Below are 57,671 nucleotides of genomic sequence, written 5' to 3'. Positions count from 1 at the left end.
ATAACGCGCGTAGCATCTAAGAGTACGACCTTGAAAGGGTGCTATCAGACCGGAGTAGCAAATGGATTGAAAGCCATAAAACTAGCACCAGCAATGGGATTCGGGTCGAGGTCGCCCCCAATCAACCCTGTAGGTGAATCCCATTAGTTGTCGGTGCCAGCGACTGTCACACAGCGAAGATTTTACCCGCGTACCTCACTTTCTTGAAAATAGCTGTAGTGAGGAGCCAGACTGATAAAAAGCATTTAACTACTTGCCGGACATATTAGTAGAGCAAGGATTCCTCGCCCTACTAATAGCCTTAAATCAGAGTAATTGTAGCGAATCCCGGAGTGCCGACATTCGCACCTGGGCCAAAGCCAAAAGTCACGTCCCCAGTCAGCGGACCTGAAGTATTCTGAATCGTCAGACTAACGCTAGTTACACCGGGATTAAAGCTAAGCGTCCCTCCACTAATATTCCCACCACCTGGATTGGTAATGGTGTATTGTTGGGTGTTTATAGGTTCACCAGGACCAGGAGGAAGAATGAAATAGTCGACCGAAACCGAAACCGAAGTATTGCCGCCAGTCCGATTAATCATCACAACTCCAGTACCACCATCAATAATAGGATCAGGAGACGAACCGTAAAAGAAGGAAATCGGAGGCACAGGAGTAGTATCAATAATGCTCAAAACTCCCACTGACGGACTACCCAAACTGCCACCACTCAAGAACAAACCCACCGTTTCAGTATTCTCCGTGAGAGGGTCAGTTAAAGCTTGAACCGGAACTTGTACGCTAGTTTGTCCGGCTGCAAAATTGAACGATTGAACCACACTGACGTAATCCCCTCCAGTACCAGCCTTAGCACTACCGCCACCCGTGCTGAACGTAATCGCACCCGGTATCGAAAGGTCGCCACTGCGATTGATGGTAATCGTCGCAGCGCTGCCCTCGGTGACGCTGTAATTAGGCGCACCGAAGAAATACGTGTTTCCAACGGCCGTTGGCGCCGGAGTTGTCGCCGTCGGCGTCGGAGTTGGCGTCGTCCCAGTTGGCGGCACATCATTAATCGTCAAAATTGATGGACTACTGCCGACATTGCCACCGAAGAGCACCAAATTCACCGTTTCCGGCGATTCCAAAATCGAATCAGTCAAAGCCGTCACAGTGAAACTAGCGGTTGTTACCCCCGCAGCAAAATTCAACACCCCTGCCGCCGTAGTGTAATCCGCAGCAGTGCCTGCTGAACTTGCCGAACCGTCAAGAGTAGCGTAGTTAATCGATGCAGCCTCTGTACCACCGGTGCGAGTAACGTTAATCGTAGCCCCGCCGCCTTCAGCCACCGTGTAATTTGGTTGGGCGAATTGGAAGATACTTGGAGTTGTCGCCGTCGGCGTCGGAGTTGGCGTCGTCCCAGTTGGCGGCACATCATTAATCGTCAAAATTGATGGACTACTGCCGACATTGCCACCGAAGAGCACCAAATTCACCGTTTCCGGCGATTCCAAAATCGAATCAGTCAAAGCCGTCACGGTGAAACTAGCGGTTGTTACCCCCGCAGCAAAATTCAACAGCCCCGCCGCCGTCCCAGTGTAATCCGGTGCAGTGCCTGCTGAACTTGCCGAACCGTCAAGAGTAGAGTAGTTAATCGATGCAGCCTCTGTACCACCGGTGCGAGTAACGTTAATCGTAGCCACGCCGCCTTCAGCCACCGTGTAATTGGGTTGGGCGAATTGGAAGATACTTGGAGTTGTCGCCGTCGGCGCCGGAGTTATCCCCGTCCCAGTTGGCGGCACATCATTAATCGTCAAAATTGATGGACTACTGCCGACATTGCCACCGAAGAGCACCAAATTCACCGTTTCCGGCGATTCCAAAATCGAATCAGTCAAAGCCGTCACAGTGAAACTAGCGGTTGTTACCCCCGCAGCAAAATTCAACAGCCCCGCCGCCGTCCCAGTGTAATCCGGTGCAGTGCCTGCTGAACTTGCCGAACCGTCAAGAGTAGAGTAGTTAATCGATGCAGCCTCTGTACCACCGGTGCGAGTAACGTTAATCGTAGCCACGCCGCCTTCAGCCACCGTGTAATTTGGTTGGGCGAACTGGAAGATACTTGGAGTTGTCGCCGTCGGCGCCGGAGTTATCCCCGTCCCAGTTGGCGGCACATCATTAATCGTCAAAATTGAGGGATTACTGACATTGCCACCGAAGAGCACCAAATTCACCGTTTCCGGCGATGATTCCAAAATCGAATCAGTCAAAGCCGTCACAGTGAAACTAGCGGTTGTTACCCCCGCAGCAAAATTCAACGCCCCCGCCGCCGTAGTGTAATCCGCAGCAGTGCCTGCTGAACTTGCCGAACCGTCAAAAGTAGCGTAGTTAATCGATGCAGCCTCTGTACCACCGGTGCGAGTAACGTTAATCGTAGCCACGCCGCCTTCAGCCACCGTGTAATTTGGTTGGGCGAACTGAAAGATACTTGGAGTTGTCGCCGTCGGCGCCGGAGTTGTCCCCGTCCCAGTTGGCGGCACATCATTAATCGTCAAAATTGATGGACTACTGCCGACATTGCCACCGAAGAGCACCAAATTCACCGTTTCCGGCGATTCCAAAATCGAATCAGTCAAAGCCGTCACGGTGAAACTAGCGGTAGTTTCACCTGCAGCAAAATTCAACGCCCCCGCCGCCGTCCCAGTGTAATCCGGTGCAGTGCCTGCTGAACTTGCCGAACCGTCAAGAGTAGCGTAGTTAATCGATGCAGCCTCCGTGCCACCGGTGCGAGTAACGTTAATCGTCGCCACGCCGCCTTCAGCCACCGTGTAATTTGGTTGGGCGAACTGGAAGATACTTGGAGTTGTCGCCGTCGGCGTCGGCGTTGGCGTCGGCGTTGGCGTCGGCGTCGGCGTTGGCGTTGGCGTCGGCGTCGGCGTTGGCGTCACATCAATGCCTTGATATTGAATACTTCGCACTAGGTAGTCGGAACCATCGCTTTTGAAGGAGGTGGCGACGTAGGCAGCGGTGGGGCTATCGTAGGCTTTGGCGGAGAACTGTAGTTCGTCAAAAGCGACGCTAGTGGAATTTGATTCTACCTTGAATTTGAAATCGCCATCGGTACGATCGCTAATGAAAGTCACTTCATTTGAAGACACACCGATAGGTTTTGAAGTGGCAGGAGCGTTAAGGCGAGTGATCGTAAAATTGCTGGCCGATACCGGCGCCCCATTATTAAAGAGTTTCAGGACACCAACTTCATTGCCTTGATCGTCCGCTGGAGAACTTGATTTGGGACGTAATCCACTGAGGCCGATCGTGGCGCTAGTGATGTCTTTGTTATCTGCCCATTTCACCTTCAGCGCCTGAGATTGATTGGTGTTGGGGTCATAGTTGAGTTCCGCCCGAATTTTAGTGACCTCGGTAAACCAACCACTATAAGACCCTGCGGCACCAATACCACCGGGACTGCCGTAGCTCAACCCGCTTTTAGGGTTTTCGTTCGCTGCTAACGTGAGGTTGCCGATGGCAGTAGGGTTAGTGAAGTTCGTTTCAAAGCCATCAAAAGCTATCCCAGACAGTTGGATGCCTTGATCCTGGGCGGCAGTAGGCCATTGTGTAATTAGGTCACTGATGCTGCTGTAATTAGTGTCTTGACCCAAAGAACCAGTGATTGAAGTAGCCATAGCTTATGTGTTAATGATGAGTAATTAAGGATTAGAAGTGACTGAAAACCAGAGGTTGGGCTTTCTTGTAGCGATCGGTCACTGCAAGAAAAATTTCCTCATACCTGGAGGTAAATCAAGTAAAAAGGCTTGCCCAATCAGTATCTGAAGGTATTATTGCCCCTGACCAAATGTTGAGTGTAAATAATTACACCTACTTAGACATATTTACGTAGGGATGTTTAACTTTCATCCTCAATGAGTTTTATCCGGAAAAATTGCGATCTTTTTTTCAGCCCTATAAAAAGCGGGTTTTCCACCTCTGTAGAGGAGAGCTTAAATCCCAGATTTCGCCCCCCAAGAGGCAGCGTTCACTGCTTCTGCGGGCAAAAGTGAATCAGAAAAGACAATTATGAGTAAAAATACTCAGGATTTTATATGTTTAAGCATAACCCTGTTGGGAATTTCTGAAAATTGGGGTTGGGGCGTAAGTTACAGCGTATTCGTTTATGAAATACACCCCAGAAACCGGGTTTCTTTACAGTTCCCGCATCATTACTAATTCTGTTGCTCGAAACCCGGTTTTTCGCAATCTACATCTACATGGAATATGCTGTAAATCTGATTCCCTTAAAAATGCGGTGGTAAAAAACCAAGTTTATTGGTGAGCCGTAATGTGATTGACGATAACTAAAATTTCTCAAATGGGTTCTATATGAGGAGTGAGTTGATTCATCCAAAAACCCCCTCATGTTATATTTATTTGTACTTACTTACTTACTTAACGAGCGATGAACTTGTCAAAGCGTAGGTTATGGTTGTTGGGAGCGATCGCCATTACTGCAATAATGATCGTTACCCTGTTATTTGCTCCTGCTAACAACAAAGTCAACAGCGGTTCTACTTATAATAGAGCGCCGGACGGCTACGGAGCATGGTATGCTTTTATGTCAAAACGGGGAACCGAGGTTCAGCGCTGGCAAAAACCTTTTGAAGACTTTGCTAAAAACCAAGATACAAAACCGCCCAGTACACTTTTACGGATCTATAGTAAATTGATACCAGAAGGTGTTTCTGAAACCGATAAAAAGTGGGTGGAACAGGGCAATACTTTGGTAAATTTGGGAGTTCGCGCCCCGGTGACATCAGCACCTTTTAGTAGCTTGCACCCAGCTTCAGCCGGGGAAATCAAGATTGACACCGGGCGGAGATACCCCAGCGACCAAAAACAAGTTTTAGACGATCAATTTGGGGCAATTGTTTGGAAAAAACCAGTGGGAAAGGGTACAGTTTATTTTGCCAGTACCTCCCATTTAGCTGCTAATGCTTATCAGGATTTTCCAGGTAATTATGAATTTTTAGCAGGGCTGGTTACTCAATTAGAAGGTGGAGAACAAGAAATAGAAGGGACCCAGCAGGCTCTAGCAGTGAAACTAATCCAAAATTCAATCGACCCGCAAAGCCAGGGAACAAGTAAAATCCTCAATAAAGTCTGGGTAGACGAATACATTCACGGCTACAAAGATCCAGAAGTTATTGAACGGGAATACGAGGGAAATTTATTCACTTATTTAGCCAAAACTCCTCTATTTCCCGTTTTGATACAGGGTACAATTATTTTACTCGTTGCTATTTTTGCCGGGTGGAACAGGTTTGGACAGCCGGTAACTATATCAGCGCCACAGGTTGACAACAGCGAAGCTTACATTCAAGCATTAGCGGGTGTTTTGCAAAAAGCAAACAGCACTGATTTTGCGGTAGAAACAATCGGAAAAGAAGAACAGTTACAACTGCAAAAAGCATTATTATTGGGACAGGGATCGCTGGAAAGTGAAACCCTAACAAATGCTTGGGTGGAGCAAACAGGGCGAAAAGCGGCAGAATTGTCAGAAATTCTGCCCTCGCCATCTCATAAACGCCGAATCAGCGATTCAGATTTGCTAGCCTGGTTGGGTAAATGGCAGCAGATCCGTCAACATCTCCCCTCTGACACGAAAAATCTAAAATGAGCGAAACAAACTCGATTTTTAAACGCCTCAGCCAAGCCCTCGACAAAATAGTTGTGGGCCAATCTTCCACTGTACAGCACTTGCTAGTGGCACTTTTGAGCGGCGGCCACGTGATTATTGAGGGAGTCCCTGGAACCGGGAAAACTCTACTTGTAAAAGCGATTGCCCAATTGATTCAAGCAGATTTTCGTCGCATTCAACTAACGCCGGATATTTTACCGTCGGATATCTTGGGAACGAATATTTTTGATTTTGAAAGCCACAGTTTTACCCTGAAAAAAGGGCCAGTGTTTACTGAAGTTTTGCTGGCAGATGAAATTAATCGCACGCCTCCGAAAACCCAGTCAGCACTGCTAGAAGCAATGGAGGAACAGCAGGTAACGTTAGACGGTGAGACTTTAGCATTGCCACAATTATTTTGGACGATCGCCACTCAAAATTCTCTAGAATTTGAAGGCACTTATCCGCTACCAGAAGCTCAGCTAGACCGATTTTTATTTAAACTGGTGGTTGACTATCCCGATGCAGCGGCAGAAAAGCAAATGTTGCTGAATGCAGAGGCAGGATTTCGCGCCAAACGCCTCGATTTAGCTAAAATCAAATCTTTAGCAACGGTAGAGCAAATAATTAGCGCTCGTCAAGCTGTACAAACAGTCAAAGTAGAAGAGAAAGTCCTCGATTACGTGCTAGCTTTGGTACACAATACGCGCAAACATCCAGATTTGGCATTGGGTGCTTCTCCGCGATCGGCAGTAGCTTGGTTGCAAAGCAGTAAAGCTCACGCTTGGCTAGCCGGCAGGGATTATACTACTCCTGATGATGTCAAGGCGATCGCACTGCCACTTTTGCGTCACCGTCTGATTCTCAAACCAGAATCGCTACTAGATGGGTTGCAAATTGATGCGGTAATTGCTTCGGTATTAAAACAAGTGGCTGTGCCGAGGTAAACTGAAATATAACTATGACGATCGCAATCAAAATTCTGGATCAGAATGATGTAGATATTCTCAAGAATGTCGATCCAGATGTCTTTGACAACTCGATCGATCTCCCACGTAGTGAAGAATTTTTGACAGACTCGCGGCACCATCTGGCTGTTGCAATCGATGACGATAAAGTTGTCGGCTTTGTCTCAGCAGTTCATTATGTTCATCCTGACAAGGCACGTCCCGAACTGTGGATTAACGAGGTTAGTGTAGCAGAAACTCATCGTCGGCAAGGTTTGGGGAAGCGTTTGATGAATGCAGTATTTGAGGTCGCTCGTGAGTTGGGTTGTACAGAAGCTTGGGTGCTTACCGATCGCGAAAATACAGCAGCGATGAATCTGTATTCGGCTGTTGGTAATCCAGAAACACCGAGTAATCATGTTATGTTTACGTTTCGTTTGGAGGAATCGAATTCATGACAAAAAATCTTTATTACGCAAGTATTGTAGGAATTGAGCTAAAAAATACCACACCAGAAGTATGAAGAAGTCTCTCAACGAAGTCAAGAAGCTTGAAGACCTTCCAAACATTGGGAAATCTATTAGTGCGGATTTGCGAAGCATTGGTATTGAGCAACCAGAGCAACTTAAAACGCGATCGCCATTAGAAGTCTTTCAGGAACTTGCTAATGTCATGGGACATCGCCACGATCCATGTGTACTTGACGCTCTAATTTCTGTCAAAAGATTCCTCAATGGCGAACCAGCTAAGCCTTGGTGGAGTTATACAGATGAACGACGTAACCTACTTGCAAATCATGTAAAGGGAGAAAGCAAATGAAATTCGGATATACAATTATTTACGTTGCTGACTTACTAAGTTCCTTGACTTTTTTTGAAAGGGATGTTGGGTTAAAAAAGAAGTTCATTGATGAATCAGGAGATTAGGGTGAACTTGACACTGGGGAAACAACTTTATCTTTTGCTGCACATTCTATAAGCGCGTCAAATTTCCCAAATGGTTATATTTCGGCTGATTCATCGGATAAACCTTTAGGTGTTGAAATAGCAGTTACCACTGATTCAGTAGAAATGGCACATCAACAAGCGATCGCAGCAGGTGCATTAGAGTTAAAAGCACCTCTCAAAAAACCTTGGGGTCAGATTGTTTCCTATGTTAGATGTCCAGACGGAACTCTCGTTGAATTGTGTACACCAGTATCTTAATCAGAAATTTTAATGATTCCTGCTATTCGCCTTTATTTCCTATTAGCGATCGCAATTCCGATCGCCCTTTTGCTCGCTATGCTGGTAAATCAGCAGACAAGTATTATCGGCACTTTGCTATTTGACTGTTTAATTGTAGGTCTAGCCATTACCGACGCACTGCGTGTAAAATCTCATCGGGTGCAAGTGACACGCCATCCGTTGCACAGACTTTCGATTGGGCGAGACAATCCGGTTTTACTGTCAGTGCGATCCTCTCCGAGGGCTGCGCTAACCGCAAATCAAACAGCTAAAATTCGCCTGCGCGACTCCTATCCGCTAGAGTTTGATGTCTCTTTACCGATGCTGGAAGCAGACCTAAACCCTAACAGCGATCTGGAATTAACTTATACAATCCGCCCGCAAAATCGCGGAGAATATAAGTGGGGAGACATTCAAGTGCGGCAGTTGGGAAACTGGGGTTTAGCATGGAACGACTGGAAAATACCTGCGAGTGAAAAAGTTGCGGTTTATCCCGATTTAGTGATGTTGAAAGAACTCTCTATTCGGCTAACATTGGAAAATAGCGGCACAATGCGGCGGTTACAAAAACTCGGCATGGGAACTGAATTTGCCGAACTGCGGGAATATGGTATTGGTGACGATCCTCGCTTAATTGATTGGAAAGCTACTGCAAGGCGATCGCGCCCTTTAATCAGAGTTTTAGAACCAGAAAAAGAGCAAACTTTGATTATTTTACTCGACAGGGGACGGCTGATGACGGCGCGAGTGCAGGGTTTGAAGCGCTTTGACTGGGGAGTGAATGCAGCGCTGTCTTTAGCCTTGGCTGGACTAAATCGGGGCGATCGCGTGGGAGTCGGTGTGTTCGATCGGGAAATCACGACTTGGATACCGCCGGAACGCGGTCAACATCAACACTCTAAATTAATTGAACGCCTGGCGCCAATTCAGCCAGTTTTGTTAGAACCAGACTATGTTGGTGCTGTAACTAAATTAGTAAGTCAACAAACTCGCCGTGCATTAGTAGTGCTAATTACTGATTTAGTAGATGTCACAGCTTCTACAGAAATGCTTTCGGCATTAGCCCGCTTAACACCTCGTTATTTGCCTTTTTGTGTAACTTTGCGCGACCCTCTCGTTGACCAAATCGCTCACACTTCCACCGTGGAAATTACACCTGCTTATAATCGTGCTGTAGCTTTAGATTTACTAGCACAGCGTCAGGTAGCTTTTGCACAGTTGAAACAAAAAGGAGTTTTGGTTTTGGATGCACCAGCCAATCAAATTAGCGAGCAATTAGTTAACAGATATCTGCAACTTAAGGCTCGGAATCAGCTTTGATTTTTTCAGCTTCGGAAGCATTCGCAAAGTAAGGTAAAGCCCCTTTGAGAACCGACCAGTTTTTATAGATGAAACCGATTACCCAAGGGGCTGACAAAGCAAAAAACAAGACGCCTAGCTGTATTTGCGATCGAAATATCTCTAAAGTGCTTCGTGTTGGATTGTCAAAAAATATTGGATATGACAAATCCCAAATTGTAAAACAAAGATTTCTGATTATGAGAAAAATTATTAGTACAAGTAAGCTGCGGGTTTTTACATATAAAATTGCGAAGATTAAGGTCAAAATAATCATCGATATAAAATTCTTATATACAAAAGTTCCCCACAGCAGACACATAGCTATTATTGCTGTAATATTTCCCCATTTTCCAGCCCATCTGTGTAGCAGAATACTGATAAAAATAGACGCATTAACTAGGGGAGATATTACATAAGCATAGATGGGGAAAAATAAGTAGTAAAGCGCTGGGGAAAAGGATTTTGAAGCAGTGACTAAAATCCCGGTATTTCTATTCTCAGTCAGTATTTGTTCAACAAAGGAAGGTATAATAAAAGACAAAGGATAATAAAATACTCGGAATACACTTATTGAAAAAACCACGCTAGCGATCGCCAGACCTACTAAGAGAAACCATTGGTAGCGAGCGGGAACTTTACCAACCAGATATTTAATTTCAATTCCCGCTAGCCTGCATTGTCGCCACACCAAAGCCAGTAACAAAATCATTAAATAAGTTGAAACTATTTTATCTACAAATGGCTCTAATGGTGTTTTACCATCGAACGGTATCCCCCGTGTATATCTAATCATTCCTATTTGAAAGTAAATGCCTATACTCAATAAGAAGTACCATCCAAATATATGCCGAACCTTGAGGAGAAAAAAAGGATTGTCTTCGGGAGAGGGGATGTTAGTAATAGTCATGATTTTAATTAATTACTAGACTCGATATCGGTAGGTAAGGTGCTATTTGGGTCAATTTAACGTCAAATGTATTCACAGATTGCTGTTTGACCGTTAGATTTATATCCCCCCTAGCCCCCCTTAAAAAAGGGGGAACCGGAAGTCCTCAAAGTCCCCCTTATTAAGGGGAATTTAGGGGGATAGCCCGGATTTAACTCGCCGAATTATCTAGCAACTTCAGCCGATCGCCTTTTACTGCAATACATCACCAACAGCGCAAACAATCCGATCCCAGCCAAATACTTCAACGGATCGGGAATTGCCGGATTTGGCGAGAAAAAACCCTCAATCGTACCAGCAATTACCAGCATCGGCACAATTCCAAATACCAATTGTGCAGCTTGAGTACCGTAAAACTTCATGGCATCAGCACGACGATATTTGCCAGGAAAAAAGATGGCGCGGGCGATGATTAAACCAGCACCGCCAGCTAAAAAAATCGCCGGCAATTCCAGGGAACCGTGAGGAAATACAAACGCCCAAAAAGGGTAAGCTAAATTGTGCTGAGCTACTAAACTGGCGATCGCGCCGATGCTCACTCCATTAAATGCCATAATATAAACAGTGTAAAGACCGAAAACAATCCCTCCCCCAACAGCCGCAAAGCATACGGATAGATTGTTAGTCATAATACCGCTAGAAGCTAAAGGTTCGATTCCCACAATTGAACCCATCCACAATTTCCCCTCATCGCGTACCGTTTTAATCAAATCTCCAGGAACTACTAGGGACAAAAACGCCGGATCTTGCCAAGCAAACCACCAAGCAATCAACGCCATTACTAAAAAAATACCCGTCGCAGTCGCCGTATAACTAAACGTCTCCTGTACCGTAGCCGGAAAACCCCAGCGGCAAAACTCCACTATAGCTTCCCAATCTTGGCGGCGCGAACCTTGGTAAATTTGGGTGTAGCCGCGAGAAGTTAACCTTTGCAAATCTTGTAACAAAATATTACCGACTTCATTTGTCCTAGCCCTAGCCAAATCTGCCGAAACAGAACGGTACAAACTCGCTAATTCCCTGATTTCAGACGCAGGTAGGGACTTTAGCCCCTTTTTTTCTACTTGCTGCAAAAGAGTGTCCAACCGTTTCCAGTTGGGTTCCCGCCGCGCGATCCAACGTTTAATATTCATAAAGTTTTCACTAAGTTCTATTAGATATAGCTTAAGATAGTTGTAAATTTTTCGCCTCACACAACTACACCCATCCAGTCATGCCTAAAAAAAATCTTAGTTCTTCTGGACCAACAGGCCCCTTGAGCGTCGGTAATGTTGTTAGTGCTAGTTTGCGTATTTACCGCGACCATTTTAAGTCATATTTTAGTTTGGCCTTGGTAGCTTATCTGTGGTTGTTAGTTCCGATTTACGGTTGGGCTAAATATTCTGCGATATCAGCGCTCATTTCTCGTCTGGCTTTCGGTGAAGTTAGGGAAAAGCCAGAGACTGTCAGTGATGCTCGCCGTGAGGTGAATCCTCGGATGTGGAGTTTTTTATGGGCGGGTATATTGACATTTCTGATTTTCCTTGGGGTATCCTTGGTAGGCGGGATCGCGATGTTCTTTGTGGGAATGGGTGCTGGTGCGCTCTTTGGGCAAAATTTCACACTTGTTGCAGGTTTCCTGCTAGTGGCAGTCATTGCTTTCTTAATTATATATATCCGACTTTTCTCTCGCTTGCTGATTATTGAAGTGCCGCTGGCGATCGAAAATAATATAGGTGCTAGTTCAGCAATCGGTCGCAGTTGGAAATTAACTAAGGGGTCGGTGGGACGCATTCAATGGATAGTTTTTGTGGGCATTTTGGTCTCACTCCCGATCACGATTGTTGTGCAGATACTTACTGTGATCGTTCAAGTTGTTTTAAGTAAAGTGTTGGGCGCAGAGTCTGGTCTATTTTACTTAGTTTATTATATTATGATTGTGGGAGTGAGCATTGGCAGCGGTGCGCTTGTGACTCCTTTTTGGCAGGCTATGAAAGCCATTATCTACTACGACGTCCGCAGCCGCAAAGAAGGTTTGGGTTTGCAAATGCGAGATCGCTAATTCAGCCTCAGTCAAAACATAAAATTTGCTCAAATTTATGCGACTTTTTAATCGCTTCACTCTCCACACTCCCGAAAGTGTTGAACTCGAATTTACCTTAGCCGGAATTGGCAACCGAGCATACGCATTGCTGATAGACTATATCATTTTGGGTTTAATCATAGTAGTGTTTCTCTTAGGTGCGCTGATATTTAATTCAGTGTTGCTTGAGACGATTGCAAAGTTGCTAGGAAGTACCAATCGCTTAGAACTCTGGTTGATAGCACTTCAGGCATTAATTGGTTTTTTCATTTATGTAGGTTACTTTGTATTTTATGAAACCGTGTGGTCGGGTCAAACACCAGGCAAGCGTTATGTCAAAATCAGAGTAATTCGGGATGATGGTCGTCCCGTCAGACTTCCGCAATCAACACTACGGGCTTTGCTGCGACCTTTTGACGACTTATTTTTTATAGGTGTATTTTTCATAGTTTTAAACCAGCGGGAAAAACGTTTAGGAGATTTGGTAGGAGGCACCATGGTAATTCAAGAAGAAAAACCTCTGACAACTACTGCATTGAAAGTATCAACATCGGCTCAATCCCTAGCAAATAAACTGCTCATAGAAGCCGATATTTCCAGCTTGCTGCCAGAAGATTTTGCTGTAATTCGAGAGTATTTGCACCGGCGCGAAGCTATGATACCAAATGCCCGAAATGAAGTGAGCAAACAACTGGCTAGTCAGGTGAAACAAATCATTGCTTTGGACAAACTGCCGATGAAAGTTGATGCTAATGTTTTTTTAGAGGCTGTATACCAGGCTTATCAGCAGCAAGCTGACAATTAATATCAAGTGCGGTTAATTACTTATAAATCCACGGGCATAGGGAATTGTTCCTTAATCTGACTCAAGCAGGAATTATGCACTTACCCTCCTCTGATTTGTCAGCGGCAACTCTACAATAAACTCAGTTCCTTCGCTAACCTGACTGACGCAACTCAGCTTGCCACCGTGAGCTTGAACAATTACCTGATAGCACACTGAAAGTCCCAAACCAGTGCCTTTCCCTACAGGTTTAGTAGTAAAAAACGGGTCAAAAATCTTGTCTTGAATTTCTGCCGGAATGCCAGTTCCGGTGTCGCGGACAGAGATTGTTACCCAGTCCGGCTCGCTTTGCCAACTGCGGATGGTTAATTCCCCCGGTTTGCTCGTTGACTGAAGCGCATCTAAAGCATTGTCAATCAAATTATAAAATACTTGGTTGATTTGACTGGCATGACATTGGACGGGCGGTAAACTGCCGTATTGCTTGTCTATTTTGATATGGGTTTTTAGCTTATTTTGCAGCATCAATAAACTGCTTTCTAAACCTTCATTCAAATCTACTGGTTTTAATTCAGCGTGGTCTAAACGAGAAAAATTTCGCAGCGTCATCACGATCGAGCGAATCCTCCCGCTTCCTTCCCGCATTGAATTGATAAGTTTACCAAAGTCTTCTCGAATGTAATCGAGTTCTAGTTCTTCATTGATTCTAACCATTGCCTCCGCCGCTTCCGGGCAGGCATTCCCGGCAAGTTCTAGAGCTTCATTGAAGGCTTTAAAATATTCTTGAGCGTGAAACAAGTTAGCGTGGATGAAATTGTTGGCGTTGTTAATTTCGTGAGCTATTCCCGCTACCATTTGCCCCAAACCTGACATTTTTTCGCTTTGAATCAATTGCTGTTGAGCAGATCGCAATTCTTGGAGGGCTGCTTGCAATTGCTGGGCTTGAGCTTGAGATTTTACCGCAGCATCTTGGACTTGGCTGTAAAGTTCTGCTTGCTGAATGGCGATCGCCATTTGGTTGGCTATCTGGGATAGCAACTCCATTTCTTGTCGCTGCCAATTGCGGGTATCCCGGCACTCGTGAGCAATCAGCAAACCCCACAGCCTACCGGGAAATTTAGGATTATAGTTTCCCGCTTTTTCGGGGGAAATTTCTTCAGTTCTCGATGTAACAATCGGCACGATCAGATTAGCTTTTACCTGCAAACGGTCTAAGAAATCAACGTGACAAGGCTCTAAACCAGCATTAAAAATATCATTAATTGCTTTGACTCGCCCTTGCTGGTAAAGATCGGCGTAATCTCCCCGAAAACACTTATCCGCGCCCATATCTCCTAAAATTGAAGGCCAAGGGATGACCATATCTTCAACAACAACTTTTCCTTGCCAATTGTCTTGAAACTGATAGATGATTACTCGATCGCACTGCAACAATTGGCGGACTTCCCTCACCGCTGTTTGTAGGATCGTTTCCAGATCTAGGGTACTGCGAATTTGGTTGCCGATCAGCCGCAGCAGCGATTCTCGTTCGGCTTGGCGCCTGGTTTTGCTATAGAGTTTGGCTTGATTGATCGCGATCGCCAATTGCGATGCTACCCCTTCTAAAAGCTGCCTTTCCCAATCAGTCCATTCCCGTTGGCGATCGCACTGATGCAAGCCAATTATGCCATTCACTTGACCTTGATAGCGAGTAGCTACTGCCAGCATTGACTTAATCTCCAAAGCTTCGGCAATTTTTCGGGTTTGTGGGTTCAATCCCGGAAAATCGACAAACTTCGTCACTGCTAGCGACTCTTGCTGAGACACGACGGCCGCCAAATGCGGGTTGTCAGTCATCGGTACTTTCATACCAAGTTGAATCGGATAGTCCCCCGCGTTGTACTCTCCGCGCGTGACTAAAGTTTTTTCTGTATTTGATTCTTTGACTAAAATGCTCACGCGACTGCACTCTAACGCTTGCCCCAGCAATCGGCAGGCCGATGTCAAAATTTCTTCTATGTCAAGTGTACTGCGAATTTCATTATTAATTTGGTTGAGCAAGTTTGATAACTGAACTTGCTGCTGCATCTGCACGATTAGGGCTTTTTGTTGGTCTACTTCCGGCAGCGAAAGACTTTCTTCCTGCCTCCAGTTTTCAGATTCAGGCAACCGCGAAGTTACTCTTTGCCAGGGGTTTTCATGTTCTTGTATTTTTAAAGACATATTTACTCAGGAGTTGTACAGTATTTTGATTGAGTCGGTTTTTTAAACCTATGCTTACCCCGCCAACAGCCCCATCGCAGCTACTAGGACTTCTGGAATATCTTAAGACATTATAAAGGATGCAGCCCGAGCAAAGCAATTATTTGCTTTACAAATATTTATATTTAGCAACTATGCGCTTTGAGGCCCACAATACTAACTGGCGCACGCCATTGAACTTGGTCAGATGTCAAAGAGAGTTAGCTGCCCGCTTAACCGAAGAAAATTAATATAAAATCTATCTTTAGTTCAATGTTTGCGCGCGCTCGATCAACATGGAAAACTCAATTCCCGACAATTTTCGTTCGCCACCCAGAACCGACAACCTTATATCTGGATTAATAGGTAAAGACCAGATTAAAATAGCTTTGGCGATCGGCAATTCCCGGCTGCACTGGGGATTATTTGTGGGCAAAACCCTGGAGAAAACATGGGATACAGAGCATCTCAATGCTGATGCTGTTTCCCCGCTCTCCGAGGAGGAAAAGGCAGAATATTTGGTGCAAATAGTAATGAGGTCGATCGAGGAAGTATCTTCTCAAAATCTCCTTTGTCTTCCTGCTACTCCCGCTTTTTCTAGTCCTCACACACTTTCTTTAGTACCGCTGCCTCTAATTTTGGCCTCAGTAGTTACCCCGCAAACAGCAATTTGGCAGAGTTATCCTAATGTCCGAATTATTACTTTAGACCAGTTGCCGCTCGGGGGACTCTATCCTACCCTGGGAATTGACAGAGCTTTGGCTGTACTGGGGGCTGGCAACCAATTCGGTTGGCCAGTTTTACTTATAGATGCTGGTACAGCTTTAACATTTACTGGGGCTGATGTCAATAGGTATTTAGTTGGGGGCGCAATCTTACCAGGTTTGGGTTTGCAGTTATCGTCGCTAAGTAAAAAAACCGCTGCATTACCTTTAATTAGTTTACCAGAAAATCTACCGCACCGCTGGGCGAAAGACACTACTGGGGCAATTCAAAGCGGAGTTGTGTATGCGGCGGTGGCAGGAATTAGGGATTTTATTGAAGATTGGCGGTGTTTGTTTCCTGATAGCAAAATAGCGGTCACGGGGGGCGATCGCACTATGCTTTTAAAATACCTTACCGCAGCCTTTCCCAATACAGCTTCCGCAGTAATTGACGCACCCGAAGCCATTTTTTGGGGAATTAGCCTGTTGAATGTTGACTGTTGACTTTTACCAATTACCAATTACCAATTCACTTAGCAAATTCCCGAATATACTTAGCAACAACCTCCGGGACTTCCTGCGGCAAATTGCTTTCCCCCGGACTGACCAATTGCAGTTCGGCATTAGGAGCCAGAGCAGCATAGGATTGACACAGAGACGAAGCTGCGGCTGTATCTTCAGAACCGTGCAACAGCAAAACAGGCGCTTTCAGCAAAGGCAAATTCTCATCAACTAACTCCGCTGTAATTTCAGCCCGCCGCCGCCGCAACAGCAACTGCACGGCAACTGGGGACTGAATCAACTGCTGTCTGAACTTTAGCAGTCTGTCAATCTTGTTTTGAGTACCCAGCAACTTAGCAATAGGATAGATCGATCGCAACCACCAAAAACCGAGGGGTGGTTGGCCGATCAGCCAGCTAGCCGTCTGCCACCGCCCCCGCCGGTTGCCAATCTTGAGGCCTTCTGGGGCCAACAAAACCAAACCCTGAACTCGATCTGGATATTTGATAGCGTAGCTGGTGGCCACCCAACCACCCAGAGAGTGAGCGATTAAATAAACCTCTCGCAGCTTCAAAGTATCGAGGTATTGAGCCAGACATTCTACTTCCAGGTCGATCGAATAATGAAGATTCGGGCGTTCCGAGTCGCCAAACCCGAGCAAATCCGGTGCGAAGCAGTGGTAGTAAGGACTCAAATGTTCGATCGTCCTCAGCCATTGACTGCTATCGTGCCAAGAACCGTGCAAAAATACTAAATTCGGGCCTTGACCGACTTCGTGCCAAAAGATTTGCCCTACAGAGAGTCTGACCCGAGAATTGCGTCGCAGTGAGTACATCCGGTTAAATATTTAGTAATAAAAAGATGATTAATTTAATGTTCAGAGATTGTGAATAAAAGTAGGAAAACATTAAAAATTAATTCCACACTCATCACAGACAATTTTTGACGGCGAGGTAATTTCCGACTTTTCTCAAATTTGGATGCCCCGCCGATTTACGCCAAAGTTGTCAGGCCTTGAAAATAGTCCTGTAAGTGTTGGTCGTTATCGTGGCTGAGCGCGCCCTCCGGCAGCGATGCGGGCAAAAAAGCCTCAACCTCGCTGACTTCAAGCGTATCCTGAACTTGCATATTGCCCTGCACCTCTGCTGCCACCACGATACAAATCGAGTGCAGGCGAGGGTCTCGATCGGCAGCCGAATAAACACCCACCAAGCGGCGGATTTTGACTAAATCCAGTCCTGTTTCCTCTGCTAATTCCCGCCGCACAGTTGTCGGAATATCCTCTCCCCAATCCACCATACCTCCCGGCAGTGCCCAGCGACCGTTGTCGCGGCGGCGAATTAACACAATTCGCCCGTCAGGCAATACGGGAATCACCGCAGTACCGGTGACGGGATGTCGAAAAATCAGCCCCAGTACAGTTTGTAAAATTTGCCACAATCGACGCATAAACTCAAAAGCTTGTGTAGGAGATAGTAATTTCAGGCCTCCTAGCTTGCAGCTCCGGAGTCTTAATTTTTAATTTTTCATTCACGCCAGAGCTCTGGCAAGTCTGCTAGGATCTGGGCCGCGTGAGTTTCTGGTTTGATTTTCCGATAAACCTTTTCAATCCTACCATCTGGGTCGATCGCGAAAGTCGATCGAGTAATTCCCATAAATTCTTTTCCCATAAATTTTTTGAGTCCGTAACAGCCGTAGGCGGTAGCAACTTCGGCGTTTGAGTCGCACAGCAAGGGAAAAGGCAATTGATATTTAGCTGCAAACTTGGCGTGGGCCACTGCCCCGTCTGTACTGACGCCGAGCACTGAAATATTGCGCGACTGGTAGTCTAAGTAAATGTCGCGAAAGCCGCAAGCTTCTTTAGTACAGCCAGGGGTATTGTCCCGAGGGTAAAAGTAAAGTACAACTCGTCGCCCTCGAAAATCTGCAAGGCTGACGAAATTGCCTTGCGCGTCGGGCAGGCTGAAGACAGGAGCTACGTCACCGGGATTGATAGTCATTTGTCGTATTTTTGTCAGTAGTTTATAGAAATATTCGGCAAGAGCGAAAACCTTGCCTCCCATCGGGCCCGCATTCCCAGCGACTTGAATCCCGGTGTTCTTTTTTCTGGGTCTTGTACCGTGTGTGCTATGATCGTCATCGGTCTAAAATTGAGTATAACTAGCCAACGTAAAAACTTAACTGGATTAGTTGAGTGCGTAGTCACACCTAACGGTGTTGCGGTTTAGGAAAGCTAAATTTGAAGAAAACCTAACTACATAAAGAGAACTGATCGAGTACGGTAGGGCATACCGGAATTTACGCTTGGGGAGAAGACACCTATATTTGGGCGGGAGCAATCCTGTCGCCAGTAAGTGACTTCGCTGAACCAAGAATCTCAGTCACCAAGAGTGCACGGAGTGTCAACCTTAAGAATCCCCGGGCGTGAAAGCCCGGGGACTGTCAATGTTTATTAGTGAGGTCAGAATGGCTAAGCGCCGCAATCTCAAGAAAGAGAAGGCACAACGAAATCAAGCATACGCTCGCAAGTTTCGCAAGCGGAGAAATCAAGATATGTTCTCCAACAAGAGAAGACGATTTGACGGCGGCAACGGCGGTGGCATGGGCGCCATGAGCGGCGGCAGAGACAAAGATATGGCTGCTGCTGAAGATTAATTGCTGAGGCTATCTGCCGAACTTAGAACCAGAGTGGAAAACACGATCGTTCTTTCGTAGAGATAGCCAGCCGGAATTTGTCCAATAATTCAACGATGTTTAGGCGAGTCGATCGCGCGCAGCGATAAGTGATTTTCTCACTTGTTCAAACCCGGTACCCCCGTAACTATTGCGAGCCGCCACCACTTGCTGAGGTGCGATCGCGCTGTAAATGTCTGTCTCAAAGGCTGGGTGCAAGTCTTTCCACTCCTCAAGTGTCAAATCTTTGAGGAGTTTGCCCCCCGAAAGGCAAGTTTTGACGACTTTGCCGACAAGGTTGTAAGCTTCCCGGAAGGGAACGCCTTTTGTGGCCAAGTAGTCGGCTACGTCTGTAGCGTTAGAAAAGTCTTCCGTAACAGCAGCAGCAAGGCGATCGCCGTTAAACGCGATTCCTTCCCGCAGCAAAATGGTCATTGCTTCCAAGCAACCCTGTACCGTTCTTACGGTATCAAACAAAGCCTCTTTATCTTCTTGTAAATCTTTGTTGTAGGCCAAAGGAAGTCCCTTCACTACTACCAACAAGGCTTGCAAGTTACCGAACACCCGCCCCGCTTTGCCCCGCACCAACTCCGGCACGTCGGGATTTTTTTTCTGGGGCATGATGCTAGAACCAGTAGCGCAGCTATCTTTGAGCGTAATAAATCCAAATTCGTGAGAAGACCACAAAATCATTTCTTCTGATAAGCGGCTCAGGTGTACCATAATCAAGCTGGCTGCAGCGAGAAATTCGATCGCAAAATCTCGATCGCTCACTCCATCTAAGCTATTAGCATAAACCTTGTCAAACTGCAATAGTTCTGCCGTATAATGTCGGTCGATCGGGAAAGTCGTCCCCGCCAGCGCGCCACAACCCAAAGGCGAAACATTCACCCGCTTGCAGATATCGCCGAGACGTTCCCAATCGCGATCGGTCATTTCAAAATAAGCTAACAGGTAATGAGCCAAACTGATCGGCTGAGCGCGCTGCAAATGAGTGTAACCGGGGATTAAAGTTTCCACGTTACGATCGGCAAGATCGAGCAAAACCCCTTGAAATTCCCGCAATTGCTGGCGAATTTCTGCGATGCGATCGCGCAAATACAAGCGAGTATCAGTGCCGGCTTGATCGTTGCGCGATCGGGCCGTGTGCAACTTTTTCCCCGCATCCCCCACGATCTCAGTCAGCCGCTTCTCTACAGCGAAGTGAACGTCTTCTGCATCAACTCCCGGAACAAAAAGTCCTTGGCGGTATTCGTGGCGGATCTGTTCCAAACCATTGACTAACTGTTCCCCTTCTGCTGCGGAAATAATCCCCGTTTTGGCCAGCATTTTAGCGTGAGCGACAGAACCAGTCAAGTCATACTCAATCAATTCAATATCGAAGCCAATACTAGCATTGAATCGCGCGATCGCCGGGTGCAGCGCCGATTCAAATCTTTGACTCCAAGTTTTTTGTTGTGTTGTCATTGCTCAAGCTAAAATTAGATTATATCTCTCTTGCAGAAGTCTATAAAAACCGATTTTTAGCAAAGACTTTAGTCCTTCCTCCGGTTTGCAGTCAGGACTAAAGTCCTCCATTCCCCATTCGGCAAGAAAAAACTCAAGCCCTGACTAACAACTTTTTATACATCTTTTCACCCGAAAAAACTGAAGTCTGGACTACAAAATTGTGAAACTTTGGCTGCATCAGAAAGAAGTGAAGTTTTGGTTAGCGACCAACCTTTTCAACCTTAAATTTCTTTCCGATAGCTTCCGCGACAATAACTCTAACGAAAAATCCCTTTAAAGAACCAGCCCACAAAAATACCTATAAAAAAAGCTCCTATTTGACCAGTCGAAACAAAATTGTTCCAAGCTTTCTGGAAATTCGTAAAAATTTCGTAACTTTGAGCCAAAACCACAGTCGAACTCAAATGAGATTTCAAAACTAACACGTGAGCGACATCGTTCCAATTAATCGAACTGGTTAATCCAGCAGTAATTTCCGGCATTAAATTAACTATCATGGTGATTTTCTCCTGCTAAAGGTGTGACCCTCAGTACAACCAGTGTCATGTCATCTTCGTTACGATTGCCGATGCCTATAAACTGGTGTACGCGATCGAACAAATAATCCAAAATTTCTTCAGACTGCTGGTAATTTTGACAGGCCCACTGAAAAGCCGAGGTCAAGTTATCCTCGTCAAAGCGATCGCCCCTTTGATTAGAAGCATCGGTAAATCCGTCTGTGTAATAAATAATAGTATCTCCTGGCTGCAATTGCACTTGAGCTTCTTGGTAATGCGAATCAGCATCCAGCCCAATTAACATTCCCTCCAAAGTATCGAGCTGAAGAATCGTATTAGTTGCAGCTTGCCACAGCAAAGGCGGGTGGTGAGCAGCATTGCTGTAAGACAAAACGCGAGTTTTCGGGTCATACTCCGAATAAAACAGAGTCACAAAACGGTGGGAATTTTCCAAATCCGCGTGCATAACCCGGTTTAAATGTTGCAAAATTCTCGACGGCGAGTGGCGGTTCAACACCTCCGCCCGCAACATACCCCGTGTCATCGTCATCAACAGGCCCGCCGGTACTCCTTTGCCCATCACGTCGCCGATCACAATGCTCCAGCGGCCCTTGTCGATTTTGGACTTGAGATTTTTAATCAGGGATGGGGGGTTTTCCCCCTCATTCTCCTTGCCGATCGGGTCATAGTCAGCGGGAATAAAATCATAATAATCTCCGCCGACTCTGCTAGCAGTTTGGCAGCGGGCGGCCACGTCAACACCGGGAATTTTCGGACAACTGCGCGGTTGCAGCCGCAATTGAATTTCCGCCCCGATTTCTAACTCTCTGTCTAAGCGGTCTTTTTCCGCCAACTTAACAGTAAGTTCGTCTTTGCAAATAGCCACGGCGGTTTGATCCGCCACCAACCGAACTAATTTCTGTCTGCTGGGAGTCCAGAGATATTGCGGATCACTGCTAAAAACATAAAGCCGTCCCCGTTCCAAATTGTTGACTAAAATTGGCGCCCCAAACAAATGAACATCCGGGCCCAAATAACGACCGACTTGCAGGTCTAGACTAGAAGTTTGCCCAGAGGTTTCCGAAAACGATGCAGCAGTAGCGCCCGCACCTGCTGTAGCTTGCCTGGTGGCTATTTCCAGCGCTTTTCGCATATCTTGGCACTGCCGTCCTTCCTGACAATGCAACTGCTGGAACCTGACTTGACCGTTGGGTTTGAACAGCACTAAAGCTCCCCCGTCGGCGTCCGTAACGCGAGTCGCCACCAAAGGCACCAACTCCAAAAATTGGTTGAGATTGTTAAAACTTCGCAGGGCAAATCCCAGCGAACCCAACATATCGTGAACGTTGTGCTGATATCGGTGCAAACGCGCCACCAGTTCTTTGAGGGCAAATACTGGCGTCGCGTCGGTGGAATTGCGACCCGAAGGGCGGTCAGCAGGTTGAGGTGAGGGGCGAGGCAAAGGCACAGCAGTCATTTTAAATTTGTGATTTTCGATGTTAGAGGGAGGAATGATTGAGGACTTACGGGGCACTTGAACAGAAACCCGTTTTTTGTTCGAGCAAGTAGTTTGGTTTGAGGGAGGAAGTTGTGCAGTAGGACATTGGTATCAACTTAAGTCTAAAATTCTTAAGAAATTGCGTTTATAGCTGAGTCTAGATACCCCATAAATCCACGCTGCTTGCTTTACTTGGGGGGGCCCAAGACCGCAGCGGCTCCCCTTAAGAAGAAGGGGGACTTTGACCATTTCCTGTCCCACCAGACTATCAGGGGGGCGCCAGGGGGAGCGGGAAGAATGTGCAATCAGACAGCCGACTGATACTACATTTGAGCTTAATTTGATACGCTTGCTTTGGGTCGCGGTTTGAGCCCAACCAAGTAATAACAGAACGAAGGTATTGTTTCTAGATATTTATTTTTCACTCGATCGCTCGTGGCGATCGGCGCAAGTCCTGCGATGCTAGTTTGAGGTTAATAATTTTAGATTTTGAATATCTGTGTCCGCCTCCAAAAAAAGGAAGCGGCTGGCAGATACCTCATCAATCTACAATCTAAAATCTAAAATCGAGTAGGGCTTCCACAAATTCGTAACTAGAAAACGGACGCAAGTCTTCGATGCTTTCCCCGACTCCAATAAACCGGATTGGCAGACCAAGCTGCTGCACTACTGCTAGGGCAACACCACCTTTAGCAGAACCGTCAAGTTTTGTCAATACTACTCCACTTAATTTGGCCGATTCTGCGAACACTTCTGCCTGTCGCAAACCATTTTGACCCAGTGTGGCATCCAAGACCAGTAGAGATTCTACGGTAGCGCCTGGGGCTTTCTTATCTACAATGCGACGGATTTTACTTAATTCGTCCATCAGATTTTTTTTGTTTTGCAGGCGGCCTGCGGTGTCTACGATCAGGAGTTCTGTGCCTCGGGCGCTGGCGGCGGCGATCGCATCAAATACGACAGCAGCCGGATCGGTATTTTTCCCTGGGTTGGCAATAATTTCAACGCCGCTGCGGGAACCCCAAACTTTTACCTGTTCGACGGCGGCGGCACGGAAAGTGTCGGCGGCGGCAATTAGGGTTTTGTAGCCGGATTTTTGGGCAATATGGGCAAGTTTGCCGATCGTCGTAGTTTTGCCCGCACCGTTGACTCCTACGATCAACCAGATGTTAAAAGTGTCTTTTTCCGGAGCAAATGTCAGGCTGTAGGCGGGATTGCCGACGGCGGTTTCGGCACAGGGAGCGTCCAGAATATCGCGCAGAATCGTTTTCAGGTAGGCTAGAGCCTGTTCTGGCGGCAGCACTTCTTGTGTGAGTCTTTCTTGGAGGCGACTGATAATGATGTCGGTGGCTGCGACTCCCACATCGGCTTGTAGCAGCAAAGTCTCAATTTCGGCTACTGCGTCTTGATTGAGTGGGCCTTGACCGACGATCGCCTTTAGTCGATTAATTAAGCTGCGACGAGTTCTTTCTAAGCCTTTCCGCAATTTTTGCAGCCAAGTGATTTCTTCGACGGATACTTGGTCTGGGCGGCGGCCTTGACTGGCTAAGATTTCTGATGACCACAGGAAGCCTTCGTCAAAGGCGAAACCGGGAATTTCTTCGATAATTGCCGCTCTCTCGGCGGCGGCTGCAATTACTTCTGGTTCTTCAAGGGCTGTTTCTTTGAGGCGTTCGATGCGCTCCATGCGATCGGCCTGAGCTCTGGCCCAAAACGGCAGGGCTTCGGCTGCTTCGCCATCGGATGCGAGTGATTCGGTTTCTACAACCTCCGTTGCAGGTTCGGCAATTTCTATATTTTCTGCAGTAACTTCTAATTGTTGAGCAATAGGTGCAATGTCGAGCGCCCCCGCTGTTGGTTGCAGAGTTTCTGCAATTTCTGCTGGCTTGGCTGCATCAAGTTCCGAAACCTCGGTTGCTTCAACTGTTGCTGGTGCTGCAACTTCTGGAACTTCTGCAACAGTTGGTGCTGTGGGTGCTGGTTCAAGTTCGATCGGCTCGGTTGCTTCAATAGTCGCCGGTTCTGCAACTTCTGCAACTGTCGCGATTTCTGCTTCGGCTGCGGGAACATCAGGCGCTGCTGTCTCAGAAACTTCTGTTTCGGGTTTTTGCTGTTTTTGAATATTTTTGTAAGCAGCTTTTGCCCAATTGAGATAATCTTCGGCTACAGCAGGAGAGTCTTGCTCTGTTGCATCTGTTTGAGGCTCAACCGATGGGGATTTTGCAGACTCATTTTGTGGCTGTTCGGGGTTTGCCTCTGTTTCTGAAGATTTGCTTTCGCTGTACTGGCGACGAAACCAATTAAATACCATAGGAAATTGGGAATATAGTTATTAGTCCTTAGTTTAGAGCGGATTGCGAATTGCGGATTGTGGATTGCTAATGACTCTGGGTAAGGTTCGCGCCCCGGCGTGCACCCTCCGGGTAAGGTACTCACCAAGCACCCGGAGGACTGAGGACTAAGGACTAGGGACTAACAACTTCTGCATTGATTTTATCGACTACTCGGCGGAGGACTCCGTTGATGAAGCGATGTCCTTCGTCGCCGCTGTAGCGTTTTGCGAGTTGGACGGCTTCGTTGACGCTGACTTGTTCGGGTAAGCCCAGATATAGCATTTCGGCGATCGCGATTCTCATGATATCTCGATCGATCCGGGCCAACCGTTCTATTTGCCAGTCTACAAGCGCTTCAGAGAGCAATTCGTCAATTTGAGGGCGGTTGGCGCTGACTTTCGTCAGGATTTGCAAAGCATAGGTGCGGACATCTTGCTGGTTGGCTAGCTGGATCAGTTCTGGAAACTCCATTGCTGAACCGAGACGGTTGATGGCGGTTTGGGTGAGTTCGACTGCTTCCCGCACCATTGCTCTAGCACTTTGTATATCGGCGGCACGGATTTCGCTCGCCAGCAGTTTGTCGCTACTCCGCTGCACTTCGGATGCTGCTGCTTCTAGGGATTCTTGAACTTCGGTTGTCAGGGTACGGATGGCGGCGAGGAGGACATCTTGCAGTTTTTTGGCTTCTAAGAGTTCTGGATTCGCCGGCAGTTGGCTGATGCCTAGGAGTGCGAGTTCGCGTGCTGTTTCGCGGGCTTTTTTCATAGTTTTTAGATAGGAATTGAGAATTTAGGAAGTTTTTCGATCGCGCGCGGACTTGAACTTTAGCAGAAAACTCGACTAAAAGCGTTACAAGACCAGCCGTCTGACTCGCCAGCGGCGGGTAGTTTACAGATACTTCACTGTCAAACCTAAGATTTATGCTCGAAACCGGGTTTCTGAGTATAGGCTTTCTCGGTTTGGGCTGGTTTTGTCGAAATATTATCTGCGATGGGGAAAGTTTACACTGTCTTACGGGCCACTAAAGATGTCTTGGTTCACTCTTCTTCGACTGGGACAGCCTGGTATCTTGATTCGGATACCAAGGGTTCGAGTGTTTTGCCCTTGATTTTTTCGGGGGTTACTGGAACTGAGTTGCTGGGGTTGACGATGCCGCCAGAGATGATGACTTTGAAGGCATCTTCGATCGACATTGACAAATTGACTAAATCTGCTTCGGGGACGATAGCGTACCATCCGGTAGTGGGGTTCGGAGTGGTGGGGATGAAAATGCCGATCGGGGTTTCACCGGAAAGGTGAGGCGGGATGTCGTTACTCTCGATCGTACCGGTCACAAATGCTAAAGTCCAAATTCCCCGCCGGGGATATTCCACTAAAACCACGCGGCGAAATTTGTCGTTTGAGTTGAGGAGGGTTCCCAGCAGTTGTTTGAGGGTTTTGTAAACCGAACCGGCTAGGGGAATTGCCTGCAACACCCGTTCGCCAAAGTCTAGCAGCCACTTGCCGAAAATGTTGCGGGCCATTAAACCGATGACTAAGATGCTCAGCAGGGGTACAGCCAGCCCTACTAAAAGATTTAACAGATTCACCAAAATCGGGTGGAGTCCGTCAAAAGGGTTGATCTGCTTGGGAATTTTGGTGAGAAAATTGATCACCCAACTGGCGACGGTAATTGTCAGCCAGATGGTGGTAGCTAAGGGTATCACTACCAATAGTCCTGCGATCAGGTCGTTTTTTAAGTCTTGTTTGATGCGTTGGAGCACGGCGGGTCAAATCTCCTCGTAACTGGTTGCCAATAACCTGAATAAAGCTGAGACTAAAGCAACTGCACGGGCTTTACTGGAAGTCACCATAGACGATGGTTTTCAATTCTGCTAAACCCTACCCTTTCTGAGGGGGAAGAGTTAGGGCTCGCCGGTGCTGTACCTTTATTTTAAAGAATTATTGCAAGTTGGCGCTTAGTTTTAATATATGCGGGCTGTGCACCAGCTCACCGTATTGTATATTTTAAGACACTTTGGGTTGGTTCAATCAATAAGCCGATCGGTCAGAGGCAGCCTGGGAGTCGAAGTGTAGCGAGTCCAGAGAAAATTTTCTGTGATCTGTATAGGAATTTAATTGGTCGATCGAGCTTTCTCAGATTTTCGGCGGGGTGGCACTTCGTTTTACTTATATCTTGCACCATCTTCCATAAGCTTTTTACGGACGGGCAGGATGCCCATCCCACAATCAAATTCACTCTTTGTGGAACAGGCATCTTGCCTGTTCTTGAAAATGGTGCAACATATGAGTTTTACCTAATTCAGGGGAATCTCTGCAGGTTGAGTGCAGTGTGCCTGCAAAAATATATCTTTGGGTAGATGCAATGTAACCAGTTGCTACTAGAATAACGGTGATTTTTGAGGGCAACTACGATAAACAAGGCAACAGTTGCCTACCATGAAACACTTGCATGGTAGGCCAATCCGGCAAAAAGTAAAGCAGACAGACATACCAGCAACTTTGACTTTTTTTGACACGATTGCTCGATATTCAGGAAATAAGGGCAGAATTCAAGCGAATTCGAGTTTGAGAGGAGCGACAAAGCAATATAGAATTAACTCGGGCATCACTACAAAAAAATAATCTGCCAAACGAGGTAGCAGTAGTTAGGAGCAAGCGAGATAAATTACTACATAGCTAGTTGTTTCTAGCCAGAAGCGCGAAACTATTTGTTCAACAGGGTAGAGCTAAACTGCTGCATAGAAGCAAGACTCCAGCGGTGCCGATTCCTGCGAAACCGACGAAAGTTAAGGAAAAACAAGCGTACTAGCCAATCAAGTCAGAGCGGGGATTCACCCCGCGGCAAGAAGCAATAGACTTGATTAGAAGTTAGGATTGAGATATGAATGCTCAACTCATGAAACTAATTGGTTTTTACATTTTTTTTATGCCATTCAAAACGCAAGACTTTTTTGGGCTTCACTTAAAGCCGCAGCCCGATCAAATTTTGTATCCGATAATTAATATTTAAGTAAAAGGAATTTTTGTGAAAACGCTCAGTATCCTCTTAGTAGAAGACAGTCCCCTAGATGCCGAACTGATTGAGGCATATCTAATGGATGGCGGGCTCCAATTTTCTCTAGTGTGTGTGGAAACTCGAGAAGACTTTGCCACGGCGCTGGAAAAACAACGTTTTGACATTATTTTGGCAGATTATATGCTGCCTTGTTTTAACGGGATTGCTGCATTGGAAATCGCCCACACTACTTGTCCGGGAGTGCCGTTTATTTTTGTTTCGGCTACTTTGGGCGAGGAAGTGGCCATCGAAACTTTGAAAAGCGGCGCTACTGATTATGTTCTCAAACGCCGTTTGATACGGCTGGTGCCGTCGATTGAGCGGGCCCTGCGGGAAGTTCAAGAACGGAACGATCGCAAGCAAGCCGAAGCACAGCAGCAGGAAAGCGAGGCTCGATTTCGGATTATGGCAGATACCGCGCCGGTGATGATTTGGATGTCGGGCACTGACCAACTTGGCGATTACTTTAACAAAGTTTGGCTGGAGTTTACCGGTAGAACTTTGGCGCAAGAAATGGGCACGGGTTGGATGGAAAACTTGCACCCAGATGACTTGTCAGAATCTCTGGATATTTACCAAAAAGCCTTCGACGCTGGCAGCGAGTACCGGATAGAATGCCGTTTGAGGCGCTATGACGGGGAATACCGCTGGGTTTTGGGTACAGGCGTACCCCGGTACAGGCCCGATCGCACTTTTGCAGGTTACATCGGTTCTTACATCGATATTAGCGATCGAAAACTGGCCGAACAAGAACGCGCTGCGGCTTTGTCCCGCGAACAAGCAGCGAGGTTGCAAGCAGAAGAAACTGCTAAAGCACTGCAATTGGCAAACGATAAAATTACTAACATTCTCGAAAGCATCACCGATGCTTTTATCGCTGTTGATTTAAATTGGAACTATACCTATGTTAACCACCAAGCTATTGAGCTGTTAGGCAGACCAAAAGCAGAACTGATTGGTCAAAAAATTTGGGATATATTTCCCGAGGCGGTTGATTTACAGTTGTACAAAATGGCTACCAAAGCATTAGCCGAAAAGGTAACAATCGAGTATGAAGAATTCGTACCGTTATGGAAGAAGTGGTTGAAGATGCGTTTTTATCCTTCCGATTCGGGTTTGTCGGGTTACATCCAAGATGTTACAGATCGCAAGCAAACAGAAGCTGCACTCCAAGCTAGCGAAGAAAAGCTGAGAATGTTAGCTGAAGCTAACTTGATAGGAATTATCTTCGGGGATGTCAACGGCGGCATCATCGAGGCCAATGATGAATTTTTACGGATAGTTGGTTACACGCGGGAACAGTTGCAGCGTGGGGAATTAAATTCGATTGACATCACACCGCCGGAGTACCAGACTCTCGACAAGAAGGGTATGGCAGAGGCACAAGCAACGGGGGCTTGCACTCCCTACGAAAAGGAATTTTGGAGGAGAGACGGCAGCCGGATTCCGGTGTTGATCGGATATGTTTTGCTGGCTCAAAAGCGGCAAGAATCTGTGGCTTTTATTCTCGACTTGACGGTTGGCAAGCAGTTGGAAAGAGAACTGCACGATCGAGCCCAGGAATTGGCGCGCGCGAACCGGATTAAAGACGAGTTTCTAGGAACTTTGTCCCACGAATTGCGGACGCCGCTGAATGCGATGCTGGGATGGGCACAACTGTTGCGAAACCGCAAGTTTGACGAAAAAACGACTCTTCGGGCTCTGGAAACGATCGACCGCAATACACGATCGCTGGCAACTCTGATCGAGGATTTGTTGGACGTGTCGCAGATTATTACCGGCAAACTGTCGCTGAATTTGCGGTGGGTGGATGTGATTTCGACTGTTGAGGCTGCGATCGATACTCTCGCGCCCGCGATTGCCGCCAAAAATATTGAAATTGTGACGGATTTCGACCCAACTGCGGGGCGGATTTTTGCCGATTCTGGTCGCTTGCAGCAGGTAGCGTGGAATTTGCTGTCGAATGCGATTAAGTTTACTCCCGATGGCGGACAGGTGAGGGTGGCAGTGCGAAAGATGGAGAGGAGTTTTGCGGGTGAGGAATCCGCTTGCTGTAAAAATTTGTCGCCCGCTAGTGTCGAAATTGAAGTTAGTGACACGGGACAAGGGATTTCAGAAGAGTTTTTGCCGCACGTTTTCGAGCGGTTCAGCCAAGCTGACAGCTCTACAAGGCGATCGTACAACGGATTGGGTTTGGGTCTGGCCCTAGTGCGGCATTTTGTGGAAATGCACGGGGGGACGGTGCAAGCCGAATCTGCCGGGAAGGGACAAGGATCGAGGTTTTTAGTGAAATTGCCAATTCAACAGCTTCATTGCGACGGCGGATTGTCTGTTGCTGGACTCGGCGAGTGGGCGATTCCTCAAAGCAAGGCGCGAGCCCCTGTAAAGGAGTCTTTTGTCAGCAGCAATCTTTCTGGAGTACGGGTGTTGGTGATCGATCTCGACGCGGATTCCCTGGATTTTGCCTGTACAGTGCTCGAAGATTGCGGAGCTCAGGTGGAGACTGCTAGCTCTGGAATGGCTGCGCTGGAGGCGATTGAAAGGCTGAATCCGGATGTGTTGGCGATCGATATCGAGATGCAGGCCCCCGATGGAGAGGCTTTGCTGCAGCAAGTGCGATCGCGCGTGGTGGACAGGGAAATTCCGGCGTTGGCGTTCACGGCGGTTGGTAGGGTAGAGGAACGCATACGGGCTCTGCAACAAGGTTTTCAAATTTACGTGCCCAAGCCGATCGAGCCTGCTGAGTTGGTGGCTGTCGTGGCAAGTTTAGTGGCGCGCTCAAAGATTTTAGAGGTTAGATTTTAGATTGACTGCGTTTGCAAACTTTGAGGACGGATCTCCTAACTACAAACCAATTTTCTTGCATTCGAGCGATCGGATAATTCTTAGGACTAAGAGCAACTGGCAGGTTAAACAAAAATATGTAGTTGCGCTTGTGCGCTACTAGCCTAGGAAATAGCGTACAAGCGCAACTACATACTTAAAATTTAAGCTTTACTTTGTGACAGTTGCCCTTAGTCCTAATCCTGCCGAAAAACTTTTTTTACTATAAATTAGACTTAGAGCTAATTTGTCAAGTCCCAAAAGTTATAAATTTAATTTAGGTCACAGGGTGTAGTTTTTGATACTGATAGCATTTTCTAAAAGGAATGCAACTGTAGACAAATTCCAAACCCTGATAATCATCAGTAGTCCAACTTCTAAAATCTAAAATCTAAAATCTAAAATTGTATGAGGTTCAGGGACGATCGCCCTTAACAGTCTCTCCTCAAATATCAAGTTCAGCAATTAGCTGCTTCATTAAGCATGACTTTTAATTGCAATTAACCTAATTTGTCATACCCCAAAAGTTATAGATTTAATTTAAGTCAAAGTTTTTAGCTTTTGATCAGAGGTGCAGGGACGATCGCCCCTAACACTATCTCCTCCAATATCAAGTTCAGCAACGAGATGCTTCATTAGAAAAATATTGGGCCGACGTAAATGCTTCTAACACTCCTCTATTGCCCGCCGTGCAAGGATTTTTTGGTTTTTGGATGTGGACAGGTCGCCCGGTTCCCACTATCGACGGCTAGATACCAATTGCACCCTGCCGGCATCCATTTCATCCATTAATAACTCTAAAGCCTCATAATCAATATCCGAGATGTACCCCAAACGGGTGAGCTCGTAGTTGATTTCGTTTTCAATGTCAGGCGTCAACTGCTTAATGTAGAGGGCTTTTTCTACAAGTTGACGAATAGCATGAGTTGCTTGCATAGTAAGTCGGAGAACTCCGTACATTTTAATTTTCCTCTGAAGTGTCGAGTAAACAGGTGATCTAGATCAGAACCAACCAGTGATTTAAATTACATTGTCCAGTTTTATCTAACAGCTAGGACAAACTCGATCGCAATTTTTAGAGTTACCAAGACTAAACCTTCAGGCCTAAATAAAAAATAGTATAGTAGCTTACGTTTCCTCCCCAAATCTTACGCAAAACTTCATAAAAAAGAGTCAATAAATAAAGATTCAGTAAAACTACTGACAACAACTGGTCAGTTTGCCTCAGATTAAGTTAGGCTCAGAGTAATCAAGTAGGTTTAGGCTTACATCCGTCCAGCGCAGTAGTTGAAAATACGTAGCAATCATAGGTTTGACATATGCAGACACTTCTTGCCCATAAACCAATTACGGTGATTCGACCCCTAGACTACCTGAATGCAGCCACCTGCGGAGAATTCGGACGGCAACTAATGAAAGCAATTGCAGCCCCCGGGGTTGTAGCGGTACTCGTAGATTTGGGCGAAGTAAAATTTATTGACAGTGCCGGTTTGATGGCATTGGTCTCTGGCCTCAAGCAGGCGAAAAAAATGGGGCGCAGGTTTAGTCTTTGCTCGGTATCCCCTGGGATTAAGATGATTCTGGAACTTAGCCAACTCGATCGAGTTTTTGAAATATTTGAAAATGTCGATAGCTTTGATGCCTAAAACTCCTGCGTAAAACAACACTGATGTAAAACAACACTGATAGAGGCTCCTGGGCGACGAGAACAGGCAACATAACACAGCAAATTCGGTTAAATGCCCGAAAAGACAGACGACTGTCGTTGGCGTGTTGGCAGATTTTAAGGTAGGCTGCTTAAGAGTCGCAAATATTTAGCGAGTCGAGCCGTGGCAGTAAAAGTCGAAGAATTACTTACAGCAGACATTAATCAGCCTGCTCGTTATCTGGGAAACGAATTGGGGGCTACGCACAAGCCTTGGGACGCGGCGTCTGTGCGCTGGGTTCTCACTTACCCAGAAGTGTATGAAGTTGGTGCTTCCAATCTGGGGCACATCATCCTTTACAACATTTTGAACGCAGGGCCGAGACAGTTGTGCGATCGAGCTTATTTGCCCGCACCAGACTTGGCAGCAAAACTGCGATCGACCAAAACTCCGCTGTTTGCCGTAGAATCGAGGCGATCGCTCACAGAATTTGATATTCTGGGCTTCAGCCTCAGCTACGAACTCGGAGCAACAAACATTCTGGAAATGCTGGATTTAGCCGGCATTCCCCTAACTTGGCAAGAAAGAGCGACAAATCACCAAAACGGTCAAATACCGCTGATTTTTGCTGGCGGGCAAACGGCAACTTCCAATCCCGAACCCTACGCTGACTTTTTTGACTTCATCGCTTTGGGAGATGGAGAAGAGTTGCTGCCAGAAATTGGCTTGATTTTGGCAGAAGGCAAAACAAATAATTTGAGCCGAGAAGCATTGCTGCTGGATTTAGCGCAAATTCCAGGGGTCTACGTCCCGCAATTCTACGATATGGCGGCAGACGGTTCTGTTCATCCCAACCGCCCGCAAGTTCCAGAACGAATTCTGCGCCGCGTGGCGACTCCCATACCAGCTTATTCAATCGGCCTGGTTCCCTACGTCCAGACAGTACACGACCGACTGACAGTAGAAATCCGCCGGGGATGCACTCGCGGCTGTCGCTTCTGTCAGCCGGGAATGCTGACTCGCCCCGCGCGCGATGTGGAACCGCAGCAAGTCGTAGAGGCGATCGAACAGGGGATGCAAGCCACCGGGCACAGCGAGTTTTCACTGCTTTCCCTCAGTTGTTCCGACTATCTGGCACTCCCAGCAGTCGGCATGGAAATCAAAAATCGCCTGAAAGATAAAAATATTTCTCTGTCTCTACCCAGCCAGCGAGTTGACAGATTTGACGATAATATTGCCGACATTCTGGGCGGGACGCGACAAGGTGGTTTGACTTTTGCGCCGGAAGCTGGTACTCAGCGGATGCGCGACATCGTTAACAAAGGTTTGACTAACGAAGAATTGCTTCGGGGTGTCAAAACGGCGGTCGATCGCGGCTGGGATAAAATCAAGCTGTATTTTATGATCGGTTTGCCCGGAGAAACCGATGAAGATGTTGTGGGCATCGCTGAAACAGTCCGCTGGCTGCACCGGGAATGCAGGGTGGATGGCCGACGCGGACTGAATTTTAACTTGACAATTTCTAATTTTACGCCTAAGCCTCACACTCCTTTTCAGTGGCACTCGGTTTCTACTGCTGAGTTTTCCCGCAAGCAAAAACTTCTGAAGGGAGAATTTCGCGGGATGCGGGGCGTCAAGGTGAATTACACTGATGTGCGGATTTCGGCAATGGAGGATTTTGTCGGACGGGGCGATCGACGTTTGGCTGCTGTAGTCCGCCGCGCTTGGGAACTTGGCGCGGGTATGGATGCGTGGTGGGAAAGCTTGGATCAGGCTTACAAAGCTTGGACTCAGGCGATAGATGAGTCGGGCCTTACCTGGAAATACCGCCAAGTCGAAAGCGGCGAGTGGAATCTTTTTGAGAAGGAAGAGGAGAAGGAAGAAGGAAGAAGGAAGAAGGAAGAAGGAAGAGGAATCCAGGAAGAAGGAAGAAGGAAGAAGGAAGAAGGAAGAGAAATCCAGGAAGATTTTTCCACTTCTCCCCCTCTCCCCCTCTCCCCCTCTCCCACTCCCCCCCTTCCTCTCGATCAACCTTTACCTTGGGATCATTTAGACACGGGTATCGACAAAAACTGGCTGAAAATTGACTTGCAAAAGGCTTTAGAAGCAGCGACGGTTCCCGACTGTTCCTTTGAAGGGTGTTCGCGCTGCGGGGTTTGCGGCACCGATTTCGGACACAATGTGGTTGTGGATGCGCTGCCAATTCCTGAGTTTGCTGGGGAGTTTGTCCCGAATACGGAGCGGAAACAGCGTTTGCGGGTTTGGTTCGGGAAGGTGGGCGATATGGCTTTGGTTGGTCATTTGGATTTGATCCGATTGTTTGATCGAGTAGTCCGCAGAGCCGATTTGCCCATTTCGTTTACCGGCGGGTTTCACCCGAACCCTCGGATTTCTCTAGCAAATGCTCTGCCTCTGGGTGTTACCAGCACTGGGGAAATTGCCGACTTTGAGCTCACTGACTCGATCGATATTGAGAGTTTTCGGGAAAAGTTGGCGGCTAAGCTGCCGGAAAATATTCCGATTTACAAGGTTGAGTCGATCGATCTCAAGGCTCCTTCTGCTAACCAGTTGTTAGAAGCAGCGGAGTACGTCATTACTGTGACTGTAGGGGGATCGTTGACAGAAAATGGCGAATTAGACCAGGAAAATTCTGCTCCTGTCTCCGTGGCTCCTGATGCCAACTGGGAAGCTTGGGTCAAGACGATCGTCGAAACCGAAGCTTTTTGGCGGGTGCATACTACTAAGTCGGGAAAGACGCAGGATGTCAATTTGCGCGATCGACTGCACAAACTAGAGCTTGTAGAGCAGAAACCAGAAAGCAGCACCTCTGCCTCTGGTGGTACATCCAAAGGTAGAGCCGTCTTGCGCTTTACTGGCAGTTGTCGCAGCGATGGCAACTTGCTCAAGCCAGAACATATTGTGTTCATGCTCGAACAAGTCAGCCAGCAGGAAATTCAGCTTCTACAGGTTGAGCGTAGTCAGCTAATCCTGGGTTATGGTTAAAATAGGGAAGCCGTGGTGGAATATTTCACCTTCGGCTCTCGATCGGGATGTGTCGTTTCACGCTATAATCGCTTGTTATGGAAGCCGCGGTGGCTCGAGCGCTTTAGTCGCTCGCCGCCCTCGTCAACCAGCAACGCGGGCTGGGTGCAATTTGCTTCTGTTCAAGACTTCAAGCCTTTTTGTTGTACATTCACGGGCTAAATCTAGCGCCAAACCCGCCGGAGCGGGGTCTGAACCAAATTTAGCGATTAATTTCGATTGATCGACTGGTTGTCGGTGGTCGGCTTATTCAAAAATCTCACGGTTCAAACCGCAGAGCGGGTATTCAACAATAGATGTTTTTGGCGGGTCAAAAAACGGAGATAAGCCCCCGACTTAAGTCGTGGAGAACTAAAAATTTTAGATTTTAGATTAAAGTTCCAGCTCCCAGATTTATCTGTGGAGTAAATCTAAAATCTAAAACCTAAAATCTAAAATCGACTGACCCGTCAAAAAACGGAAATAAGCCCCCGACTTAAGTCGTGAAGAACCAAAAATTTTAGATCTTAGATTAAAGTTCCAGCTCTCAGATTTATCTGTGGAGTAAATCTAAAACCTAAAATCTAAAATTTAAAATCTAAAATCGACTGACCCGTCAAAAAACGGAAATAAGCCCCCGACTTAATTCGTGGAGAACCAAAAATTTTAGATTTTAGACTCTAGTTCAATGTCCCAGATTCATCTGTGGAGTAAATCTAAAATCTAAAATCTAAAATCTAAAATCGACGGACAAGGTTTTAGGGTTGGCAGGGGCGGAGGTTGCAGTCGAATGCCAAGCTGGGGTATGTTGAGTGCGATCGCACAAGAATTCAACAAAAGTCTAGGCGCTTTCACTCCTACCTACTTTCGCTCAAAACCAGCCCTCTACCACCACGCAAGCGGAGTTATCAGTTCGTAGTGTTAAGTTGTGTGTTAAGAAATTGGTACGGTGTCAATGAATTTATTCGCTGAGTTCAAAGGAAGAGTTGTAAGTGTTGAATTTTGAGTATTGATGTCGCAATTCTCAACTCAAATCTCAATATTGCTAACTCGATAAAAGCCTCCTTATTTCTATCTCTCAGATTTATCTGCTGAGCATAACTCATAACTCTGTACGGGCGGGTTTAACTACTTTATCTGTAACAGTTAACAGTGAACAGTTAACAGTGAACGGTCAACAGTTAACTTTCCTTCCACCCTGCACCAACTCACAGCTCATAACTCTTCAAGCTACTACTAATTACAGTCTAAGTCAGAGGCACTATGAGTGCGTAAGTGTCTCTAACTTGCTGCCAGTTTTTTGAGGAAATTGAATGACAAAGCAGATAGTTATAGCAGAGCAGCATCGCATTGCTGCCGTCTTTTCAGAAGATCAAATCCAAGAACTTGTGGTAGCCACAGGCAGCCATCAAGTCAGTGACATTTACTTGGGAATTGTTGAAAATGTACTCCCTGGGATAGATGCGGCGTTCGTCAATATTGGAGACCCCGAACGTAACGGGTTTATGCACGTCACAGACCTCGGCCCGCTCCGCCTTAAACGCTCGGCAGGAGCAATTACAGAACTCCTGACCCCCCAGCAGAAAGTGGTGGTACAGGTAATGAAAGAACCGACGGGCAGCAAAGGCCCCCGGCTAACAGGCAACATTACCCTGCCGGGCCGCTATTTGGTACTGATGCCCTACGGCAGAGGAGTCAATCTCTCGCGGCGGATCAAGTCGGAAGCCGAGCGCAACCGCCTCAGAGCCCTGGCTATTTTGGTGAAACCGGCCGGGATGGGGCTGCTGGTACGCACCGAGGCTGAAGGGATGACCGAAGAAGCGATCATGGAAGATTTGGAAGTCCTCCAAAAACAATGGGAAGCCGTTCAACTCGAAGGCGGTACTTCGCGGGCGCCGGCACTGCTCAACCGGGATGACGATTTTATCCAGCGGGTGCTGCGAGATATGTTCAGCGGTGACGTGAATCGGATTGTGGTGGACTCGCAAAATGGAATTAAGCGGGTGAAGCAGCAGTTGATGAGCTGGAACGGTGGTAAACTTCCTGCGGGAGTTTTGATCGACCACCACCGAGAGCGCGCCTCGATTTTAGAATTTTTCCGGGTTAACGCTGCGATTCGAGAAGCCCTCAGACCAAGGGTTGATTTGCCTTCGGGTGGTTATGTGATTATCGAGCCGACTGAGGCGCTGACGGTGATAGATGTCAACTCTGGCTCGTTTACTCGATCGGCGACGGCTCGGGAAACGGTACTCTGGACAAATTGCGAAGCAGCCACGGAAATTGCTAGACAACTGCGGTTACGCAATATTGCCGGGGTGATTATTGTTGACTTTATTGACATGGAATCCCGCCGCGATCAGTTGCAGGTGCTGGAACATTTCAATAAAGCTCTCAAAGCTGACAAAGCTCGACCGCAAATCGCTCAACTGTCGGAATTGGGACTGGTAGAACTGACTCGCAAGCGCCAAGGTCAAAATATTTACGAGTTGTTCGGCCACAGTTGTCCTACTTGCAGCGGGTTGGGTCATCTGGTGCACTTGCCCGGGGAAGAAGACTTCGCCGCAGCGGTGCGAGAATCGGCCGATCGCACCGTTGCTACGTCGAACCGCGTTTTGTTGAATTTGCCCGAAGGATTGGAACGCCGCAGCTTGACGCCTGTGGCGGCTGCAACTCCTGCACCGGTGCGGGAAGAACGCCCCCCCGAACCTGCTCGGGCTGCTTGGGAACCTCAGAGTCAGAGCGAAAGTTTGGATTTTGAGACTGGCAGCAATGCCTCGCCTTTGGACTTGCTCAACCATCCCAGCTATCAGGATTTGGGGAACGGAACCAGACGCCGCCGCCGCCGCCGGATTGGCGAAGAGCCTTTTGCTCTCCCGGCGGAGGAGGAACCGGTACGCAGCAAGTTGCGGCTGCCGAATACTTCGAGCGCGCCCGTCGCGGATACGCGCTCTGAGTATCTAGCACCCCCGGGCATCCGGGCGGCTTCGGAGGGCTTCGGGCTGGTGAATATGGCGACTGTTGGCAGGCGCGAGGATTTCGATCGCGTGCGTCCGGCTAAGTCTGAGTTGATGAAGCCGATGGTGGAGCCTCCAGAGGTGATTTCGGTGGAAATGACGGCGGAGGAGCAGGATGTTTATGCGCTGATGGGGGTTTCTCCTTTGGTGCTTACTGATCGCAGCGTGAAAAATCCTAAGAATGCGATCGTTTCGGTGACTCTCCCCGGAGCGGCCCCGAACAAGCCGCCTTTTGAGCAGCTCGAATTTGAATTTGAACCGACCGCGCCTGCACAGAATGCTGAGGAGCGGGATTATTATCCAGAAAGGTCGGTAGTTGAGCCTGTTTTTTCTGAGGATGATGAAGCCCAAATTTACGGCGAGAGTTTGATCGAGGCAACTGATGATTTTGATCGGATGGAGGAAGCCAGCGATGTGATGGGCGAATCCTATGAGCCGATCGAACTCAATGAGCCGATCGAACTCAATGAGCCGATCGAATCCTATGAGCCGATCGAACTCAATGAGCCGATCGAATTCAATGAGCCGATCAAACTCAATGAGCCGATCGAACTCAATGAGCCGATCGAACCCAGCGAACCCAGCGAACCCAGCGAACCCGAGGAGCCTGCTATCAACCGTCGCCGCCGCCGCCGCTCGTCAGCCGTTGTGGATGAGTGATATGAAGTCAGAGGGAAGAAGGAAGAAGTCAGAGGGAAGAGGAAAGAAGGAAGAAGTAGAAATTTTTACTCTCTTCCCATCTTTCCATCTTCCTCTTTCCCCCTCTCCCTCAAACGCTCTGGTAATTGCGGGTGTGGATGAAGTCGGACGAGGCGCTTTGTTCGGGCCGGTGGTGGCTGCTGCCTGCATTTTGCCCGACGAAGTTCTCGATGAATTAGCAAGTTGCGGGGTGCGCGACAGCAAGCAGTTGAGTGCCGCAGCCCGAAGTCTGTTAGCCGTAAAAATCCGGGCTGTGGCGGTTGACTGTCAAATTGGTGCGGCTTCGGTGCGGGAGATCGATCGCCTCAATATTTTGCAGGCTTCTTTGTTGGCGATGAAACGGGCAATTTTGAAGTTGAAGGTGACGCCGGATTTGTGTTTGGTTGATGGGAATCAAAGGATTCCCAATTTGGCGATCGAGCAAGAGACGATGATCAAGGGTGATGCGCGATCGATTCAGATTGCTGCTGCTAGTATTGTGGCGAAAGTTTGGCGCGATGAATTAATAGTACGTTTAGCTGTTAAGTATCCTGAATATGACTTGACAAATAACAAGGGATACGGTACTGCTAAACATAAATTGGCTTTGGAACGCTGTGGGCGATCGGCTTTTCACCGAGTGTCATTTAGTCCTTGTCGAAGATAGCTAGTTGTAGTCAATAATACAACTTTGGTTAAACTCATAGGTTGCACCATTCTCAAATACCCTTTTATGAACAGGCTTTCCGGCCTGTTACAACAACTGCATTTTATTGTGATGTGAGGTGGGCAGGAGAAGCCGTCCATAAAATGGTAATTGATAATGGTGCCCACTCTCAGGTTAAGTAGACATAATTCCACTAAAAAAAAGCGACTTTTCAAGACGGTGCAGATTACCATATTTTACATAAAAATTAACATTCTAAAAATTACCCAAAATGTTAAAAATTGAAGGATACGAGATTCTCGATCGAATTTACGAAAGCCCAAATTCGACGGTTTATCGAGCCATTCGCGAACAGGACAATCAACCTGTTATCTTCAAAATGCTCGCTCAAGATTATCCCGATCCTGCTGAACTTACCCGCTACAAGCAGGAATACGAAATTACTTGCAATCTCAACAATATCGAAGGATTTGTCAAAGTTTATACCCTACAAGAGTATCAAAGAACTCTAGTCATTATCTTTGAAGATTTTGGCGGCACTTCTTTAAAAATTTTGAATGATAACCCTACAGAAACGCAAAATATTTCATCTTTACAGCACTTCCTCCGCATCGCTATTCAAACAGCAGAGATTTTGGGTCGAATTCATGCTACCCAAATTATCCACAAAGACATTAACCCCGCCAATATCCTGCTCAACCCAGAAACCGGGCAAGTCAAAATTATCGATTTTGGCATTGCTACTGTCTTCACCCGCGAAAATCCTACCCTAAAAAACCCCAATGTTTTAGAAGGTACATTAGCCTATATTTCTCCAGAACAAACTGGAAGGATGAACCGTTCTCTTGATTATCGAACCGACTTTTACTCTTTGGGCGTTACATTCTACGAACTCCTCACCGGACAACTTCCATTTGCCGCTGACGATGCTTTGGAGTTGTTACATTGCCACATCGCCAAACAACCAGTACCGCCGCATCAGGTTAATCCTGAAATTCCCCCAATTATTTCTGATATCACACTCAAACTGATGGCCAAAACAGCAGAAGAACGATATCAAAGTGCCGGCGGAATCAAATCAGATTTAGAAGAATGCTTGAACCAGTTACAGACAAATGGCAAAATTGAATCATTCGCCCTCTGTCGTCAAGATATTTGCGACAAGTTCCAAATTCCCCAAAAACTTTACGGACGCGAGGCAGAAGTTGCAGATTTACTAGCAGCCTTCTCTCGGATTAGCAAAACCGAAAAGAAGCAGAAATCCCGTAAAGAATTAATGCTGGTTGCTGGTTATTCTGGAATCGGCAAGTCAGCACTGGTATCCGAAGTTTATAAACCAATAACTAAGGCGAGAGGCTATTTTATTGCTGGAAAATTTGATCAATTTCAGCGCAATATTCCTTACTCTGCTATTGTCAGCGCTTTTAAGGGATTAGTGCGACAACTGTTAACCGAAAGCGAAGAACAGCTTAATCAATGGCGAGAAAAATTATTAAATGCTTTTGGTGCTAACGGTCAAATTATTATTGATGTAATTCCGGAAGTTGAATTGATTGTAGGCAAACAGCCGGCATTGTCTGCATTAGGTGCAAATGAATCGCAAAATCGCTTTAATCTTATCTTCGGCAATTTCATTCGCGTATTTTGTTCAGAAAAACATCCTTTAGTCATTTTTATGGACGATTTGCAATGGGCAGATTCTGCCACACTCAAATTAATCCAACTGATGATGGTGGATGCAGATACCCAATATCTATTTGTGATTGGAGCTTATCGAGACAACGAAGTCAATTCTACCCATCCCTTGATGGTGACTTTGGAAGATATCCGCTCTGAAGGAGCCACTGTTAACCAGATTAGCCTAGTACCTTTAACCCAACCACATATCAATGAATTGATTGCAGATACGTTGCAATGTGAGCGTTATGCTGTCAGAGATTTAGCCGGATTAATTCTCAAAAAAACCAGTGGCAATCCTTTCTTTATTACGGAATTATTGAAAAACTTATATACTGAAAACCTGCTAAATTTCGCTTTCAATGAGCGCAGTTGGCAGTGGGATATTGTTCAGATTGAGGCGAGGGCAATTACTGACAATGTGGTAGAATTAATGGTCAGCAAGCTCAATAAATTGCCGTCCAATACTCAACAGGTATTGCGTTTTGCAGCTTGTATAGGTGCAGAGTTTGACTTAAACACTCTATCAATTATTTGCGATCGCTCCCCCGCTGAAATTTTCTATGCGCTGAAAAAAGCCATTCATTATGAGTTAATTTTTACTATATCAGAATTAGATAGTCAACTTTTAATTCAACACTATAAGTTTGGACACGATCGAATCCAACAAGCAACTTATTCTTTGATTGACGACTCTGAAAAACAAGCCATTCATTTACAAATTGGTCGCCTGTTGCTAAAGAACAGTTCGCCCGAAACACGATCAAAAAAAATATTTGAAATTGTCGATCATCTCAATATTGGGGTAGGGTTAACCAGAACCGTACAGCCCCTACTTACCAATCAACAAGAGCGAAACGAAATTGCAAAACTCAATTTGATAGCCGGCCAGAAAGCCAAAGCAGCGACGGCTTACAGTGCTGCCGTTGAATATTTGAAGACAGGATTAAGCCTCTTAACCGAAGAAAGTTGGCAAACGCAGTATGAATTAACCCTAAATCTCTATCAAGAAATGGTAGAGGCTAAATACTTAAACACCAACTTTGACAGGGCAGAAAAATTAGCTGAAGTTATCTTGGAACGAGCAATAAATCAGCTAGACAGGGTAAAAGCTTACGAACTGAAAGTGCAAATTTATACCGCTCAAAATCAGCCACTTAAAGCAATAGAAACTGGTTTAGAAGCATTGAAATTACTAGAAATTTCTCTCTCGACAGGGGAAGATAGTAACATAGAGCTGCCTGCACTGAGGGACTTAGAAAGCTTCCCGGAAATGACTGACGCTGCTCAACTAGGAGCCATGCGAATTTTGATGTCTATTTGTCCGTCAGCTTTATTTGCGAAACCCGGAGTTTTAGTGTTAATTATTTTGACAATGGTTAACCTGACAATTCAAAAAGGTTATTCAGCTTTGGCTGCTTATGCTTATGCTGCGTATGCTGTTATCAGTTCGGGAAAAGGCAACATAGAAATTGGATATCACGCCGGAGAATTGGCACTAAAGTTAGTAAATATATATCATGCTATAGAGCTAAAAGCCAAAATATATAACTTATTTTGTTCTTTGGTAAAACACTGGAAAGATCCCGCAACAAGCAGTCTTTCTCTGCTACTAGAGGGAAATAAAAGCGGACTTGAAACAGGAGATAATGAGTACGCAGGTTATTGTATTAAAGGTTATTGTGTCACCCTGTTTTTGACTGGAGAAGGACTAGAATGTGTTGCCTCAAAAATGCAGCAATCGTGCGAACAACTATGGAAGCTCAAGCAGGAATATACTCTCTACCAGACTAATATCTGGCGGCAAGTTACTTTAAATCTTTTGGAAACAACAGCCACCCCATCTCGCTTGCTGGGCGAAAGCTTTAACGAGGAGGAAATAATTCCCCGTTTGCTAGCCACGAAGAACCGCACGCTGCTTAGTCTTGTTTACGTAGCCAAACTAAATCTCGCTTATTTATTCAAAAACTATGCCGATGCCATCAAGAATGCGATCGCAGCTGCAGAATACATAGATTCTCTTATGGGATTTATGTATGTTGCTATCCATAACTTCTACTATTCTCTTGCCCTGCTCGCTCAGTATTCTCCCGAGCTCATGGACAACTTGGAGGGAGTCGAATCAAACCAAAAGCAAATGAAGCAATGGGCCGAGCTGGCCCCGTTCAATTTCCAGCATAAATACGACTTAGTAGAAGCAGAAAAAGCGCGAGTATTAGGAGATAATTGGCAAGCAGCAAAACTTTACGAGCGAGCGATTCAAGGAGCAAGAGACAACGGATATACTCAAGATGAAGCTTTAGCCTATGAGTTAGCAGCGGAATTTTATCTAGTAAGCGGTATGGAGGAGATTGCCCAAACCTATCTCAAAGGAGCACACTACGGCTATACTCGCTGGCAAGCTAAGGCAAAAGTTGAGGATTTAGAAGCAAGATATCCAGAATTACAGGCAAAATCTGGGGCGCTTTTTGGTAAAAACACAGCCCCTATCGTCCCCAATGCTCACACTACCACAGGAGCGAGTACAGCTTTAGATTTAGCGACAGTTATCAAAGCTTCCCAAGCCATTGCTGGTGAAATTGTGTTAGAGCAATTACTCCGAAAATTGATGACAATTATGATGGAGAATGCTGGCGCACAGGTGGGATACTTGTTGTTGGAATCTCAGGGTCAACTACTAATTGAAGCATCCGGTGCAGTTGATTCTGATACCATCAATTTGTTGCAGTCCATCCCATCTGAAAGCAGTCAGTTACTATCCTTATCAGTGATTAATTATGTAAGCCGCACTCACAAAGATGTTGTTTTAAATGATTCTAGTCATGAAGGCAGATTTACGAATGACACTTATATAAAAGCTCATAAAACTAAATCTCTTCTCTGCGTTCCTCTGCTCAAACAGAATCAGCTTATTTCAATAATTTACTTAGAAAATAACCTAGTAACAGGTGCATTTACTCCCGACAGAGTATCTCTGTTAAAAGTCTTGTGTTCGCAAGCTGCCATCTCAATCGAAAATGCCCAACTCTATGCCAACCTAGAAGCAAAAGTAGAAGAACGCACTCAAGAATTATCACAAGCTTTAAGCAATCTTGAAGCCACCCAAGAAGGATTGATTCAATCAGAAAAAATGGCAGCTTTAGGACAACTTGTGGCCGGAGTTGCTCACGAAGTTAACACTCCCCTGGGCGCGATTCGCTCGTCGGCAGGAAATGTTTCTAAGTTCTTAAATCAAACTTTAGAACAATTGCCCGCACTTTTTCAATCTCTCTCCCCAGAAGAAGCACAGAATTTGTTGAGTTTACTGCAGCGTTCCCTGCAACAAGAAGTAAGCTTATCAACCAAAGAAGAACGCAAGTTGAAGAGAGCTTTGAGAAGCCAACTGGAAGAATTAGGAATTGAAAGTGCCGATATCATAGCCGATCGCCTAGTAATCATGGGCGTTTATAATGAAATTGATACCTTTGTGTCTTTGTTGCAAAGATCCGATAGTTTACATCTCCTAGAAATCGCCTACAAACTTTCCGAATTAAAAAGAGGCATTGCTACTATCAACACAGCCACGGATAGAGCCTCAAAAGTAGTTTTTGCCTTAAAAACTTATGCTCGCTACGAACAGTCTGGCGAAAAAACAGCCGCCAGTCTTAAAGAAGGTATTGAAACAATCTTAACCCTGTATCAAAATCTACTCAAACAGGGAGTTGAGGTCATCAAAAACTATGCCGATATCCCGCCGATACTGTGCTATCCCGACGAACTAAATCAAGTTTGGACTAATTTAATTCACAATGCTTTGCAAGCAATGGATTATCGAGGCACGTTAACAATTGAGTTAACGGCTCAAGATGACCAGGCTAGGATTAGCATTAGCGACAGCGGCAAAGGGATACCAGAAGAGATAAAAGGGAAAATATTTGACCCGTTTTTTACTACTAAGCCCCCAGGAGAAGGCAGCGGATTGGGACTAGATATTGTGAAGAAAATTGTTGACAAGCATCAGGGAAAAATAGAAGTGGAATCAATTCCGGGCAAAACTACATTTAATGTTTTCCTGCCAATGATCACTGTATAAGCAACTCAAGGATCTCGCAAACGATATAAGGTAGTAAGTAGGTCGGATTTTGCTTGGTTCCGCCTAAGCTGCCATCTACCCCATTGGGAGTATTTCAAAAGTTAAAGCGTTTTGAGGCCCCTAACTCCGATTCAACAGGAAACGGATGTAAAACAGCAGTACGATGCGTTATGCTCAGCTAAGGTGCTACGCAGATAAGTTTCTTGGTTTCGGCGACTGGGGAGGGGGAGAGGATTTGGCGAGCCGTTGGCTTGTGACATCTTAAGATAAGATGGAGTCTACTAATACACTTTACTACTTTTACTACTTTGACTACTTGTGCTACTTTGGCTACTAATAACAATTAAAAAGGAGAAAAAATAGATGTCTAAACCAGTTATTTTGTGCGTTGACGATGAGAAAATAATATTAGACAGTCTCCGGACGCAGCTAGCAGCAGAATTTGGGAATGCGTACGCCTACGAAGGAGCCGAAGATGCTGAGGAGGCGTTAGATGTGATCAGCGAACTTTATGATGACAAAATTACCCTTGTTCTGATTATTTGTGATTGGTTGATGCCCGGCATTAGGGGAGATGAGTTGCTGATTCGCATTCACCAAAACTACCCCAATGTTATTAAAATTATGTTGACTGGTCAAGCGGATGAAGTAGCCATTGACAGAGTACAAAAACAGGCGAACCTTCATGGTTGCTTATCTAAACCTTGGTTGGAATCCGATTTGCTAGAAACTATTAAATCTGGTTTATCTAAACTATGAGCCAACAGGTAATTATCTGTGTTGATGATGAAAAAACTGTACTCAGGAGCCTCAAAGCAGAACTGCAAGAGGCTGTTGGCAATGATTATATAATCGAAATTTCTGAAGGTGGGCAAGAGGCATTAGAGCTAATTGAAGAATTGCTAGAGGAGGGGGAAGAAATTCCTTTAATTATTTCCGACCACATTATGCCTGATATGAAGGGAGATGAGCTGTTAAAACAGGCTCATATAATTTCGCCTAAAACTATAAAAATTATGCTCACAGGACAAGCAGATATTGGAGCGATCGCCAATGCTATCAACTCTGCAAACTTATATCGTTATATTACCAAACCTTGGCAACGGGAAGACTTAAAATTGACCGTTAGAGAAGCGCTAAATAGTTATCTTCAAGATAAACAACTGGCACAACAAAATGCCCAACTCCAGCAAATAAATCAGGAGTTGGCCGAGTTAAACAGCCAGCAAACCGTACTCATTGCTAAACTACACGAAAATGAAAATCGGTTGACACAGTTTTTGGAAGCAATGCCGATTGGTGTGGGTGTGCTGAACGCGGACGGCCAACCTTACTACATCAATCGGAAAGCAAAAGAGATATTTGGTAAAGGAGTTGTGCCGGATACCAGTTCCCAGCAATTGTCAGAGGTTTATCAACTCTATCAAGCAGGGACGAATCAAAAGTATCCTACGGAGAATTTGCCCAGCGTGCGCGCGTTGAATGGGGAAAGTGCTACGGCTGACGATGCAGAAGTTCATCAAGGTGACAAGATTATTCCCCTAGAAATCTTCGCTACTCCCATCTACGATCAACAAGGAAATATTGTTTATGCTATCAACACTCTTCAAGATATCACGGAACGCAAAGAAGCTGAGGCAGAACGCAAAAAGTTTATTGAGGATCTCTTTGAGGTCAATTGCAATTTGGAACTTTCACTGGATGCAGAATTAGAAATTGCGGAGGCGACAAGTCGCTTTGTACCCAAGGAGTTGTTAGCTTTTTTGGGATGTGACAGTATTGTTGATATTAAATTGGGAGAAGCGGTGGAGTTAGAAATGTCAGTTTTGTTTTCTGACATCCGCGATTTCACTACTCTTTCGGAACAGATGACACCTGAAGAAAATTTCAAATTTATCAATTCTTATCTGAGTCGAATGGAACCGCTGATTGTGGAAAATAAAGGGTTTATTGATAAATATATTGGTGATGCAATTATGGCTTTGTTTAGCGAGGGGGCGGATGATGCTTTGAAAGCGGGAATTGCAATGCTGCATACTCTTGTGGAATATAATCGAGATCGCGCTTCTGTGGGCGATGTGCCAGTTGAGATTGGGGTGGGAATCAATACTGGTTCTTTGATTCTGGGTATAGTAGGCGGAAAAAGCCGCATGGACGGTACTGTGATTAGCGATGCGGTTAATTTGGCTTCTCGGATTGAAAGTTTGACGAAAAATTATGGGGTGTCGCTGTTAATTACTCAGCAGACTTTCGATCGCTTGAGGAATCCGGGTGATTATGCAATTCGGGTAATTGATAAAGTTCAGGTTAAGGGTAAGTCTGAATGGGTGACTGTTTATGAAGTTTTTGATGCTGATTTGCCGGAAGTTAAAGCGGGGAAGTTAGCGACTCTGCAACTATTTACTCAGGCTTTGTCTTTGTACAATATGAAGAATTTTAGGGAAGCTGGGGGACTTTTTGCGGATTGTTTGGGGCAAAATCCGGGCGATAATGTGGCTCGAATTTATTGGGAAAGGTGTAATTAAGGAAGAAGGAAGTTCGGCAATGGATTCGCTTTCTTCGGATGTAACGGATGTAAGGGATGGCAGGAAGTTGGGCAACGAGCACTGTACAAGATGTAACGAATGTAACGGATGGAAGTCGGAAGAAGGAAGAAATAAGAAAAGCCAGGGTTTGAGCAAGACAGAACTTATGCAAAATTTCTATATGTCTAATTTTATAGAATTCAATGCACACTGCATCTTACCACTTTAGTCCGAGCGATTTTTATGAGGACTAAAGTCCTCACTAGAAACCGCGACTCGTTATCCCGATGCGATCGCCCCGATCGCACTTTAGGATTGTTTGATAGGCTGTTCGATCGGCAATTCTATGATAAACTCGGCTCCGTGGCCGAGTGCAGACACGCAGCTCAATTTGCCACCGTGTTCTTGGACAACTTTGTAGGAAATCGACAGGCCTAAACCGGTGCCTTTGTCGGCGGGTTTGGTGGTAAAAAAAGCCTCGAATAACTGCTGGGAAACTTCTTCTGGCATACCTGGGCCGTTGTCCGAAATCCTAATTACAGCATTCGAGTTTTGGACTTCTGTCCTAATTTTAATCTTGCTGCGGTTAGCTTTGACTTCAGCAACTGAACGCCCTTCGTTGTATTCCTCGATCGCGTCGATCGCATTTCCGATCAAATTCATAAATACCTGATTGATTTTCCCAGCATAACACTCAACCAAAGGCAAATTTCCATAGTCCTTAATTACCGCAATTTCGGGATAGTTGCCTCTGGCTTTCAGGCGGGTTTGCAGAATCAGCAACGTTCCTTCAATCCCTTCGTGCAGGTTAACTTTGCTCATTTGAGAATCATCTTTGCGGGAGAAATTTCTGAGCGATCGCACGATTTCCCGAATGCGATCGGCCCCAACCTGCATCGAAGACATCGCTTTGGGCAAATCTTCTAGCAGAAACTCTAATTCGATATCCTTAATTTTATTTTGAATTGCTGCCGACGGCTGCGGGCACTGCTTCTGGTACATATCGAGCAAATCCAGCAAATCTTCCGTGTAGTGGCCGACGTGAACGAGATTGCCGCAGACGCTGCTAACAGGATTGTTAATTTCGTGAGCAACACCGGCTACCATTTGACCGAGAGTAGACATTTTCTCAGTGTGAATCAATTGAGCTTGAGTTTGCTGCAATTCGTGCAAAGTATTTTCGAGTTGCAGTTTTTGTTGGGTTAACTCGGTTTGCGATCGCAGTAAAGCTTCTTCACTGCGTTTCTGCTCGGAAATATCAGTAATTAACCCTTCCAAAGCTATCAATTCTCCAGAGTCGGAAAACACTCCCAAACCTTGCTCCCAAACCCATTTTAATTCGCCATTTTTAGCAGTAATTCGGTAATTTAGCTGATAGGGTCGATTTTCTTGCAAAGCAACTTGCACGGCATTCCACAAATTATCGCGATCGTCCGGGTGAGTCAATTCCGATATAGAAATTTCCCTAGTGCCGATAAATTCTTCAGGAGAATAGCCGGCTAACTGATAGCAACCTTCGCTGACAAACTCCATACTGCGATCGGCATCGTTGCGAAAACGGTAGGCCATTCCCGGCAAATTGCTCATCAGCGTCGCCAACGCCCGCTGACTTTCCCGTAGGGCTTCTTCGGCGTGTTTGCGATCGGTAATATCCGTCATCACCGCCAGCATACAGAGTTCGCCGTCCAAATTAATCAATTCCGCTGACAGCAAACACACCACCACCGATCCAGACTTCATCCGAAACTCGCACTCCTGATTGCGAATAACACCTTGTTCGTGCAAACTTCGCCTAAAATTAAGTCGGTCTTCAGGCCTTACCCAAATATTTAACCCCGGTACTGTATTCCAGAGCGTTTCTTCTAAATCGTAACCAGTCATGGACAGAAAACTATCATTAACTTCAATAAAACGACCCTCAGCAAAAGTAGTAATAATCATCGGATCTGGACTCGACCGAAAAGCCTTAGAAAACTTTTCTTCCGATAACCTCAACTTTTTAATAGCCTCTTCCAACTGACTTGTCCGCTCTTTAACCCGGCATTCCAATACCTCATTAGCCTGCTTCAGGGCTTCCTCAGCCTGCACCCGGTAAGTGATATCGCGCACCACGCCTTGCAACCCTATTTTGCCACCGATATCCATAGAAGTTAGCAGCACTTCCGCTGGAAATTCAGAACCATCCAAACGGCAGTGCCTCCAGTCAAAACGGCAATTTCCCGATCGCATAGCCGTATTAATTCGCTCTTGATAAAGACTCATAGAATCTTGTCCGTCCGGTTGCAACGGCGAGCTGAACTCCGAAGGATGCTTGCCACAAAACTCCGACTCAGTGCTGCATCCAAATAACTTTAAAGTAGCCGAATTGCAATCCAAAAAACCCTCTTCGTCTAGCAGCATTACCGCATCAGTCGTCGATTCGTACAAAGTGCGAAACTTTTTTTCCGACGCCTGCAAAGAAGCAATCAACTGCATCTTTTCCTCAGCCGCCCGCTTTTGCTCAGTAATATCCTGCATTACTTGAGAAAATCCCTGCAACTTTCCCCTTTCATCGCGCAAAGGAGTAACAATAATATTCGCCCAAAATCGCGATCCGTCTTTGCGAAGCCGCCAGCCTTGATTTTCGTATCGACCTTCTGCCACCGCCAGGATTAATTTTTGTTGGGGCTTGCCAATTGCAAGATCTTCTTTCGTGAAAAAACACTCCGAATTATTGCCGACTATTTCATGAGCTCTGTATCCAAAAATGCGTTCTGCACCCGAATTCCAGCTAGCTACATACCCACCCTGGTCTAACATGAATATAGCGTAATCCTTAACGCCTTCAATTATTAAGCGCAGGCGTTCTTCGCTTTCTCGAAGTGCACATTCTGCTTGCTTGCGCTGGGTGATATCTTCTACAAAACCTTCGTAGTAGAGCAATTTACCCGCTTCATCGCAGACAGCCCGCGCATTTTCAGCGATCCAAATTATTGTTCCGTCCCGCCGATAAATCTGCGACTCAAAATCCGATACGATGCCCTGTGCTTGCAAAGCAGAAACAAACTGATCGCGGCGATCGGGGTTGACGTAAAGCTGATCGCTGATATCAGTCAGAGAACCCATCAATTCTTCGGCGGAATTATATCCGTAGATGCGAGCCAAAGCTGGGTTAGCGCTGATGTAGCGACCGGATTGGGTTGTTTGAAAAATACCCGACACAGCATTTTCAAACATACTATAATATTTTGCTTCCATTTGGTGCAGTGCCTCCGCGACATTCAGGCATTCTATCGCTTTATTTCCTAGTTTTTGATTTCCCACTTGTGAATACCCTGCTCTTGTGTGTGAGTTTAATATTTTTGATCGACCGCCTGTTAAATTTGAGCCGTTATTGAGACTGAAAGATGGTGTGTCGCAGCCGGAGACGAGTGTGTTTATTCATCTGTCCTACTGGACTGTTAGTTATTAGTGATTGTTGCGGAAAGTTTAGCTAATCCGGTATTTATTGGATGCTTGGCTGGCTGTCACGATCGCATTGGCACATCGATCTGCCTGCGGTGCAGGTGTTCGAGCAAAACCCGCTCCTTGAAATCTCCCTGAATAGATTAGCAGTTGAATACCCTGAAATAAGTTAGTAGCAAGGATGTTGTTACAATAAAAGGCAGCGACTTCTACAACCGCAAGAGCCTATTTTTAGGATGTGGGTGAGAGTACGATCGACTCTTACCCTAGGCAACTAACCCGCCTGCAAGAGCTAAATGCTCGCTGTCCTTGGTGTCAGTCGATTTGAGATTTTAGATTAAAGTTGACTCCACAGATGAATCTGGGGTTCTCCTAATGTCTAAAATTTTTTGCTCTCCACAACTCCTGTCGGAAACTTTTATCGGTCTTTGGGTGCCCTGAGTTACTGTTAAGTATTATTGCTGATAGATAATACAGCAGACTGCTGGCAGTTGTACGATCTGGAGTTTCTATGTAAAGTTGGCACAACAATAGGGTAATTGTTGTATCAAAAAATTCATATTCTGCTACTGCGGGTGGAAAAATTCTGTAGCGGTGCTGGCATTTAGGCAAAAATCTCAGTCCGATCGCGCAAAATGTGGTCGGCAAGTCTGGTAAAATCCCGATCGATTCTCGGTTTGGCCGCAAAGCTCGATCGGGCTAAATTTGACTAGAAACTAATAAATGACAGATTCTCCTCTCCTAGCAACGCCAGAGTTATCCCCAGCTTCAACCCAGGCGGCGGATTCTCCTGTGTGGCCAGTCCTCCTGCAACAACTATTAGACAGACAATCTCTCTCACGCGCCCAAGCAGCCGACTTGATGCAGGGATGGCTAGCAGAAGCTATTCCCCCCGTTCTCTCAGGAGCAATTTTAGTTGCCATCCAAGCCAAAGGCATCTCTGCCCCAGAATTGGCAGGAATGGCTCAGGTATTGCATTCTCAGTCGCTTGCAGGCGAGTCGGAGAGCGTTTTTAATCCCAAATCCTCACTCTCCAATCTCAAATTAATTGATACTTGTGGCACAGGCGGCGACGGCGCTTCCACGTTTAACATTTCCACTGCTGTAGCTTTTGTGGCCGCCGCCGGCAAAGTTCGAGTCGCAAAACACGGAAATCGCTCCGCATCGAGCAAAGTGGGTTCTGCTGACGTGTTGGAAGCACTGGGAGTCAACCTCAACGCCGATGGCGCGAAGGTAAAAGCTGCCGTAGACGAAGTAGGCATCACCTTTTTATTTGCGCCTGGGTGGCATCCCGCACTTAAGGCTGTAGCGTCGCTCCGGCGCACTTTGAAGGTGCGGACTATTTTTAACCTATTAGGGCCCCTTGTCAATCCTATGCGCCCTACAGGGCAGGTAATCGGGGTGTTTGATCCTAGTCTGGTATCAACTATTGCCCAAGCTTTGGGCGAGTTGGGGACTGAGTTAGCTGTAGTCGTTCACGGCAGAGAAAAATTGGACGAGGCGGGTTTGGGTGATGTGACTGATTTGGCGGTTTTGTCAGATGGCAAAGTGGAACTGACTACTTTAGACCCCCAAAAGGTAGGATTGACACCAAGTGCGATCGGCTCGTTAAAAGGCGGAAATGTTGAGGAAAACGCCGAGATTTTGCGGAACGTTTTGCAAGGCAAAGGTACGCCCGCACAAATGGATGTTGTAGCTTTGAATGCGTCTTTGGCTTTTCAGGTGGGAGGTGCAATTCCTATGGGTTCTCACGCAGCAGGAGTTTCTATGGCTAAGGACATTTTATTGAGCGGCGAATCTTGGTTGAAGTTGCAGCAGTTGATTGAGTTTTTGAAATGAAGGAAGAGGGAAGAAGGAAGAAGGAAGAGGGAAGAAGTAAAGAAAAATTTAGAATGCCAAAATCTTCCCGCTCAAACCGTCTAAAACTCAGCCTTCTGCATTCATACTTTTTCAAGTTGGGAAACTTTTTTCTCTTTTCTCTTCTTGTTGGTTAGTCAAAAAAATCCTTCTTCCTTCTTCCTTCTTCCCTCTTCCCTCTTCCTTCTGTTTAAGAGCGCGATCGAAATTCAATGACATCTTGTTTAATAGTCACATCTTTATTACCAAAAAAGTCGTGACCCAACAGTCCGATATCTAGCGACGGCGAGACGGCCACAACTACATTGTTAACCGCCAAACCACCTGCTTCAATAGAAGTCAAGCGACCGAGGGGAAAAGTAGCCACTCCGTTGGGAGTTTGTGCTTGCACTGTTCCCTGAAGAACCACGCCCAAGGCTTTAGCCATTGCTGGTGTAATTACTGTGCCACTAGCTCCAGAATCTACCATCATCTCGAACTTTTGTTTGCCGTTAAACGTGACTTCTATGACGGGGATATTAGCCTCTCGGCGTTTGATTTTTGCCTGAAATACTCCCGACTTTGCCGCCGCCGAAGTGGTGGGAGTCAATTCTGCGGGGAGAAAACCGCAGACTGATTGGCTGAGGTTGACGGTTCGGCCTGACGAGCTCCGCATGAAGCATCCCTCACTTTCTTGAGCCACTGCTCGCGAGGAGTTGGCAACAGTCCCTACTAAAATTGAACTGCTCAGAGAAATAACTGTTGTTACAACCAGTAACGGTTTGCACAGTTTTTGAGAGTTCAGTAGATGCTTGTATAAGTTTGAGAGTAAAGGCAAGGGAGATTTACTAGCCATAGTTTCGTTAAACGCTGTAGCTCGATCGTAACAGCGACAACTGCCTTTTGGTATAGATTTGGTATAGATAGAGAATTTCCGCCCGCCTCCTAAGCTGCTGGCAGATAAATTGCTGGCGCGGGGGGAGATGGAAAATTTGCACTTGTTGCAGCTTTTTGATGATCTGTTGCTTCTGCCTCGGGCATAAGTGCCTTCCTTTCCCGAACCCTTGCACAAATTCAAATAATATCTGTATATTGCCGACTAGCATCAAATCCCTGGCAGTGGTAAGAATGAAACCAAACGAAAGTTATTAAGGATGCCATGTCACTTTCAACTGCACAACCCGCTCTCCTAGTCCTGGCTGACGGTACTGCTTACCGCGGCTGGTCGTTTGGCGCTGACGCCACCGTCGTTGGCGAGGTAGTATTTAATACGGGAATGACGGGCTACCAAGAAGTATTGACCGATCCCAGCTATTGCGGTCAAATTGTAACTTTTACTTATCCAGAATTGGGCAATACCGGGGTAAATATCGAAGACGAAGAATCCTCGCGCCCACAAATTCGAGGTGCGATCGCCCGGAACGTATGCAGCCGCCCCAGCAACTGGCGCTGCTCGCAATCTCTGCAAGACTACCTAAAACAGTACGATATCCCCGGCATTTACGGGATCGACACCCGCGCCCTCACTCGCAAAATTCGCACGGTGGGAGCGATCAACGGTGGCATTTCGACCACGATTCTCGACCAGGCGGAACTTTTGGAGCAAGTGCAAGATGCCCCCAGCATGGACGGGCTGAATCTGGTGCAGGAAGTCACGACTCGCGAGGTTTACGAGTGGTCTGAAGCCACGGACTCGGTTTGGGAGTTCAGTCCTACAGTCCAACCTGCTAACGGCAAAATGTGGACGGTGGTAGCGCTAGACTTTGGGATCAAGCGCAACATCCTGCGGCGTCTGGCGAGTTACGGGTGTCGGGTCATCGTTGTCCCCGCTGACACGTCGCCGGAGGCAATCCTCAAATACAACCCGGACGGCATTTTTCTGTCCAACGGCCCCGGAGATCCGGCGGCGGTAACGGAAGGGATCGCTACTGCAAAAGCTTTGTTAAAGTCGGACAAACCCGTATTCGGCATCTGCATGGGACACCAAATTTTGGGACTTTCCTTGGGTGCAGAAACTTTTAAACTTAAGTTCGGCCATCGAGGATTGAATCATCCAGCGGGTTTAACTGAGCAAGTAGAAATTACTAGCCAAAATCACGGTTTTGCGATCGACCCCGATTCGCTAGCCCCCGAAGTAGAAATTACTCATCTCAATTTGAACGATCGCACCGTAGCCGGATTGAAGCACAAAACTCTGCCACTGTTCTCAGTGCAGTACCACCCAGAAGCCAGTCCGGGCCCGCACGACGCGGACTATTTATTCGATCGATTCGTGCAGTCAATGCGAGACAATCAGAAAGTAGCCACCAGTAAATAGTCCGCAGTCAGCAGTCAACCGCTAATGACTGCTGCCTCAAAAAAACTAAAAACCGCTGACAAAAAAAACTGTAGACAAAAGACCAAAAAACTCCTATAATGAAGCCTCGACTTTAAGCCATATCTAGCTAGGAGGGTGTCATTCCTGAGTCATTGACCCTGACCGTTAGCCTCAGAGGCACTCGCGAAGTCAGGAATAACTGTCAGTTATTTCGCCTGACGGGCCTGCTGGACGCTTTTTCTGAGGCCACTTTTCGGAAGGTAATAAGCAAATGTATTGACGAGGGCCCAAAACACGTAATTTTGGACTTGTCTCAGATAGACTTTGTGGATAGTTCAGGCTTGGGCGCACTTGTGCAACTTGTCAAAAAAGCCCAAACCTTGGAGGGGACATTGCAAATTGTCTCAAATCCCCGCGTAACTCAGACTGTTAAACTGGTTCGCTTAGAGAAATTTTTGTCTTTGCAGCCTTCGGTTGATGAGGCGGTAAAAAACGTCAAGGATGCTTGACGCCAAAGTGAGTTAAATTAGCTATCCGGTTCTCAACGCTGGATAGCAAATTTTTATTTTTGTGCAGGTAAAACAATACCGATTTTCCCCGAAGCTGCGACACGCCCCAGCCGCTATTTCCCCGATGCTTAGAGTTTCGGTGGATGGGCAGTAAAATATGTGTGGCAAACACGCGGAAAAATGGTATAAAAATTAGAGCATCCCGCTTTGGTAGAAAGCCTTTTTTAGGAGTGCGATCGTCACGCAAAGCTTTGCCTATATATCTCGTTTCGCGATCGGACAGCGAACACTCCTGTGAAAGCTATAATTGCTGAAGTAACGAAAGACGAAATAACTAAGTGACTAGAAAAACCAAGCTGTGCGGAAGTTTTATTTAAAAAAGTATGTCGCCGATCGCAGATGACGGGCTCAAACTGAGTCTGACGGATATCAGTTTAAATCGAGTGCATCCTGCGAGGGCTACACCAGCAGAAATAGAAAGAATTTCGCCCGCAGCCTGGGCATATTTGGGAGATGCAGTGTACGAACTCTACGTTCGGAGTTCCTACTTAGTCCCACCCAAAAGATTGCAAGCTTATCACGAATTAGTCGTGGGGCAAGTACGAGCAGAAACTCAAGCGCGTCATTTGCGATCGCTCTCTCCTTACTTGAACAGTACAGAATTAGCAATTGTCAAGCGCGGCCGCAATGCTGCAGCGGGCCGTTCTAAACGAGCAGATCCAGAGATATACCAACAAGCCAGCAGCTTAGAAACCTTGGTCGGATATTTGTATCTCACCGATCCCGAAAGATTGACCGAACTTCTGGCACTTTTAGATCTTGAGACTTAAAGGATGTAGCAGTTAAGAGTTGGGCATGGGGCGGGAGGAATTAACCATCCTGGCACGGCTAACATAAAACCGCAAAAATCTCGATCGGCAAAACAGGATTTATCCGTTATTAACTAGCAATTTGAACACAGCAAAATCCTTGCTCCCTCCCTAGAATATCTCAAATCTCAAAGCCCAAAGATTGCTCCCTCAATCAAGAATCTCACATCTACAATCTACAATCGATTAGCCTTCAGCCAAAACGTTTTGACCACAAGAAACCAATGAGAAAATTTACCAGACCCAACTCCTCGCGATCGAATTCCGACAGCAAGCCATTCAAAAGCGAAGGTCGCCGTCAGGACTCACAACCATCGTCTGCCCGCTTTGAACGCAAGCCCCGTCCCGAGACTCGCGGAGTAGACGCGCCTCAAAAGCGATCGACCTTCGCCCCGCAATCGCGAGAAATGCCCGTGAGAGCAATTTTCAAACGGAGAGTCGATTCCGACGGCCAACCATCCCTTCGCAGAAATAATACTTTCCAAGACAGAGACAGCAGCCCGCAGGAATCGAGGGGCAATTATTACCAAGACAGAGACAGAGATAGCAGCCCGCAGCCGGCCCGCAACAATTTCCGAGACAGAGACAGAGACAGCAGCCCGCAGCCGGCCCGCAACAATTT

Annotated in this window: 40 protein-coding genes and 1 pseudogene; 24 read left to right on the top strand and 17 right to left on the bottom strand. The window is 46.3% G+C overall.

All coding sequences use genetic code 11. The features are described 5' to 3' along the window. Window positions 1-301: 301 nt before the first annotated feature. The gene (locus tag QUA42_RS06205) at window positions 302-3,664 is read right to left on the bottom strand and encodes a Calx-beta domain-containing protein (protein WP_333136034.1); all 3,363 of its coding nucleotides are present in this window, start codon (window positions 3,662-3,664) and stop codon (window positions 302-304) included. A gap of 770 nt (window positions 3,665-4,434) precedes the next feature. Between QUA42_RS06205 and QUA42_RS06200 the strand changes: the two genes are divergently transcribed. The 6 genes from QUA42_RS06200 (at window position 4,435) to QUA42_RS06175 (ending at window position 9,145) form a co-directional block, all read left to right on the top strand. Then, window positions 4,435-5,652: a DUF4350 domain-containing protein gene (locus tag QUA42_RS06200; RefSeq protein WP_333136032.1), complete on the top strand. Its 1,218-nt coding sequence runs from the start codon at window positions 4,435-4,437 to the stop codon at window positions 5,650-5,652. Next, entirely contained in the window at window positions 5,649-6,599 is a 951-nt protein-coding gene (locus QUA42_RS06195; protein ID WP_333136030.1) for a MoxR family ATPase, read from the top strand. Before QUA42_RS06200 ends, QUA42_RS06195 begins: the two co-directional genes overlap by 4 nt. Window positions 6,600-6,613: 14 nt before the next feature. Then, window positions 6,614-7,057, top strand: coding sequence for a GNAT family N-acetyltransferase (locus tag QUA42_RS06190; RefSeq protein WP_333136028.1), 444 nt, complete (start codon window positions 6,614-6,616; stop codon window positions 7,055-7,057). 61 nt (window positions 7,058-7,118) lie between these two features. After that, window positions 7,119-7,418 carry a helix-hairpin-helix domain-containing protein gene (locus tag QUA42_RS06185; protein ID WP_333136026.1) on the top strand — a complete coding sequence of 100 codons (300 nt, stop codon included), beginning with the start codon at window positions 7,119-7,121 and terminating at the stop codon, window positions 7,416-7,418. Window positions 7,419-7,669: 251 nt separating this feature from the next. Continuing rightward, complete coding sequence (locus QUA42_RS06180; protein ID WP_333136024.1) at window positions 7,670-7,804, top strand: hypothetical protein; 135 nt, start codon at window positions 7,670-7,672, stop codon at window positions 7,802-7,804. A 12-nt stretch (window positions 7,805-7,816) separates the two neighbouring features. Then, window positions 7,817-9,145: a DUF58 domain-containing protein gene (locus QUA42_RS06175; protein WP_333136022.1), complete on the top strand. Its 1,329-nt coding sequence runs from the start codon at window positions 7,817-7,819 to the stop codon at window positions 9,143-9,145. Here QUA42_RS06175 and QUA42_RS06170 read toward each other — a convergent pair. Continuing rightward, a complete protein-coding gene (locus QUA42_RS06170; protein WP_333136020.1) occupies window positions 9,123-10,073 on the bottom strand; it encodes a CPBP family glutamic-type intramembrane protease in 951 nt (316 codons plus the stop codon). The two genes, QUA42_RS06175 and QUA42_RS06170, sit on opposite strands and share 23 nt — an antisense overlap. 203 nt (window positions 10,074-10,276) lie before the next feature. Further along, window positions 10,277-11,245: a stage II sporulation protein M gene (locus QUA42_RS06165; RefSeq protein WP_333136018.1), complete on the bottom strand. Its 969-nt coding sequence runs from the start codon at window positions 11,243-11,245 to the stop codon at window positions 10,277-10,279. Between the two features lie 80 nt (window positions 11,246-11,325). On the opposite strand from QUA42_RS06165, the gene QUA42_RS06160 reads away from it, so the two are divergent. Then, window positions 11,326-12,153, top strand: coding sequence for a DUF975 domain-containing protein (locus QUA42_RS06160; protein ID WP_333136016.1), 828 nt, complete (start codon window positions 11,326-11,328; stop codon window positions 12,151-12,153). A 37-nt stretch (window positions 12,154-12,190) separates the two neighbouring features. Beyond that, window positions 12,191-12,979 (top strand): RDD family protein, encoded by a 789-nt coding sequence (locus QUA42_RS06155; RefSeq protein ID WP_333037257.1) that lies wholly within the window; start codon window positions 12,191-12,193, stop codon window positions 12,977-12,979. A 72-nt stretch (window positions 12,980-13,051) separates the two neighbouring features. On the opposite strand, the gene QUA42_RS06150 is transcribed toward QUA42_RS06155, so the two are convergent. Then, window positions 13,052-15,160 carry a GAF domain-containing protein gene (locus QUA42_RS06150; protein WP_333136014.1) on the bottom strand — a complete coding sequence of 703 codons (2,109 nt, stop codon included), beginning with the start codon at window positions 15,158-15,160 and terminating at the stop codon, window positions 13,052-13,054. A gap of 314 nt (window positions 15,161-15,474) precedes the next feature. Between QUA42_RS06150 and QUA42_RS06145 the strand changes: the two genes are divergently transcribed. After that, complete coding sequence (locus QUA42_RS06145) at window positions 15,475-16,386, top strand: pantothenate kinase (protein ID WP_333136012.1); 912 nt, start codon at window positions 15,475-15,477, stop codon at window positions 16,384-16,386. A 25-nt stretch (window positions 16,387-16,411) separates the two neighbouring features. On the opposite strand, the gene QUA42_RS06140 is transcribed toward QUA42_RS06145, so the two are convergent. The 3 genes from QUA42_RS06140 to bcp form a co-directional block, all read right to left on the bottom strand. Further along, window positions 16,412-17,218: an alpha/beta hydrolase gene (locus tag QUA42_RS06140; protein WP_333136010.1), complete on the bottom strand. Its 807-nt coding sequence runs from the start codon at window positions 17,216-17,218 to the stop codon at window positions 16,412-16,414. A 158-nt stretch (window positions 17,219-17,376) separates the two neighbouring features. Further along, complete coding sequence (locus QUA42_RS06135; protein WP_333058885.1) at window positions 17,377-17,832, bottom strand: NUDIX hydrolase; 456 nt, start codon at window positions 17,830-17,832, stop codon at window positions 17,377-17,379. A gap of 77 nt (window positions 17,833-17,909) precedes the next feature. Further along, window positions 17,910-18,383 (bottom strand): thioredoxin-dependent thiol peroxidase, encoded by a 474-nt coding sequence (gene bcp / locus QUA42_RS06130; RefSeq protein ID WP_333136008.1) that lies wholly within the window; start codon window positions 18,381-18,383, stop codon window positions 17,910-17,912. Window positions 18,384-18,849: 466 nt separating this feature from the next. Here bcp and QUA42_RS06125 point away from each other — a divergent pair, with 466 nt between their 5' ends. Next, the gene (locus tag QUA42_RS06125; protein ID WP_006632360.1) at window positions 18,850-19,038 is read left to right on the top strand and encodes a hypothetical protein; all 189 of its coding nucleotides are present in this window, start codon (window positions 18,850-18,852) and stop codon (window positions 19,036-19,038) included. A 99-nt stretch (window positions 19,039-19,137) separates the two neighbouring features. On the opposite strand, the gene argH is transcribed toward QUA42_RS06125, so the two are convergent. The 6 genes from argH to QUA42_RS06095 all read right to left on the bottom strand — a co-directional run bounded on the left by argH (window position 19,138) and on the right by QUA42_RS06095 (window position 26,656). Next, window positions 19,138-20,523 (bottom strand): argininosuccinate lyase, encoded by a 1,386-nt coding sequence (argH, locus tag QUA42_RS06120; protein ID WP_333136006.1) that lies wholly within the window; start codon window positions 20,521-20,523, stop codon window positions 19,138-19,140. Between the two features lie 299 nt (window positions 20,524-20,822). Then, window positions 20,823-21,062, bottom strand: a complete 240-nt coding sequence (locus QUA42_RS06115) for a hypothetical protein (RefSeq protein ID WP_333037249.1) — start codon at window positions 21,060-21,062, stop codon at window positions 20,823-20,825. Continuing rightward, the gene (locus QUA42_RS06110; RefSeq protein ID WP_333136004.1) at window positions 21,052-22,539 is read right to left on the bottom strand and encodes a PP2C family protein-serine/threonine phosphatase; all 1,488 of its coding nucleotides are present in this window, start codon (window positions 22,537-22,539) and stop codon (window positions 21,052-21,054) included. Before QUA42_RS06110 ends, QUA42_RS06115 begins: the two co-directional genes overlap by 11 nt. A gap of 574 nt (window positions 22,540-23,113) precedes the next feature. Further along, the gene (ftsY, locus tag QUA42_RS06105) at window positions 23,114-24,871 is read right to left on the bottom strand and encodes a signal recognition particle-docking protein FtsY (protein WP_333136002.1); all 1,758 of its coding nucleotides are present in this window, start codon (window positions 24,869-24,871) and stop codon (window positions 23,114-23,116) included. Between the two features lie 154 nt (window positions 24,872-25,025). After that, window positions 25,026-25,658 carry a transcription antitermination factor NusB gene (gene nusB / locus QUA42_RS06100; RefSeq protein WP_333136000.1) on the bottom strand — a complete coding sequence of 211 codons (633 nt, stop codon included), beginning with the start codon at window positions 25,656-25,658 and terminating at the stop codon, window positions 25,026-25,028. A 272-nt stretch (window positions 25,659-25,930) separates the two neighbouring features. Further along, the gene (locus QUA42_RS06095; protein WP_333135998.1) at window positions 25,931-26,656 is read right to left on the bottom strand and encodes a DUF502 domain-containing protein; all 726 of its coding nucleotides are present in this window, start codon (window positions 26,654-26,656) and stop codon (window positions 25,931-25,933) included. A gap of 1,265 nt (window positions 26,657-27,921) precedes the next feature. On the opposite strand from QUA42_RS06095, the gene QUA42_RS06090 reads away from it, so the two are divergent. Beyond that, window positions 27,922-30,756: a PAS domain S-box protein gene (locus QUA42_RS06090; protein ID WP_333135996.1), complete on the top strand. Its 2,835-nt coding sequence runs from the start codon at window positions 27,922-27,924 to the stop codon at window positions 30,754-30,756. Window positions 30,757-31,512: 756 nt separating this feature from the next. Here QUA42_RS06090 and QUA42_RS06085 read toward each other — a convergent pair. Then, the gene (locus QUA42_RS06085; RefSeq protein WP_015176637.1) at window positions 31,513-31,710 is read right to left on the bottom strand and encodes a hypothetical protein; all 198 of its coding nucleotides are present in this window, start codon (window positions 31,708-31,710) and stop codon (window positions 31,513-31,515) included. Between the two features lie 383 nt (window positions 31,711-32,093). Between QUA42_RS06085 and QUA42_RS06080 the strand changes: the two genes are divergently transcribed. The 8 genes from QUA42_RS06080 (at window position 32,094) to QUA42_RS06045 (ending at window position 48,074) form a co-directional block, all read left to right on the top strand. Beyond that, window positions 32,094-32,420 (top strand): STAS domain-containing protein, encoded by a 327-nt coding sequence (locus QUA42_RS06080; protein ID WP_333135995.1) that lies wholly within the window; start codon window positions 32,094-32,096, stop codon window positions 32,418-32,420. Window positions 32,421-32,603: 183 nt separating this feature from the next. Next, the gene (locus QUA42_RS06075) at window positions 32,604-35,423 is read left to right on the top strand and encodes a TIGR03960 family B12-binding radical SAM protein (protein ID WP_333135993.1); all 2,820 of its coding nucleotides are present in this window, start codon (window positions 32,604-32,606) and stop codon (window positions 35,421-35,423) included. 808 nt (window positions 35,424-36,231) lie between these two features. Further along, window positions 36,232-36,360: a hypothetical protein gene (locus tag QUA42_RS06070; RefSeq protein WP_333037241.1), complete on the top strand. Its 129-nt coding sequence runs from the start codon at window positions 36,232-36,234 to the stop codon at window positions 36,358-36,360. 394 nt (window positions 36,361-36,754) lie between these two features. Next, complete coding sequence (locus QUA42_RS06065; RefSeq protein WP_333135991.1) at window positions 36,755-39,115, top strand: Rne/Rng family ribonuclease; 2,361 nt, start codon at window positions 36,755-36,757, stop codon at window positions 39,113-39,115. Window position 39,116: 1 nt separating this feature from the next. Then, the gene (locus QUA42_RS06060; RefSeq protein ID WP_333136121.1) at window positions 39,117-39,800 is read left to right on the top strand and encodes a ribonuclease HII; all 684 of its coding nucleotides are present in this window, start codon (window positions 39,117-39,119) and stop codon (window positions 39,798-39,800) included. Window positions 39,801-40,071: 271 nt separating this feature from the next. Then, window positions 40,072-45,549, top strand: coding sequence for an AAA family ATPase (locus QUA42_RS06055; RefSeq protein ID WP_333135989.1), 5,478 nt, complete (start codon window positions 40,072-40,074; stop codon window positions 45,547-45,549). A gap of 363 nt (window positions 45,550-45,912) precedes the next feature. Further along, a complete protein-coding gene (locus QUA42_RS06050) occupies window positions 45,913-46,308 on the top strand; it encodes a response regulator (protein ID WP_333135987.1) in 396 nt (131 codons plus the stop codon). Then, complete coding sequence (locus QUA42_RS06045) at window positions 46,305-48,074, top strand: adenylate/guanylate cyclase domain-containing protein (protein WP_333135985.1); 1,770 nt, start codon at window positions 46,305-46,307, stop codon at window positions 48,072-48,074. The genes QUA42_RS06050 and QUA42_RS06045 overlap by 4 nt, the downstream gene beginning before the upstream one ends. A gap of 309 nt (window positions 48,075-48,383) precedes the next feature. Here the strand turns inward: QUA42_RS06045 and QUA42_RS06040 are convergent, their stop codons facing one another. Next, on the bottom strand, window positions 48,384-51,377 hold the full coding sequence (locus QUA42_RS06040; protein WP_333135983.1) for a PAS domain S-box protein: 2,994 nt from the start codon (window positions 51,375-51,377) through the stop codon (window positions 48,384-48,386). 864 nt (window positions 51,378-52,241) lie between these two features. Between QUA42_RS06040 and trpD the strand changes: the two genes are divergently transcribed. After that, window positions 52,242-53,357 (top strand): anthranilate phosphoribosyltransferase, encoded by a 1,116-nt coding sequence (gene trpD, locus QUA42_RS06035; protein ID WP_333135981.1) that lies wholly within the window; start codon window positions 52,242-52,244, stop codon window positions 53,355-53,357. A 208-nt stretch (window positions 53,358-53,565) separates the two neighbouring features. Here trpD and QUA42_RS06030 read toward each other — a convergent pair whose 3' ends face one another. Further along, window positions 53,566-54,210 (bottom strand): retropepsin-like aspartic protease, encoded by a 645-nt coding sequence (locus QUA42_RS06030; RefSeq protein ID WP_333135979.1) that lies wholly within the window; start codon window positions 54,208-54,210, stop codon window positions 53,566-53,568. 303 nt (window positions 54,211-54,513) lie between these two features. On the opposite strand from QUA42_RS06030, the gene carA reads away from it, so the two are divergent. Both carA and QUA42_RS06020 read left to right on the top strand, forming a co-directional pair. After that, a complete protein-coding gene (gene carA / locus QUA42_RS06025; protein ID WP_333135977.1) occupies window positions 54,514-55,671 on the top strand; it encodes a glutamine-hydrolyzing carbamoyl-phosphate synthase small subunit in 1,158 nt (385 codons plus the stop codon). A gap of 152 nt (window positions 55,672-55,823) precedes the next feature. Beyond that, window positions 55,824-56,180, top strand: a complete 357-nt coding sequence (locus QUA42_RS06020) for an STAS domain-containing protein (protein ID WP_015176627.1) — start codon at window positions 55,824-55,826, stop codon at window positions 56,178-56,180. On the opposite strand, the gene QUA42_RS06015 is transcribed toward QUA42_RS06020, so the two are convergent. Next, complete coding sequence (locus QUA42_RS06015; RefSeq protein WP_333135975.1) at window positions 56,167-56,427, bottom strand: hypothetical protein; 261 nt, start codon at window positions 56,425-56,427, stop codon at window positions 56,167-56,169. The genes QUA42_RS06020 and QUA42_RS06015 overlap by 14 nt on opposite strands. A gap of 136 nt (window positions 56,428-56,563) precedes the next feature. Here QUA42_RS06015 and QUA42_RS06010 point away from each other — a divergent pair, with 136 nt between their 5' ends. Next, window positions 56,564-57,010: a Mini-ribonuclease 3 gene (locus tag QUA42_RS06010; RefSeq protein ID WP_190662113.1), complete on the top strand. Its 447-nt coding sequence runs from the start codon at window positions 56,564-56,566 to the stop codon at window positions 57,008-57,010. A gap of 263 nt (window positions 57,011-57,273) precedes the next feature. Further along, window positions 57,274-57,671 (top strand): annotated as a pseudogene (locus QUA42_RS06005) (23S rRNA (guanosine(2251)-2'-O)-methyltransferase RlmB); the annotation flags it as partial.

This window comes from Microcoleus sp. Pol11C2 (assembly GCF_036701505.1).
Classification (GTDB): domain Bacteria; phylum Cyanobacteriota; class Cyanobacteriia; order Cyanobacteriales; family Microcoleaceae; genus Microcoleus.
This window is presented reverse-complemented; position numbering and strand designations above follow the sequence as displayed.

What these genes read in the sequence shown, in the direction of transcription:
- carA (WP_333135977.1), top strand. Translation starts at nt 54,514, where the DNA reads ATGTCACTTTCAACTGCACAACCCGCTCTCCTAGTCCTGGCTGACGGT.
- nusB (WP_333136000.1), bottom strand. Translation starts at nt 25,658, where the DNA reads ATGAAAAAAGCCCGCGAAACAGCACGCGAACTCGCACTCCTAGGCATC.
- trpD (WP_333135981.1), top strand. Translation starts at nt 52,242, where the DNA reads ATGACAGATTCTCCTCTCCTAGCAACGCCAGAGTTATCCCCAGCTTCA.
- QUA42_RS06180 (WP_333136024.1), top strand. Translation starts at nt 7,670, where the DNA reads ATGGCACATCAACAAGCGATCGCAGCAGGTGCATTAGAGTTAAAAGCA.
- QUA42_RS06145 (WP_333136012.1), top strand. Translation starts at nt 15,475, where the DNA reads ATGGAAAACTCAATTCCCGACAATTTTCGTTCGCCACCCAGAACCGAC.
- QUA42_RS06125 (WP_006632360.1), top strand. Translation starts at nt 18,850, where the DNA reads ATGGCTAAGCGCCGCAATCTCAAGAAAGAGAAGGCACAACGAAATCAA.
- ftsY (WP_333136002.1), bottom strand. Translation starts at nt 24,871, where the DNA reads ATGGTATTTAATTGGTTTCGTCGCCAGTACAGCGAAAGCAAATCTTCA.
- QUA42_RS06170 (WP_333136020.1), bottom strand. Translation starts at nt 10,073, where the DNA reads ATGACTATTACTAACATCCCCTCTCCCGAAGACAATCCTTTTTTTCTC.
- QUA42_RS06070 (WP_333037241.1), top strand. Translation starts at nt 36,232, where the DNA reads ATGCCAAGCTGGGGTATGTTGAGTGCGATCGCACAAGAATTCAACAAA.
- QUA42_RS06190 (WP_333136028.1), top strand. Translation starts at nt 6,614, where the DNA reads ATGACGATCGCAATCAAAATTCTGGATCAGAATGATGTAGATATTCTC.
- QUA42_RS06085 (WP_015176637.1), bottom strand. Translation starts at nt 31,710, where the DNA reads ATGCAAGCAACTCATGCTATTCGTCAACTTGTAGAAAAAGCCCTCTAC.
- QUA42_RS06065 (WP_333135991.1), top strand. Translation starts at nt 36,755, where the DNA reads ATGACAAAGCAGATAGTTATAGCAGAGCAGCATCGCATTGCTGCCGTC.
- QUA42_RS06010 (WP_190662113.1), top strand. Translation starts at nt 56,564, where the DNA reads ATGTCGCCGATCGCAGATGACGGGCTCAAACTGAGTCTGACGGATATC.
- QUA42_RS06205 (WP_333136034.1), bottom strand. Translation starts at nt 3,664, where the DNA reads ATGGCTACTTCAATCACTGGTTCTTTGGGTCAAGACACTAATTACAGC.
- QUA42_RS06045 (WP_333135985.1), top strand. Translation starts at nt 46,305, where the DNA reads ATGAGCCAACAGGTAATTATCTGTGTTGATGATGAAAAAACTGTACTC.
- QUA42_RS06200 (WP_333136032.1), top strand. Translation starts at nt 4,435, where the DNA reads ATGAACTTGTCAAAGCGTAGGTTATGGTTGTTGGGAGCGATCGCCATT.
- QUA42_RS06030 (WP_333135979.1), bottom strand. Translation starts at nt 54,210, where the DNA reads ATGGCTAGTAAATCTCCCTTGCCTTTACTCTCAAACTTATACAAGCAT.
- QUA42_RS06175 (WP_333136022.1), top strand. Translation starts at nt 7,817, where the DNA reads ATGATTCCTGCTATTCGCCTTTATTTCCTATTAGCGATCGCAATTCCG.
- QUA42_RS06150 (WP_333136014.1), bottom strand. Translation starts at nt 15,160, where the DNA reads ATGTCTTTAAAAATACAAGAACATGAAAACCCCTGGCAAAGAGTAACT.
- QUA42_RS06060 (WP_333136121.1), top strand. Translation starts at nt 39,117, where the DNA reads ATGAAGTCAGAGGGAAGAAGGAAGAAGTCAGAGGGAAGAGGAAAGAAG.
- bcp (WP_333136008.1), bottom strand. Translation starts at nt 18,383, where the DNA reads ATGACTATCAATCCCGGTGACGTAGCTCCTGTCTTCAGCCTGCCCGAC.
- QUA42_RS06155 (WP_333037257.1), top strand. Translation starts at nt 12,191, where the DNA reads ATGCGACTTTTTAATCGCTTCACTCTCCACACTCCCGAAAGTGTTGAA.
- QUA42_RS06185 (WP_333136026.1), top strand. Translation starts at nt 7,119, where the DNA reads ATGAAGAAGTCTCTCAACGAAGTCAAGAAGCTTGAAGACCTTCCAAAC.
- QUA42_RS06165 (WP_333136018.1), bottom strand. Translation starts at nt 11,245, where the DNA reads ATGAATATTAAACGTTGGATCGCGCGGCGGGAACCCAACTGGAAACGG.
- QUA42_RS06115 (WP_333037249.1), bottom strand. Translation starts at nt 21,062, where the DNA reads ATGATAGTTAATTTAATGCCGGAAATTACTGCTGGATTAACCAGTTCG.
- QUA42_RS06135 (WP_333058885.1), bottom strand. Translation starts at nt 17,832, where the DNA reads ATGCGTCGATTGTGGCAAATTTTACAAACTGTACTGGGGCTGATTTTT.
- QUA42_RS06110 (WP_333136004.1), bottom strand. Translation starts at nt 22,539, where the DNA reads ATGACTGCTGTGCCTTTGCCTCGCCCCTCACCTCAACCTGCTGACCGC.
- QUA42_RS06050 (WP_333135987.1), top strand. Translation starts at nt 45,913, where the DNA reads ATGTCTAAACCAGTTATTTTGTGCGTTGACGATGAGAAAATAATATTA.
- QUA42_RS06080 (WP_333135995.1), top strand. Translation starts at nt 32,094, where the DNA reads ATGCAGACACTTCTTGCCCATAAACCAATTACGGTGATTCGACCCCTA.
- QUA42_RS06055 (WP_333135989.1), top strand. Translation starts at nt 40,072, where the DNA reads ATGTTAAAAATTGAAGGATACGAGATTCTCGATCGAATTTACGAAAGC.
- QUA42_RS06140 (WP_333136010.1), bottom strand. Translation starts at nt 17,218, where the DNA reads ATGTACTCACTGCGACGCAATTCTCGGGTCAGACTCTCTGTAGGGCAA.
- argH (WP_333136006.1), bottom strand. Translation starts at nt 20,523, where the DNA reads ATGACAACACAACAAAAAACTTGGAGTCAAAGATTTGAATCGGCGCTG.
- QUA42_RS06195 (WP_333136030.1), top strand. Translation starts at nt 5,649, where the DNA reads ATGAGCGAAACAAACTCGATTTTTAAACGCCTCAGCCAAGCCCTCGAC.
- QUA42_RS06160 (WP_333136016.1), top strand. Translation starts at nt 11,326, where the DNA reads ATGCCTAAAAAAAATCTTAGTTCTTCTGGACCAACAGGCCCCTTGAGC.